The organism is Croceibacterium mercuriale (assembly GCF_000802385.1).
Lineage (GTDB): Bacteria > Pseudomonadota > Alphaproteobacteria > Sphingomonadales > Sphingomonadaceae > Croceibacterium > Croceibacterium mercuriale.
Window position 1 is genome coordinate 114,590 of record NZ_JTDN01000003.1, and the last position, 55,089, is coordinate 169,678.

Here is a 55,089-nt window from a genome sequence, read left to right on the forward strand (position 1 = left end):
AGGCGATTGAGGCAGTCGCCTTTCCTGAGCTCTACCAGCAGACGTTTGCGGAGGCAGCCGAATGAACCGGCCTGGCTCCTCGCTCGCCCGCATGGGCAGCAACGCACGCCTGCAGAGAGCGGTACATGGATCGCAGACCTCGATGGCGATCGGGCTGCGCCTGACCGGGTGGATGGCGGTGACCCTGCTCTCCTCGCTGGGCCTTGTGGCCCTGCTGTTCGTCACACTTGGCGGCTTCACGCCGTCGGGCACCATGCTCCAGCTCGACAATCTCGCCTCGCGCTATGTCGCGGCCGATGCTGCGCGCCAGGCGCAGTTCAATGGCTTCCTGCTGGCAGCGCTCGCGCTGTTCACCGCCTGTATCGCCTTCTTCCGCCGGTCGAGCCTCCTGCGGATCCTCAAGCCCACGGAGCTGCCCCATGGCTGACCTGCACGACGCTGATGGCGAGGCCTCAACCCCCGTCACCACCACCGCCGCCCCCCACAAATCCGCGTCCCCTGCCACCACCGGGCGCCGCAAGGCGCCCGCCCGCAGCATGACCTTCGCCGGGTTCGATCGCCAGCAGCTGATCCTGCTGGTCGCGGCGATCGCCCTGCTCGCATGGGGCGCCTGGGTCACCAAGACGCTGACCCGTCCGGCGGCCAACCACGATTTCGTGCAGCTCGAGCTGCAGGGCATCATCGGTGACTACCTGCAGGCGCAGGCACGCTCGGGCAATGATGAGCGCACGGCCGCGCAGCAGACCGCGGTGTTCATGGCCAAGCTGGACGAGATTGTCGGCAGCTATGCCGCGGACGGCAAGGTGGTGCTGGTCCACCAGGCGATCATCGGCGGCGAACTGCCCGATATCACCGAGGCGGTGAAGGCCGAGGCCTATGCCGCTGCGCCGCTTCCGGCAGCGCCCGGACCGGGCGGCGTCGCAGGCGAAATGCGGGCGTACATGCAGGGTAGCGGCCCGGTCAGCGGCACAGCCGCCTTGCCGGGCACCGGGGGCAGTAATGGCGCTGGTCTCTAAGCGCTCGCTCTCCACCAGCGGCAAGCTGGCGGCGATCGCCGCACTGACGATCGCGGCCACCGCCTACACCTCTCTGGCCCGGTGGAGCGACACTCACGCGTTCATGGTCAATCAGACAGACTCGCTGCCTAATTGGGGGTTCTTCGTCGAGAGCGGCCGGTTCCCGGACCGCGGCGATTACGTGATCTTCGATCCCGGCCATGATCCGCTGACCGAGAAGTTCTTCGGCAAGAAGCCCGCTGCGTTCGCCAAGATCGCCTATGGCGTTCCGGGCGATGTGGTGGAGCGGCAGGGCGACACCGTGTTGGTCAATGGCACGCCGGTGGTCCGCACCAAGCCGCTCACCCGGCTCGGTGATCCCCTGACGCTGGGGCCGACCGGCGTAATACCGGAGAACTGCGTGTTTGCCGGCACCACGCACAAGGACGGCTTCGACAGCCGCTACGCGCATATCGGCTTTGTCTGCACCGACCGGCTTGTCGGTACTGCGACGCCCGTCCTGTGAAGCGCGTTCTCGCCTCCGCCGCCCTCGGGCTTGCCATCGGTCCGCTGCTGCCCGGTCTGGCACCGGCCGGTGCGGTCGATCATGGCCAGATGGGCGAGACCTGGGCGATTGCCGAGCCCGACCTGATGGAGGTGATCCGTGCCCGGCTCGAGCGCGCGGCGGCTGACGGCAGCCTCGACGACATGCAGCAGCGGTTCTCCCAGCGTGTGCAGAGCCGGGTGATGCGGCCGGTCCCGGTCGCCGGCATCCGCCCGGCAGAGGAGACGCGGGAGTGGGAGTTCGATCCTGCCATCACCATCGAGCGCGACATCCTCGACGACAAAGGCAACGTGCTCGCCGTCGCCGGCCAGCGGGTCAATCCGCTCGACACCGTGCAGATGCGCCAGAAGCTGGTGTTCGTGAACGGCGATCGGCCGACAGAGGTCGAATGGGCGCTGCAACAGGGGGACGACGGCGAGGCCAAGCTGATCCTGGTCAACGGCTCTCCCTTCGACCTGATGAAGGCGCACAAGCGCCGGTTCTATTTCGACCAGAGCGGCACGCTGACTCGGCATTTCGGCATTGGCCACACGCCGGCGTCGGTGTCGCAGGACGGCCAGGTACTCCGCGTCCGTGAGACCGCGATTCCGGGAGATATCCTATGAAGCCTCGCCTCGCTGATGTGCTGATTCCGGTGCCGATGGCAGCGCCCGAGACGCGGACGTTGCGCCGTGCGCGCGTCAGCCTGATCGTCTCGGCCGTGCTGCTGGCGCTTTCGCTGCTGTTCTTCACCACGGTGCTGGCGCTGTTCGGCCGCGGCGTTGCGCTGGCGCTGCCCGTTGGCTTGCTGGTGTTCGCCGCCATCCAGGGACCAGTGTGGCTGCGAGCCAAGAACAAGGCCGACGACTACTTCCTGCTCAACGGTAAGGTGGGCAGGTGACCAGGCTCCGCCTGTTCCTTGCGCTGCTTGTGCTCGTTCTTGCGGGCGGTACTGCCGTTGCGCAGACGGTGCCGGACGCGCCCGGAACTGGCCGCTGCTCGGGCAGCTTCGTCAATCCGATCACCGATGTGTGCTGGGGCTGCATGTTCCCGCTGTCGCTCGGCGCACTCAAGATCTGGCCGTCCGACCGGTCGGACACCAACAATCCCGACCTGCCGATCTGTGCCTGCGGCACGCCGGTCCCGCGGATTGGGGTGGCAATGGGGTTTTGGGAGCCGGTGCGGCTTGTCGACGTGACCACGCGGCCGTTCTGCTTCCCCAACATTGGTGGCGTAAAGATGGACCCAGGCCTCGACGTCGGGCGCGGCTTTGTCTCGGGCGGTTCGCAGGTGGGCGGGCAGGGGCAGAACACCGCCAAGTACCACGTCCACTACTACGTCTACCCGCTGCTCTACTGGCTCGAGATCCTGACGGACTTCCTGTGCTTCGAGCAAAGCACCTTCGATATCGCCTACATCACCGAGATCGATCCGCTGTGGCAGGATGACGAGCTGACCACGCTGCTCAATCCCGAAGCGGCAATCTTCGCCAATCCGATCGCGCAGGCCGCCTGCGCCGCCGACTGCCTGACCGCCACGGCGCGTCTGCCAAACGATGCGCTGTTCTGGTGCGCCGGGTGCCAGGGTTCGATGTACCCGATGAACGGCAATATCGGATCCAACGTGGCGGTGACGCAGAGCGCGCGGCTCGCCGCCGAGCGGATGATCTACAAGATGCACCGCACCGGGCTCGCCTGGGGCACGATGGGCTCCAAGGGCCTGTGCTCCAAGTACCTGATGCCGATCCTCAAGAAGAGCCAGTACCGCATCCAGCAGGTCAATCCGACCCCGATGGTCAACGGCCGCGAGAGCTGCTCGCCGATCGGCGCCAGCACCCTGCCGCCCAACGCGGCGCAGACCTTTCCGGTGAAGGGCGAGGACATCGGCTTCCTGGTGTGGCGCAAGCGCAATTGCTGCGTGCTGTGAGGAAGGAAACCACCATGATCCGCAAAGCGCTCGTCCCGGCTTTCGCCATGCTTGCGTGCGGCGCCTTCTCGGCCGTCGTCGCGCAGTCGATCGAGGGGCTCGATCTCGGCGCCATCGAGAGCCGCGCGGCCGAACATGCCGCCGAGGCGCAGGCGCTGTTCGAATTCGCTACCGCCAATGCCGAGGTGCAGCAGGAGGATGCCCGCGAAGTGGTGGACGCCGGCCACGACGCGATGCGCGGCGTTGATCCGGGCATGGGCGGCGATAGCGCCGGTCCGGTCGATTTCGATGCCATGCTGGCCGGCGCGCAAGGTCTGAACGCTGCTCCTGAAGGCGCGCCGCTGTTCATCGCCTTTGCCAGCCTCTCGATGCCCGAGGATGCGCTGCGCCGGCTGATCGCCGATACGACCCGCGCCGGCGGCGTGGTGGTGTTCCGCGGGCTCTCTGCCGGCTCGCCGCAGGCCTTCATGCAGGGCATCCAGAAGGTGGTCGATCAGCAGGGCGCCAGCAACATGGCGATTGATCCGCGCCTGTTCCGCGCTTTCGGGGTCGACCGGGTGCCGACCTATGTGGCGTTGTCGCGCAGCTTCGAGCCGTGTGACCAGCTGGTCTGCACAAGCCAGACCCCGCCCTACGACAAGATCTCGGGCAACGTCTCGGCGCAGTATGCGCTCACGACCTTTGTCGAAGGCAATGGTCCTGGCGCGGCCGTCTCGCGCACCGCGCTGACCAATCTCGGCCGCACCAGCTGATGCGCTGGCCCTGGCTCCTGTTTGCACCGGCTGCACTGCTCGGCGCCAGCATGGCGTCGGGTCAGTCCGTGGCCGACATCCGCTCCGATGCGGAGGCGTTCGCGCGCGACATGCGCGAGGCCGCGCTGGGCAGCGTGCTCGAGACGGGCGCGGAAGAGGCGGTGCCGGGCTACCAGGGCACGGACATCCCCGCGAGCGACATGGCCGACGATCCGGATCGGCTGACGTCCCAGGGTGAGGCGCAGCGGTCGGGTGACACCTATCGCACGGTGATCGACCCGCATCGTCCGGTGTTCGATCCGACCACGATCGATCTGTCGTCCGCCCGCTCGATCGCGGCCGATCCCGATGCGGTGCTCGGCATCGGCATGGACCTTGGCGGTGGCGCCGGCTCCTGTGAGCCGCTGCCGGGCGGTGGGGGAGGGGACAGCACCTATCTCGACAGCTGCAACCAGGGTTCGCAGGTCTACTCCGAAGCGCGCAGCTGTCAGGCGCCGCTGGTGGTGAACGTGACCGGCAGCGGCGACGATCGGTGGGAGTATCTGTGCCATAGCGTCTTCACCAAGTTCCCGAACAATTCAAATCGGATGTGCAATCGCCTCCGGACCCTCGACAAGAACAACAGCTGCGAGCTGGTCCGCGAGGATTATGACTACGATTATCAGATCTGCCTGAACAACAACAATGGTCCGGGCGGCGAAACCTTGCCGGAGCTGTGCACTGAGCCATCTCCGATGCCGGCGATGGTCTACCAGTGCTCGGAGGATATCGGTTTCGCTGGCGGCGTGAAGATCCCCGGCGATCGCGAGGTCACCGAGACCGTCGATGAGACGCAATGCTCCCCGATCGCCGGCAATCAGGACTGCCGGATGACCGCGGAGGTCTGCACGGACGCTTCGCCTGCGACCCGGATCATCAACGGTGTCGAGGTGACCCGGGCGTGCTGGGGCTGGCAGCGCCAATTCCAGTGCGATGGTCTGCGCCCCGCCAACGACTGCAGCGAGCTGGAAGGGCGGTCCGACTGCTCGTTCCACCATGACGAATGCCTGAGCGAGGACGCGAACGGCACCTGCAACGTTTACGATCGCTGGTTCCAGTGCCGCTTGCCCGGGGCTGAGGCAGAGGCGTCGCAATATGTCTGCTCGGGCGACCTGTATTGCATGAACGGCGAATGCTCGTCCGTGGAGCGCCAGGCATCGACCGAGTTCAAGGACGCCATGGTTGCGGTCCAGACCATGGGCGAAGTCCGCGCCGACTTCGATCCCGCTTCGCTGCGGCTGTTCACCGGCGAGGTTGGCAAGTGCTCGCGCAAGGTGTTCGGGATCTCCAACTGCTGCTCGGGCAAGGGCGTTCCGCTGCTGACGCCATGGCTTTGCAACGCCGAGGACCGCGCCGTCGACGAACGCGATGACAAAGGGCTGTGCCACCAGGTCGGGACCTATTGCAGCGACAAGATCCTTGGCGTCTGCGTCACCCGCAAGCAGTCCTACTGCTGCTTCTCCTCCAAGCTGACCCGGATCCTTCAGGAGCAGGGCAGGGCACAGCTCGGGCTGAGCTGGGGCACGGCCAAGGATCCCACCTGCGATGGCTTTCTGGTCGCCCAATTCCAGCAGCTGGACCTCAGCCGAATGGATTTCAGCGAGGTCTATGCCGAGTTCACGGAGGCCGCCCGCCTGCCCGATGAGATCGAGGCGAGCATGATGATCCAGCAGAAGATCGGCCAATACTACACAGTTAACGGTGCGCCATGAGGGGGGTTATGGCTCAAGTTTCTACGATCAAGCCGTATAAGTGGCGAACGATGTCGGTGTTCGAGCTCGCGGTAGCGAATGCGATTACGCACGAGGACATGCGCTCGGCCCCGCAGACCGCAGCGCGGCTCGCTCACTGGTTTCTGCAGCCGGTTGCTGACAGCCAGGTCATGGAGTCGATCGCGAGGATGCACGCGCAGGGCTGGCTTACCAGCGCCGGCCAACGCTTCTCGGATTGGCATCTGACGCCTGAAGGCATCGATACCATCACCACCCTGACCGGCGGCTCGATCCGCATGATCGACCGCGGGCAGGGCCTCATCAAAGCCTCGATTCTGATGGGTCTGGTCAACACCTCCAAGGAGCCTTCGTGATGGCAGCTCGTCCCGTCTCGGCCGCGGTTCTGGCCACTCTGGTCTTCTCCGCGATCCTGCCGCCGGCAGGTATGGCCCAGGATCAAGCGCAGTCGCGTGACCCGTTCTATTGCGAGCAGCGCCAGCTCGGCAGCTGGTTCTACTGCGATCCGAGCAAGCGGCCGAAGCCAGAGGCTGATCCAGCGACGCCGGCGGTGCCGGCGCAATCTGCCACGGCGCAGCTGGCGGCGATCACCCAGGAACTGGATGAGTTGAAGGCCAAGGCGGTGCTGGATCCCTCGACTGAGAACCTGACCTCCTACATCACCTTCCAGCGCCAGCAGCTCGACCGAGCATCGACATTCGCTGACGTTTGGAGCCGGACGATCTGGCAGAACCCGGAGCTGGATTACACGCTGCAGCGCCCGGTCAACACGCTCGGCAAGCAGACCTGGATGGATCAGCGCAAGGCCGATCGGCAGGGCACCATGGCTGGGCTCTCCGAGCGGTATGGCGTGTTCTACTTCTACTCCTCTGCCTGCGCCGCGTGCCAGGTGTTCGGGCCGATCATGCGCAGCCTGTCCGATCAGTACGGGCTCGAGGTCCTGGCTGTGTCGATGGACGGTGGCGGTAACGCCGCCTTCCCCAATTACGTGGTCGATACCGGCCAGTACGAGCGCATGGGTCTTGGCACGAACCGGCAGGTGCCGGCGCTGGTTCTGTTCGACACGGAGACCAAGCAGCCGGTGCCGATCGGCTACGGGTTGATGGCCGCTGACGAGGTGATGGGCCGCATCTACGCGCTCACGCAATCCGCGCCCGGGAGGGACTTCTAATGGATAAGCCGCCACGTCCTCGCCGGCGGCCGCTCCTGTGCCGTCTTGGCGTCCTTCTCTCTGCGGTTGCCTCCCTGCCGCTGGCGGTGGTGCCAGCGAACGCCAACGTCGGCACCGAGCTCAACACCTTCTTCAACGACATGGGCGGCGCCGCCAATGCGACCGGTCCCACCGCCTATGAGGGGCAATCCGCTGGCTACTACTCGGGCGGTTCTGTCTGGACCCGCTTCCCGCAGCGCAACGTCACTCCGGCGACGCTCAACCTGCCCTCGGTCAAGGCCGGTTGCGGCGGCATCGACGTGTTCTCGGGCTCCTTCAGCTTCATCAACTCGGACGAGATCGTCGCCATGCTCAAGGCGACGGCCAACAACGCGCTGGGCTTTGCTTTCCAGCTCGCCATCAAGTCGATCAGCCCGCAGATCTCTTCGACGATCGAGGAGTTCGCGCAAAAGGTTCAGCAGATGAACCAGTTCAACATGAGCTCGTGCGAGATGGCGCAGGGGCTCGTCGGCGGACTGTGGGGCAAGGCGCAGGGGCGCGACAGCGAGATCTGCAAGGCCATCGCCAACAGCCAGGGCTGGGCGACCGATTGGGCCAAGGGCCGGCAGCAGTGCAATGGCGGCGGCGAGCGGGAGGAGATCATCGACAGCAACAGCGATGAGGCGCTCTCGGCCGAGAGCACCAACTACACCTGGCACATGTTGAAGACGACCTATCCGAGCTTCAGCAAGGAGTTCCGCGAGTACCTGATGAGCCTGGTCGGAACGGTCATATTCGACCGGGACGGCAACGAGGGCAACGGGTCCTACCGCTATGAGGGCATCGGCGATCAGGCTCTTCTGACGGCGCTCCTCACTGGTTCGACCGACGGCACCACCATGCTGCGTTGCGATGATGACGATTGCATCAATCCGACCAGGCAGGCGTTGAATGTCTCGCCTACGGTTGCCCTTCAGAACCGCGTGTTCACGATGATCCAGAGCATGGATGGCAAGGTCCGGACGGATGCTGCGCTGACCACCGACGAGATCGGACTGCTCGGCGCTACCAGCGTGCCGCTCTACAAGATCATCACCGTGAACTCCGCGGCGAAGCTGGGCGGGATGTCACACGCCGAGATGCAGGGTCTGGCCGAGATCGTCGCTGTCGACATGCTCGAGGTCATCGCCGACCAGTTCCATTCCTACTCCTCGCAAGGTTCGGCATCGTTTCAGCGCGCGGATCCTGACAGTCTCGCCCAGTGGCGGGCGCAGATCGCTCAGGCTCGCGAGATCATGAACGAACGTGGGCAGCAGATGAACGAGCGCCTGGTCCGCACACAGGGCGTGATCGAGCGGACGCTGTTCCTCGAACGCACTCTCCGTAATTCCATCTCGCCGCAGATGTCCGCCGCGCTCTCCTTCAGCCGCTCCATGTCCTCCCAGGGCATCCAGTAAGGACCAACAGCCATGCTCGAGATCTTCACGATCGGTGGCGGTGAGTACATCGTCAATGTGCTGAACGCCGTTTCGGCATGGTGTGGGGGAGGGGGGTTCCGCTCGCTCCTGCGCGTCGTGATGGTGATCGGGCTGATGTACTCGCTGCTGGTCGTCGCTTTTTCGATGAACTGGCGCGCATGGCTCAACTGGTTCCTGGGCGCGACGCTGATGTACGGCGCGCTGATTGTCCCCACCACCAGCGTGAAGGTGACCGACCGGCTCAACCCGGCGCTGCCGGCGGCGGTAGTCGACAACGTGCCGGTGGGTCTCGCCGTGGTGGCGTCGATCTCGAGCCAGATGGGCGACTGGATGACCCGCACGGCCGAGACCGTCTTCACCATGCCTGAGGCGCTCAAGCTCAGCACCAATGGTATGATCTACGGCTCGCGCCTGTTCGACCGCACTCGCGAGTTCCGCATCCGCGATCCGCGCGCCAAGGCGAATGTGGAAGAGTACATCCGCCAGTGCCTGTTCTACGACTTCATGCTGGGTCACAAGGATATCGGCGCGGTCGCTAACTCGGCCAATCTCCTCGAGGCGATCGGGCCCGGGTCGCCGGCACGCGGGATGCGGTTCGTACTTGATGACGGCACGTCCGAGATCCGCACCTGCAACTCCGGCTATGCGACGCTCGCCAATACGACCATGACGAGCGAGACGAATGTGGGACTGCTCTACGCGGCGCGGCGTCTGTACCCGAACCTCGCCGATGCTGCCGCACGCACCAAGCTCGACACCGACTTGCCGCTGATCGGCAACGCCTTTTTCGGCAGCAGTCAGACGGCCGCTCAGCTGTTCCAGCAACGTGCGTTGGTAGATGCCTTCCTTGAAGCCCGGGCCAATCTCGGCGGCGCCGACGGGGACACCTTCTCCAGTATGCGCGCCGACGAACAGGCACGGAATACTTACACCTCGATCGCCGACCAGGCGATGACCTGGGTGCCGCTGCTCAACATCGTGCTGACGGTGGTGTTCTACGCCATGTTCCCCGTCATCTTCCCGCTGTTCCTGCTGCCGCAGACCGGCGTGCCAGCGGTGAAGGGGTACTTCACCGGCTTTTTCTATCTAGCTGCTTGGGGTCCGCTCTATGCGGTCCTGCACATGTTCATCATGGATCGCAGCGCTAAGGGGATGCAGGCGGTCACCGATGGCGCCGTCACCATGGCGACACTCGCCGACATCGATGCAGTCAACGCTGACACCGCGACGATCGCCGGTTTCATGATGATGTCGATCCCGTTCCTCGCTGCCGGCATGGCGCGGGGCGCAATGGCGATCTCTTCGCAGGCGACCTCAATGCTGGCACCGGCGCAGAGCGCGGCCGAGGCGGCTGCGGTGGAGCGGACCACCGGCAACTACTCCTACGGCAACCTCGCCTACCAGAACCTCACCGGCAATGTCCGCCAGTCCGATCAGTGGAACACCGCACCTTCGCAGATGGGTGGGTTCGGGAAGACAGGCTTCCAGCAGGCCGACGGCACCAGCGCATTCTCGACGGCGGACGGTACATCCGTTTTCGACACCCGGGGCGGTCAATCATCGCTGGCCCAAACCCCTTCGGGCAGCAGCGGCTTTTCTACCGACATGAAGCGGGCGCTTTCAGACGGCTATGGTCGAGTTCAGTCCACGCGGCAGACCGCGACAGATCGCTGGTCCGCGACAGCGACCACCGCCAGCGAGCTGATGCAAGCTGTCGAGCAGCGGCGAGGAAGCTCTGTTGAGACTGGCTCCGGCCTCAATAACAGCATTTCAGATCTTCATGATGTATCGAGCAATATCTCGAGCACGTTGCAGTCGCGCTTCGGTCTTTCCGCCAATGAAGCTGACCGAATTGCCCGAACCTCGACACTGACGGGAGACGGAAGCCTCAGTGCAGGTATACCTGGGCTCGCAGGTATTGGCGTTCGCGCCGCCGCTTTGGCGACGCGCGAAACCGGCAGGACGGTGACAGCTGAGGAAGCTCTCAGCGACATGCGCGATTACGTATCTCGTGAGAGCAACAGTAGTCAGGCGCGACAGGCTCGAGAGGACTTCACGCGCGAGACAAGTAGCAGCAGCGACAGCACAGTCAGAAGCCTCTCCAACCGGCTTGGCGCAAGCATCGAGCAATCGCGTGCGGCCTCTCTTGAAGCATCGCAGAGCGAAGAAACCTATCGCCGGATCAGCGAGGACGTCAGCCAAGCTGAAGCCCGTGGCTTCAGGCTCGATCATAATGAGACACAGGAGTTTGTTACCTACGCTCAGAACGAGCTGGCGAAGGACCCCATTCTTGCGGCTAGTGGTTGGACCCCAGGTGTTGTGGTTCCGAAGACGGCGCAGCAGGAGCAGGTGCGTGACTATATGCTTGACGGCTACATGCGCCAGCGGGTCAATGAAGTTCGCGAGGAGCTGGGGGTAGCGGTCCCGGACTTGCCGTCTGCTACGATGCAAGGTCCGTCCGTTGCTACTTCTGATGACGTCGTTGCTTGGGGCAATGCCAGGATGGCCGGTGTTCAGAGCCAAGGGCCTGACGTGGATGTTCGTGCATCATCGGGTGATCCAGACGTTGCTCGCACTGTTAGTGACCGGCTCGAGGCGAGCGACGATCGTATTATTCAATCCGGTGTGGGGCTCGGTAATGAATTGGCGAGCGGACGGCAGCAGGCACGTGCAGTCGGCGCCGAAGTAGGCGAGCGCAATCATGCCACCCTTGCTCGAACCATGCCTGGCTTGTCCAACGCGCTTGAAGCCCTGGATGGCGGCCGTAGCGGAACCAGTGCGGTGGTGCCTCTTGATCGAGGACAGTCGCCTACATTTCCTGTGAGTGGGAGGCTGTCATCTGACATGGGGCGTCGCGTCAATCCGGTCACTGAGCGGATGAGCAACCACAACGGTCAGGATATCGCAGCACCGGCAGGCACCCCAATCCGTCCAACTGCGTCCGGCACCGTGGCTCAAGTTGGCTACGATGAAAGCCGCGGCAACTACGCTGTGCTTGACCACGCTGATGGTTCGCAGAGCAAGTACTTCCACATGCAATCAGCGTCGAATTACGATGTCGGGCATGAGCTTCGTGCCGGCGACGCGATCGGGCGCGTTGGCTCAACCGGCCGTTCTACCGGACCACACCTGCATTACGAACTGTGGAAGAATGGACAGCCTGTAGATCCGCGTCGGTATGCCCTGCGCGATACTGAATGAAGGCGATCAGCCGAAGACGGTGAAGCCAATTCCAACAATCGCAAAGATCACGATTTGAAAAGCGAATAGCCGAACTTGCTTACCGAAGTCCCCGGTGTTGGACTCAGCTCGAGCGTCTGCGTCTCGGATATCGTCCAGGAGCATCATACCCATCGGGGTCGAAGGATCGTACAGATTAGTTGGGTTGTACGCGGCAGGAGGCAGTTGGTTGTCCATGTCTTTCTCCGTCGATGCCAAGATCGCAGATGGAAGAACAAAAAGCAACCATAGGTGGTTTCCACAGCTCGCTCGACTTGTCGCAATGCGGCTTTGAGCACTTTGCAAACCGCCAGGAGAGGCGTACCCGGCCTGTGCCAAAATGAGTCAGGGGTTCCGTGATGTTCCGACGTAGGCTTCGGCATCATCATCGCGGGTAAAGGAATGTTGAGGCAAGGCCCATAGCGCGGCCGCCTGTCATCGCTGCAGGGGGAGTACTCGAGGCACATGGTTCACGACGTCGACACGGTTTACCTGGCTTTGCGTGCTCGCATCCTTTCAGGCGCCCTCGCGCCTGAGACCTTGCTCGACGCGACCGAGCTGGAGCACTCCTTTGGCGTCAACGAGAAGAAGGTGCGCCAGGTTTTGAGTTCGCTATGCGGCGACGGCTTTCTTACCCGCTCCAAGTCGAATTACTCGATTGCCGTGCTGACCCATGCTGAGGTCGAGGAGTGGCTGCAGATCTTCTGCGCCTTGGTCGAGCTCGGCGCTGCCCGCCTGGTTCTTGATGGTGATCCGAAAGGCGAGAGTCTTGAGCGGATCGCGAGCAAGGACGCGTCATCGCTGCCCGCAGCCGATGAGCGGTTCTATCTATGGACGCTGGAAGTTTATTCCTCCCTCTTAGGCGGCCAGCAGGCCAAGCTCACCGAATTTGCCAATCAGCTGGTGCCGCCGATGTTCTTCCGTCTGCTCGGACTGGCTGAGTTCGGGACCAAAGAGGGCGCGAGCCTGCGGCGATTGGTCGATCAGGTTATCGAAGCTGCACGCTCTGGCCGTAACGCACGTGATGCAGCAGATGCGTGCCGGGCTCACTTCGAGGCGGTGTCACGTGCTCTCCATGCGCAGCTGGACGATCGCAACGCCGGCAGTGGTCTTGACCTGCTTGGTGGTGCTGAGCGCACGGTGGAGCGCCGGATAACCGGGCACATAAACTATCTGCGTACACCGAGCGCGCCCAAGCAGTTGCTGCCGCGGCTGCGCCCAGACCAGGTGGCGGTGGTGAAAGGTTTCCTGCCCGACTAGGCGGCCGCAAGGTCCGGCAGTTGGGCGCCAAAGGGAAGGCATTTAATCGCCTGACATAGGCGCGCGGTTTTGCGAGGATCGCGCGCGGCGATCACCTCGGGCATCAGCACGATCCAGTCTGCAAGATCGTCGATGTCGCTCGGCTGCAGGTGATGGGTCCAGGCATAGCAGACCGATACCTTGTTCAGCCCGGCATACTTGCTCATCAGCTCCTGGCTGCCGAGGCTGACGACCAGCGTTGTGAAGTATCGCTGCAACGCGAGGGTGACGGGCAGGGCAGTGCCTGCCTCGGCCGCCCGCACGATTTCGGCATGACGATGATCCAGCTCTGACTGGATCTTCGATAGGTCGGTGGTCTCCGCGCGCAGCAGTACCGCTATTTCCACGCCCGCGAGGACGTCCAGGGCGATTGCCGTCTCGGCGCGGCTTGGATCGCGCCACTCGAAATAGCGGTAGTTGTGCCCGCAAAAACCACTTCGCTCGAGGTCGCGGAAAGCTTGTGTAGCCCACGCTTGGCTGGTCTGGGTCAAGACTTGCAGCTGCTCAGGCGAGATCTTCCGTTCGCGCAGTTCGCCCCGAGCCCACCGGCAGCGCAGCGCCTCGATCTCATGATCGGCCGACGGATGAAGGTCATCCATCGTGTCGCGGAACAGGGTGCTCAGGCTTGCTCGTTTCATGGTTCCTCTTAGCGCGGATGGTGCGTGCCTTGAACCATTAACCCTATGTGGGGTCCGGTGAGAGGATCGTCGAAAACATACGCTAAGGTCAGCCGTTTGCGGCGCATAGATGACGTTACTGGTTAGGTGACGCCAGTCGCTGCGATCGAGCAGAACCGGCGAACGTCACACAAACCCTCGTTTGTGGAACGCCGGTATCGGAAGTTGTTTCTTCACTTCCCTGGCCGTTCTGCGACGCAGCCGAGCAACCAACGCCCGTCCTCGCCATCTGTGTGTCTCAGTCACAGGTGTCGCCATCGCCTCCGTTCGTGGAAGGCGCGATCCAGAAGGCGCCGGCACGTGCATTCAGAATAAAAGGATAATTCTTGAGGATGCCCATGCCGATACTGCCATGCCCCCAACTTTCTGGAACGCGCCGTTCTGAAGTGGCAACTTTGGTGAACGTCTCACCGGCCAATTCAAGCGACTCGATCCATGTTTGCCGGCTTGTAAGCACGGAGTTGTCTCCCACGAGCGACTGACCTGTGATGGTCACGCTATCGGCCGGCACAAACTGCTCCCACGCGCTGGATTGCAGTGCCAGCGAGCCCTCCTGGCCCGTGTCGATCGTCAGAGTAACCTGCTCCGAACCGATCTGGCCTTTTAGTTGTGGCTCGCCGTTAGCGCCTTTTTGCATTGCTACGGCTCTGTAAGGCGCAGGGTAAGGTGCAGGCGAGCTCTGGGCAAAACCCAACCTGATCCTTTTGCTGCACGGGTCAACGGCAATTGTCATGTTCTGCAAAACGTTCATGCCAATAATTGCTTTGACATTGCTCAACCCAGCAGAACGCAGCGCCCCTAAGTCAGCAACAACGACCTCGTCAAAGGTGAATACCACAGAACCGATAACTGTCAGCGAGACATTCTCTGCCGAGCGCCCGAGCAGGTTTGACCCGGAAGTGCCGATGGATCTGCCGTCGGCTGTTGTTTGGAGGCCTAGTTCGTCGGCAAAGGTCGCATCGATTATGCTGTTTGTAGAACCGGTATCCAGCAGAGCCAGTGTGCGTTTGCCCGCGATCTCGACTGGGATCAAAATCAGACCCCGTTCTGTCGTCTCGTAGTACGATGGAGCCCGATCTGCAGGGGCGACTGCGCTGGTTCGTATCATCCCAGATCCAGCTCGACGTTCAGGCTCCGCGATCTGCTGCCCGCTTGCGGCGGTTTGGCTGAAGGCCAACGCTGATGCCAACAGTGCCAAAGTAATTCTCATACCTGTGATCCTTCCGGGCCCACCCTCTGCATCGCTGCCGGCATTCTACCGGTCCGGCAAGGCGGAGCAGCGGTGGCAATCTGCGCAGGACTGTAAAAGGACTTAGCGGGTTCACAATAGTATGTCGGCCAAGCGCGCTCGCGCGTCGCAAACCGCATGTGGCTCCGACCTATGGTGACCCTATGAAACGCATCATTCGCTAGCTGGTAGCGAGTTTTTACCGGTATTCCGTCGGGATGGAAGATAGCCTTACAGCGCAGCGAAGACGTGCCACCTACACAATCTACATCGAGCTTCACGCTAGCCGAACCGCATTTCCAACGAAGACCCTGAGGGCTGTTTTTACCGAAATGATGTATGCCGATCCTTCTGCTTGGCGTGCGGTCGGCATAACCCGCGCGGCGTTAGAAGCGTATCGCGCAGCGGGTAAGAACAAGCTGCAAGGTATCGAACGAGCCCACCTCACAGATCGTTCGAGGATGGTTGAGCACGTGTTCAAACGCGAAACTCCGCTTACAAAAGACGAACTCTTCGCCTACTGGGAAGAGACTGATCGCGTCGTGATCTCCCTACGAACCGAGAACCGCCAGAACGTGCTCGGTGACTGGATTCCCTTCGACAACGAAGATGGTCGGCTGTTCCCCAGACTGGGGATCGGCTTCAGATACCGACATGCCATCGAAGGAGAAATCGTGCGCAGGCTGGCAGATGAAGTCGGAGCTAACACTTAGCGTACGTTTCGAATATCCTTTCATCGGCCCCCTATGTGGCCCTGGTCGACGGAGGAAGTTTTCGCCGCCGACGCTTGGCCGCTTCATGCCACTCCCGCACCACGCCGCTCGAAGGGGCAAGCTTCAGCACCTCGCGGCACGCATCATCGATCGCATCGCGGTTGTCCGGCACCTTGCCGGTTTCACGTAGGTGGCGCAGCCCGCCCACGATCAACATCAATCTGGTATAGTAGTCCACTGCCGGTACCCCGGGTTCGCTCGACAACCATTCGTTCGCAACTGCAAAAGAATCGATTTGGCTTAAAGTTGCAAGCCGATCGCAACTTCAGTCATCTCATTGCCGTCATCCGTGCTGCGGCCGAAGTGCCTCCAGGGTCAATCAGGCGAACAGCTGCAAGTGCGGTTGTGCCGGCATCGGACCGGGCTAATGATCCCCGCAGTTCATCCCCAAGGAGTACGACTGCATGAACCTGAGTGAGCTCGCCCAAGCTATCGCGACAAAAACCGGCTCGAGCCAGGCGGATGTGAAGATCACCATCGCTGCCGTGTTCGACCAGATCGCTGATGCGGCCGCTCGCGGCGAAGAGGTGTCGATCAACGGCTTTGGCAAGTTCAGCGTGAAAGATCGTCCGGAGCGCCAAGGCCGCAATCCGTCGACCGGCGAAGCAATGACGATCGCCGCTTCAAAGAAGGTGTCCTTCACCGCGGCCAAGGGTTTGAAGGACAAGCTCTGAGATAATGGGCGCCGGCGGATAAATCTGCTGGCGCCCTCCCGACTCTAAGGCGCGGGACACATCAGCCGCCATTCTCAACCTCGGGTCACGGCGTCGATCATGAACCTCCAGGTGTTAGCGGCGTCGCTTTGGAATGCCTCGCCGGATTCACCTGCGTGCACGTTCCGGATGATCTCCGCTCCAGCAAGGGTTACCTCGTCACTCGGATCTCTTAGCGCGATCAGCATCGTGCGCGCCTCGTTCTTGAGATCACCCTTCAGCTCATCATCCAGAGCGTCGTAATCGTCCACCCCACTGCGAAGCTTCGCAAGGGCGCGTGCGGCGTTGTCGAGCATTGTCATTGCAGTCTTCCCTCGCAGCTTCGGCCCTTCATGCCCGAGCATGTTTGCAAGGTGAAGCCGCCAGAACCCGGTAGGTGGCACCCGCTCCATCGCCAAGAAAACGTTCGGTTTCCGCGTTGCCTTAGAATGCTACGTTGAACATACATTCTCGAGCAAAGAAACCCGTTGCGGAAATCTGCGGCAGGTTTACGGGTGCTCAGGGTCTTTCCTTGCGGGGTAGCGGTGCTCATTGGATATGTGCGGGTGTCAAAGGCGGACGGCACGCAGACGGTGGCTCCGCAACGTGACGCGCTGCTGGCTGCTGGTGTTGATCCCGACCGCATCTATGAGGATCTAGCCTCCGGACGTCATGATGCACGGCCGGGACTTACTGATTGTCTCAAGGCACTTCAGCCAGGCAACACGCTCGTGATCTGGAAGCTTGATCGACTAGGCCGAAATCTGCGCCACCTGGTCACTACCGCGGACAACCTGCGATCTCGCGGAATCGGGTTGAAGGTACTGGCCGGTGCCGGCGCTCAAATCGATACTACCACCGCGAATGGTCGACTTGCTTTCGGAATCTTTGCGGCGTTCGCGGAGTTTGAGCGTGAGCTTATCTCGGAGCGCACTCAGGCGGGTCTTGCCGCCGCTCGTGCACGTGGAAGGTTGGGCGGCCGCCCCGCAAGATGGATCGTGCGACGCTCGCCATGGCGATGGCGGCCATGTCGGATCCGAAATCTGTCGCAGCCGACGTCGCAAAGCGGCTCGGTATAACCACCACTACGCTTTATACCTACGTGAATGGGGATGGGACGCCAAAGGCGGCAGGACAGGTACTGCTCAATGCTGTCTCGTATTGATGGCGCGAACGTCGGGATCAGGCCGTACCTCACCGTCACCACGGCTTCCCACTTCCGCGCACCTACGGAATCATGTTCGACACCAAGCTGCAACGTATAAACTTGATCGTCATCCTCCTGCGCGCCACAGTTCGGCATCATTGCCGTTGTTCAGCCTGAGACGACCGAGCACAGCGATGGCCGTAACAACAGGGTCTCACGTGAGAAATATTGCTGCAATCGCCCTCGCCACCGCTGTTCTTTCTGGATGCAATATCCTCGATAACACAATCGAAGGGCGCAATGGCGTCGTCTACGATGTCGAGCATCAGGATCTGGGAGAAGTGGTTCTCCCTTCCAATAGCGACCTGAGGATGCTTGATGGTGATCTTGAAAAGTATTCAGCCAACCTCTGCGGTTTGAACGACGAAGCGGATGATCCACCTAGGCGTTGTGATGTCTTCGTGCAGGCCGAGCCAACTAGTCAGCTAATCGGCTACGTGGTGCTTCTAGAGACCGATGAAGGCGTAGAGATCGGTACTTCGTTCGAGACCAATTCCGACCTCGGCGAAGCTTCAAAGAGCTGCTGGATCAATGACACAATTCATCAGCCTGGGCATGACAACGATCAATTAGTCAGATCGTCGGCAAAGCCGTTCAATGGCCAGATAATGTATACTGCGTGGGAGCGTAGCCCTCGCGATTGGGTGTTAAGTGACTACGACTCAAGCGCCCCAGTCCGTTTTGACATTTCGGAAGTCACAGGCACCTGGTATATCGAACGAACAACCGACAAGTTACGCATCACGCAAGATCGATTTAATTTCTGCTACCGTGATGTCGTCATCGATGAGGTATTCACTAGTGCCATATCTTTCGTAAAGCGTAATCCTTCGTAGGCGAGCCAGCAGAGGCGTTATGATGAGCACCTTTGGGTTTGGTATAATCGCTGGCGTTATTCCTGCGCTGTTCATCGCGGGAATGACTGCGAATACGCGCTTCCCCCTAAAGACCGCGATCTTACTGGTGGGTGTGATTGGCTTTTTGTTAGCACCTCCTCTTCTCGAAGGAATCCCCGACTTCATACTCGGCCTTTGCGCTCTCCCGGGTCTCCTGTGGATTTTGAAGCGTGGGGAAATCAAGCAGCAACAGCAAGAACAAGTCGATAAGGCGGCTGAAGCTGCTGAACTTATTGAGCAGAGCAATTTGGTGCGCAGGGCAGCGGAAAATCAGAAACGGCTCTGGCTGGAGGATTTAAGAACCAACTTCCCTCATCAGGTCACGGGTATAATTATTAGTAAGCCTACGACCACGACTGGCGTGCTAGTGGTGGATCATTCCGAAAATGTACTTCGTCTATTTGGCTACAGGACCAATGACGCGTTCACTGTCGAGGTGACTGCTGCCGTTCGTGCAACAGACATTCTCTCAGTCGAGATCGTAAGGCCTTCGACCAAAAAGCGTGTCAGGCGGATGGAAGCTGTTCCGGTAGTCACCTCGCAGAAGAAGAGCCCTGTCGCGAGAGGGCTGGTCGGCGGAGCTCTTCTCGGGCCGGTCGGCTTAGTCGTGGGAGCTGCTTCGGGGATAGGCAGAGACGTTTCCACAAAGATCGAAGAGCACGTTATCTGGGATGAGGTTGATGCCCCCGGCCCAGCGGTGCTTCACATCGGTACGACCATTCTCGATAGTCCGCTCATCAGGTTCAAGCCGGAACGCGAGCAGGATGCTGAAGATTGGCTCCATAGGATCAAAGCCTGGCAAGCGAGCTCTTCAGCCGCCCAAGCGATAACGGAAAGCGTGTTGCCGCTAATTAGAAAAGACACTTTCTCCGCCAGTTAGAGATGTCACCGGTTGTGGCAGCAGGGGCAGCGTGGAGCATTCCACATAGCGCAGCGCTGACCCTGCTGAGGCGCAAGATCTGTGGGAAAGTGCGTTGGACCCGCTGCATCAGCAGCGGGCTCGGTCAGCTGGGTTGTAGTTGCGTGTGGGCATCGAGCGGACAGTCGTTTCCGCCGATCACCCAAGCTGTTCAATGCGCGAGAACTTCAGATCGGCGAGGCTCCGGTCCAGCAGCGGATCGCCACCGTAGGAATATCCCTCGACCGTTTCGAGAAAGCCATCGTCCCCCCACAAGAGCACGCCTAGTCCATGCTCGATGCCTTCAACTTTGAAGGAGCCGCCCTTTTGACCGACCGGTATCGGGCTGCAGAGCGAACGATCTACCGAAACTCTCGTGTAGAAGCCATGAGCGGTGTTGATACGATCTATGACCTTGCTGGCGTTCACCTGATCAAGAAACTTCCCCGCCTCATTTCCGAACAAAACAGAGATTGCATTTAAGGCAGACCTCTCGAAGTTGGTGAGCTCAGGGAATGGAGGACAAGCGGGTAGCGACGCGAGCGGTTCGCTGATCCAGCCCCGCCGATTTAGTGTTTCAGGTATCATGCCACAGTTGTAGCGCGGATAAGCCATTGGCCAAACCGTCGTGTTTGGAGCGACGGTCGACCTCAAACTGGCTGGCTACTGCACGTACTCACTCAAGCCGCGAGCAATCAGCTCGTCGTTGGACAACCGAGGGCCGCGCGGAAGCGGCGGCCGGCCGCGACGTGCCGGCTTCGCCTTGTCGGGCTGTGCCGGCCTGGCGAACACGCCGAAGGATTGCGAGCTGCGCGCTGGCTCGCTGTTGTTCCGCTTGCGGTGGTGCGGTGCCACCTCCTGCATGAGCCGTGCGACCTCAAGAGCGGCATCGAGATGCTTGTTGTCGACGATCGCGGCCTGGTTCACCCGGCGCATCTTGTCGAATACGGTGTAGGGGAGGGCACGTCCCTCATGGCGGATCTCGATCCGGCCATCAGGATACTCGCACACCTCCACCCGCTTGCGCGCGAGTGCCTCGCTGACCGGCGTCGGCTCGAGGATGAACATCGCCTTGTTGTAGTGCAGCGTCAGCGCTCCGGTGACGGTCCGCTGCTCGCGCCAGACCATCTCCGCGTCGACGTTCTCGTGCGGCGCCAGCGGGCGATGCACGTCGCGCGGGTCCAACGCAGGCCGGGCGAACTGCCGGTTGTGCCGCTCCATGTAAGTCGGCAGGAAGGCGTTGGCTTCCACGATGCTGCAGATGCCCTCGAGCCGCATGGCCTTGACCAGGCGATCTTGCAGCGTTGCGTTGACCCGCTCAACCCGGCCCTTGGCTTGCGGCGAATTGGCGCAGATGATCTCGATGTTGAGAGCATCCAGCGCTCGTCCGAGATGGCTCATCCCGTCGCCGTCCGCCGTCGCCATGTTGTTGCGAAACGCGCTGTGCTTGTCCGAATACAGCGCGACCGGCTTGCCGTGCCGTTCGATATATGTGCGCGTCGCGCGCATGTAGGAGAAGGCGCTCTCGCTCTCGACCATCTCGAGATGCATCAGCTCGCTGGTCGCGTCGTCGATATAGACCAGCAGGGTGCATTGCGGGCCGCGATCCTCGAACCACCAGTGCTTCGAGCCATCGACCTGGATCAGCTCGCCACGGCAGTCCCGCCGGTAGCGGGGCTGATAAGGGCGAGGGCGACGGGCAGCGCGGTTCTTCCACAAACCATCCGCGATCATCCACTTGCGCAGCGTCCCGTGCGAGATGGTGATCTCGTGCCGTTCAGCCAGATACTCGGTCGCCAGCGTCGGACCGAAATCACTGTAGTGCTCTCGTACCAACGCGATCACGCGAGCCCGGAACTCGCTGCTGAAGCTGCGGTTGCTGGGACGGCCGCGCTTCCAGGACACCAGCGCCTCAGGTCCACCAGCGCGCAACCTGTCCCGCAGCCGGTAGACCTGCCGGCGGCAGACGCCGATCAGCTCGGCTGCGTCCTCGATCCTCAGCTCGCCGCGGTCGAACCGCTGCAGAGTATCGTAGCGTCCAAGCTCACCATGGCTCATTGTCACCACCGTCATAAGCATCTCCCGACTTCGGGAGATCATGCCACTCAGACCGCAAGCGCCGCGAGCCGTCCTCGGTGTGACGTCTCTAACTTGCGAGGGGTGACATCTCTAACTTGCGCCTACACGATAACGGAAAGCGGCGCGTCGATAATGTATCTTATGTAAACTCAGGCTCTGAGTTGCGCCGCACGCAACACCTGATGCACTCTGTGCGTTTGAGCCTGCGGCTGCTCCGGCGCATACCGGCATTGCCTTTCAGGCATCCTCTCCCAAACTTTTCAAGCCCGGCCGGCAACGGTCGGGTTTTTCTTTGTCGGCGCTAATGCAAGAAACGGCTCAGGTTCACAAGGCTGATTTGTAGTTTGCTAAGCACGCGTTGGTGATCCCGTGCGGTATGCCCGAACCGATACTTGGACCGATGCGCCTGGGATTAAGGCGCTTCGCTAGACAGCCTCTCTCAAACCTAGAAGCCCGACCAATGATGGGCGGGCTTCTGGTTGACTTGCGAGATCACGAGCTAAAGCTCAGTCCGCGTAAGAACGGCACTCAGGCCGGTTCAGCAACCTTCTCGGCGGAAGCTACAGTCTTTGCTGCTGGAGCTGCTCTCGGCTTCCGGCCAGGCTTCGGCGCAACCTTTTGACCAGGGCGCTCACCCGGCTTGCGGCCCAAACCGATGCTCTTTGCCAACGTACGGCGCTTTTCGGCATATTCCGGCGCGACCATCGGGTAATCGGCCGGCAGGTTCCAACGTTCGCGGTACTGCTCCGGCGTCATGCCGTACTGCGTCATAAGGTAGCGCTTGAGCATTTTCATCTTCTTGCCGTCTTCGAGGCAAACCAGATAGTCGGGCTTTACCGAAGCTCGGATCGATACAGCTGGTTCAGGCCGTTCAACCACCGGCTCGCTCACGCCGAGACCCTGAAGAGCGCCAAAGACGTTCTGAATCAAGGTCGCGACGTCAGCGACGTTCACGGTATTGTTGGTGACGTGCGCCGCAACGATATCGGACGTGAGTGCGATCAACGTTTCAGACTGATCGGCATCTGTAGATTTCATGATGACCCTAGCTTTGTTTCGGCCATTGCCTGTCCAGCAATAGCTCCGGTGATGTTGTGCCATTGATCGCCAAATGCAACACCGGATTACTGTCACCATGCAGACACTTCGGTATCTAAGTAGTCAAAGCTCACTTACGATGGTGTAACCTCTTCATAGCATCCGGCCCGGCGAAGCTGGCGAACGATCCCGTTGAACGCGGCGGTGACCCCTTGAGCCCGACCGATATCGTTCTCCTGTGCTGCGGCATCCCAATAGAGCGTAAGCGGCCATGGTTCGGGGCAATGGGGCAGGAGGCAGCGCAGCGCCAAACGCACTTCAGCAACGTCGACCCGAGCTTCCGAACAGCGTGACACGCCACAGCGCAGGATATGCACGGAGAGCGCGATCACGATCCGCTGGTGCCTCGGCAACTGGGACATGGATCAATGAAAGTCATGCGACTTGAAGCGCACGACCTCCTCCGGATCCATGCCGTCAGCATGGGGCGGCCAGTAGCAGTTGCGCGGCTCGGGGCTCCACCCCTTGTCCCCGCGATCGGGCGAGCCAGGATGCTGGGCTGCATCGCCCCGCCCGGTCTTGTGCGGGAACGACATATTGCCGACCTGGTGCAGCAGATCACCATGATCGATGATCCGGTCGCAGATCACATGGATAATCTCGCCTTCCTTCTGCACCCGGCCTTTCAGACCGACCATGGAGGCCGACATGATTGTGCGCCGCTGCGCCTCGAACCGATCCGGCCACAGGATCCCGTTTGCTATGCCGGTCTCGTCCTCGATGGTGATGAACAGCACGCCCTTGGCTGAGCCGGGCTTCTGCCGCACCAGGACAATGCCGGCGACCTCGACATGGCGGCCGTCGCGAATGGTGGCGAGGTCCGCGCACCTGGTCACGCCGCGCCGGGTCAGCTCGTCGCGTACGAAGGTCAGCGGATGCGCCCGGAGGGACAGCTGCAGCGTGCGGTAATCCTCGATCACCTCACGCCCATCAGTCAGGGGCCGTAGCGCCACGTCGGGCTCCACCCCTTCCGCGCTGAAGGTCTCGGCATCGCGATCGGCCGCTGCGAACAGCGGCAGCGGCGCCTCTCCCAGCCCTCGCACCTTCCATAATCCCTGCCGCCGATCGGCGCCGAAGCTGTGGAAGGCATCGCCGTCGGCGAGCTTCTCGATGGCTGCTCGCTGCACGCCTGAGCGGCGCCAGACATCCTCGACGCTGACGAAGGCGGTCGTGCTACGCGCACCGACGATCCTCGCACCATCGGCGTTGGACAGGCCGCGGATTTGCCGCAGCCCAAGCCGCACCGCCAGGTAGCGGCCGCCGGTCCGCTCCAGCGTGCAGTCCCACCGGCTCGCGTTCACGCAGGGCGGCCGCACCTCGACGCCGTGCTCGCGCGCGTCGCGCACGATCTGCGCCGGCGCGTAGAACCCCATCGGTTGCGCGTTCATCAGCGCGGCGCAGAACACGTCGGGATGGTGGTGCTTCATCCACGACGAGGCGTATGAGATCTTGGCGAAGGAAGCGGCGTGGCTTTCCGGAAAGCCATAGGAGCCAAAGCCCTCGAGCTGGCGGAAGGTGCGCTCGGCAAACTCACGCGGATAGCCGCGCTCGACCATGCCGTTGACCAGCTTTTCGCTGAAGTGACTGACCCCGCCGGTGAACTTGAAGGTCGCCATGGCGCGGCGCAGCTGGTCTGCCTCCGCCGGTGTGAACCCGGCGCCGACAATGGCGACCTTCATCGCCTGCTCCTGGAAGAGCGGCACGCCGAGCGTCTTCTCCAGCACTGCCCGAAGTTCGGGGCGCGGGTACTCCGGCTTCTCCAGCCCTTCCCGCCGGCGCAGGTACGGATGCACCATGTCGCCCTGGATCGGCCCCGGGCGAACGATCGCCACCTGGATCACCAGATCGTAGAACCGGCGCGGCTTCATCCGCGGGAGCATTGACATCTGCGCCCGGCTTTCGATCTGGAAGGTGCCGAGCGTGTCAGCCTTCTGGATCATCGCGTAGACCGCCGGATCATCGTCCTGCAGGTCCTTCAGCTCGACATGCAGACCCTTATCCGCCTCGAGCATGTTGAAGGCGCGGTTCATGCAGCCGAGCATTCCCAGGCCGAGCACGTCGACCTTCATGAACTTCAGCGCATCGATGTCATCCTTGTCCCATTCGATGATCTGGCGATCTTCCATCGCCGCCGGCTCGATTGGCACCAGGTCATCGAGCCGGTCGTGGGTGAGCACGAAGCCGCCGGGATGCTGGCTCATGTGCCGCGGCACGCCGATCAGCTTGCTGGCCAGCTCCAGCGTGAGCCGCAGCCGGCGATCGGAGATGTCGAGGTTGAGCTCGTCGACCTGCTTCTGGCCGACGCCCTCGGCCGACCATCCCCAGACCAGGCCGGCCAGCGAGGAGGTCAGGTCCTCCGGCAGGCCGAGCGCCTTGCCGACATCACGGACCGCACCCCGCGCCCGGTAGCGGGTGACCACGGCGGTCAGCGCCGAGCGGGTCCGGCCATAGGTCTCGTAGATCCACTGGATGATCTCTTCGCGGCGCTCATGCTCGAAGTCGACATCGATGTCCGGTGGCTCACGCCGCTCGCCCGAGACGAACCGCTCGAACAGCAGCTCATGCTTGATCGGGTCGATCGAGGTGACGCCCAGCACAAAGCAGACGCAGGAGTTGGCGGCCGAGCCACGCCCTTGGCACAGGATCCCGCGCCGGCGCGCCTCGCGCACGATCGCGTACACAGTCAGGAAGTAGGGTGCGTAGCCCAGCTCCTCGATCAGCCGCAGCTCGTGCGCGATCTGCTTCGTATACGCCGCAGGCACGTCGCCATCGAACATTCGGTCGACTGCCTCGGTCGCCAGCTGCGCCAGCGCCTCCTGCGCGCTCAGGCCATCGATCAGCTTCTCATGCGGGTACTGGTAGGCGAGCTCACCCAGGTCAAAGGTGCAGAGCCGGGCGATATCGACGCTCGCCTGCAGCGCGTCGGGATAGGCTCGGAAGCGGCGAACCATCTCGTCTGGTGATTTCAGCGCCCGGTCCGCGTTGACCTCGCGCCGGTAGCCAAGCTCGTCGACAGTGCATTTCTCGCGCACCGCCGTCACCACGTCCTGCAGCAGCCGTGCGCCAGGCTCATGGTAGAGGACGTCCCCGGTCACCACCGCGCGCACGCCGGCGCCGCCCGCCTGCCGCGCCAGCGCGTCGATCCGCACCGCATCGCCGGGCCGCCGGCGCTGGAACAGCGCCATGTAGCCACGCCGGCCATAGACTGCCTTCAGGTCTGCCAGCGCCGCCAGGTTCTCCTCGTCGGCTTCGTGCGGCAGCAGGATGCCAATCACGCCCTCCGACCAGGACTGCAGGTCATGCCAGTGGAGCAGGCAGCCGCCCTTCCCTGCGCGCTGTTTTCCGACGGTCAGCAGCCGGGTGATGCGTGACCAGGCCGGACGATTGGTCGGGTAGAGCAGCAGACGGCGACCGCAGGACAGATCCACGCGCGTGCCGGCGATCGAGCGCACACCGGTGACCTTCTGCGCCTCCCATGCGCGGACGACGCCGGCGACCGTGCCGATGTCGCTGACGCCGATCGCCGGATAGCCGAGCACCGCCGCCGCCGCGAACAGCTCCTCCGGACTGGACGCGCCGCGCAGCAGCGAGAAGTGGGTCAGCACCTGCAGCTCGATATAGTGGCTCATCCGAACACACCGTGCAGCCACCAGCTGAGATCGCCGGTCTGGTCCTCGAACCCGTCACCCCGGCGGAATACCCAGTGGCGGCCGCCCTGCTCGTCCTCGACCCGGTAGTAGTCGCGCACGGCCCAGACCTCGCCCTCGCGGCGCCACCATTCGCCATGCACGCGCTCGGGCCCGTCGCCGGCGACCACCTTGTATGGCTTGCCGCGCCACTCGAACCGCTTGGGTGGCTGATCCGGCATCAGCGCCATCACGCGCGAGAGTGGCTCCGGACGGACGAACAAGCGGATCGGGCGCGGCCACTTGGGCCACTCGCCGGGAATCTGGTTGGGGTCTGAGCGGGTGACGGCACGCTCGGGCACATGACTCTCAACCGGCGCGATCCGGAACACGGAGTCAGCGCCGATGCGCCCGGCAATCACATCGACCAGACGCGAAGGATCACGCACCACCGTGTCCCCGGCGAGGATGGCGCCGAGGTCGACCGCATCGAGCGGCTCGGTATGCGGCGCGGTTAGCCAGAACTGCTCCACGCCCATGCCCGGGTCGATTCGCTCAATCCGCAGCTTCAGCAGTCGCAGCAGGTGCGGGACGTCGCGGGTCGGCCGCGACGTGCCAATCGCCACTACCTGCTCGCTGCCATCGACCCGCAAGCCCGTAAGCCGCAGCGAGCGCGCCCCCAATCCCTTCGCCTGCAGGACCACGGCAAGGTCCGCCAGCAGGTCGCCCATCACCTGCTCGATCGCTTCGGCCGTGCCGATCGGCTCCAGCAGCCGGCGCTCGACCTGCGGCACCTCCACGTCCTCGCGCGGAGTGATCGGCTCCGCCACCGCGCCTGATGCCTGATCGAGCCGGGTGATCGCCGGCAGGCCAAGCCGCCGGGCCAGCGGCCCGCGCGCGACCGGCAGCAGGTCGCTGATCCGCTCGAAACCGAACTTGCGCGCTGCGGTTAGCGCCGTCGGCACAAGGCGCAGCGCGGCGATCGGCAATGGGCCGAGCGCATCGACAGCGCCGCCGGGTGCGGCAACCTGGATGGGATCACCGCGCCCGAAGCGAGCGAGCGCATGGGCGGCGCCAGGTGTGTCTGCGACACCGATGCGAGCGGTGAAGCCGATCCGGCGGCAGAACGCCAGGAGCCGGCGGCAGAACCGAGCCTCGCCGCCATGCAGATGCGCGCAGCCGGTAAGATCGATCCAGATGCCATCGTGAGGCGTGACGGCCGCCACCGGCGACCAGCGCCGGATCGCCTGCAGCGCGAGCCGATCGAGCATCGCTGCATCCGCCTCGGGCTCTGCCGGGCGAAAATCGAGATCGGACACCATCGCTCGGGCATGGGTCGCGGCCATGCCAGGATGGATGCCGAGCGCCTGCGCGCCCGTGCAGGCGGCCACCACCTCCTCTCGGCGGCCCACCTTGCCGACGAGCGCCAGAGGCGCCGCTGCAGCGTCCTGGACGCTAGCGAGGGACGACGGCTTTGCCATGGCAGCCGATGCCGCCTTGTAGGGATGCGGCGCTGCTTCGGACCGGCGGCCAAGCTCGCGCATCTGCGGCTGAGCGTGGGCCGGCAACTCGGCAATCTGCGCGGCCAACTCCTCGCGGGTCGGCGCGCCGTCACGAGCCCAGCGAGCACCTGGCCGCCAGCCTCCGCCCCGCGGCACCGAACAGGCACCCGGGTCGTCACCCACCGGCAGTTGCAGGACTGTCGCTCTAGGCAGCTGCGGAGTGGACCGCTCCAACCGTCTCAGCCGTTCGATGGCCAAGTCCGGCAGGAACAGCGAGACGACCCGTCTCATCACTGCCCTCCACAATCAGGGAGAAGGATGCGCCGCTACGCTGCCGGGTCAGCTCCACCAGCCACCGCCCTCTTCCCACACCCGCGACTTCCAATCGCTCGGACGCCGCTGTGCTGATCTTCCACCGCGTCCACGCGGCGGAAGGCTCGGCGAACGGATCCTGGTCACGCCCACGCCGCCGGCGGAGTAGCAGCACTGGCAGGCCGGCTTCTGCCGCCACCAGCTGCAGGCGCCGTGTGGCAACCATCGATACCCGGTTCGCCTCGGCGACGATCGCGGAAGGTGTGCCGTCCCTGACAGCATCCTCCACCACGGCCAGCAGTGCAGCATCATCCGCCGGCTGAGCGAAGATGACGCTGGCCGAAGGCAAGCCCGCCTGCGCCAGCGCAGGCGGGTACAGATCACTCCGGCAGCTCGCCCAGAGCACCGGACCGCCTGCAGCTGCTGCCTGGCGGGCAGCGATGCCGGCGAGGAACAGCGTTGCCGCCGCTTCATCGACGAGCGACGCGCTACCGGCAGTTGCTTCATGGAGTGCGCCTGTACGCAGCCCCCCTGCGCCCAGGCGGGCATCAATTTCGCTGATACCGAACGGCAGAACTGGATAATCCGCTGCCGGCATAGCGGCAGCGCGCAGCTCAGCTACGCTCGACGGGAGGGATGCAGGGGCGGCGGACATCATGCTCTAAGACTCTATGTGTTCCCTTTATGTTCCGCCACTCGGCGGCATCGGTCAAGGTCCGGGATCCTACGATCTCGCGTTTCCGGTGGAGAGGCATGATCGCTTCGCTGAATCACCGGCGGACGACTGATTCAAAAAGCTCGTTGGCTCTCGCGCGGCCGATCGGCGAGATGCGCGCACATGGGTGAGCAAACAGATTTGCGAGAGCACTGGCGAGCAGTGGATGCCAAGCGCAACATCGCCCGAGACTATGAGCTGCTGGTGACCACCGACCTGTTTGGCTGGACGGTGGTCGAGCGCCGTTGGGGCCGGATCGGCACCGCAGGCCAGCGCAATCGCAGCAGCTTCGCCGACTGTCAGGATGCGGCGCGCCTGGTGGCGTCCATCCGACAGCGCCGCGCATCGGCGCACCGCCGGATTGGGACAGAGTATAGGCGTATACAGGTGTAAGCTGGGCGGGATGGCAGAGACATTCCAGGTGAACCGAACCAGCAGTTCGCGCTTCGTCTGGCTCAGCTAATCATCTTGGATGTAATCACGTGCGTCGATTGTTACGCCGGCTCCGCTCTCCTTGATGAAGCGCTCCAGCAGGTACGCGTGACCTGAACCGTACAGCACGAGAACCCGTTCGCCCGGTCCGAGAACCTCGCGGAGATTGTTGAATATCCGCAGGTTGCGAGCATACCATGCCCCTACCCACGCAGCGCCTGGGTTTGCCCCGTCGGAACCGAAGCTGGCTATCTCGAAGTAAGGCCGATGAGCTTGCTCTCGGGCTTCTGGACTGTTCAGATCAGAGTACCACTGACCGACCGATTGTTCGCGCATTCTGCCGGCGATCCGATCGGCCTCTGCTTGCCCATCCCTGACGAAAGCACCGAAGCGGTCTTCCTGGCCGTGCTGATTGGCCCAAGCGATGAAGTCGTACTGCCCCGGATCACCTGGGGCGCTTTCATTCCAGTCGATTGCATACACCTGACGGTGGCCGAGCTTTTTGGCTAATCGCAGGCCGATTTGATCTCGTTCGTTGGCCGTGAGGCTGAGCTCGCCTGATAGGTAATCGGCGTAACGACGATCTAGTCCCGACTGGTTGGTTCGAGCCCACTCTATAGCGATCCGGGTGGGACGCCACTCGGCGAGGCCATCAACTAGTTGCTCAATTTCCTGCTGCCTTCCGGGGGTAAGCACGTCTTCAATTGGCAGGTTGATGAGGTCGCGGTTGTTATTTGCGAGGTGATGCGAGCCCACCAGCATGATCTGAGGTCCAGGCATCTCGCCTCCTTCCTGACAAAGAGCATTGCCTCCGGTCACAGCAAGTCCGACCGCCAGAATAAATGATGGTAGCCAACGTCTCGTCATGGAGGGTCCTCCCAGTGTGTTACCCGCATAACACGCTACCGACACTTACGAGTCAACCTCCACAATCCTCGGCGCTGGATCGAGAAAGCGGATGTCGAGCGAGCGATGCAGGCAATGCCTGCTATTTTGCAGACGCCGGAAGACCGCTCTGCAGCTTACACCTCACCTCGGCCATTGGGGTGCCCAATCCTCCCTCCGGACTGCAGACGTTCGGTCAGCAAGGCAGTGCGCCCGCAATCAAGAGGGGGAGTGCAGCGTGTCGAGTGTAGAGGTCGCGCCACGATGGAGGAAGGACTGCCGCACCTTCCGAGCTGCCTCACATCAACTGTGCTGTTGGCCTCAAAAGTATCTCGTTCAGAGTGAGGCGCTTTGGTCGTCCAAGGGCAAAGGCGATCACTTCCGCGATGTCCTCGGGCGGCACTGCCACATTGTCACGGTAATCCTGAGCAGCCTTCTTGCTCTCGCGATGGCTGATATGGTCGGACAGTTCGGTGGCGACGGCACCCGGCTCGATGACCATCACGCGGATGTCCGGCTGCAGCTCGACGCGAAGCGCCTCCGACCAGCCATTGATCCCCCATTTGGTCGCTGCGTAGGCGGCAAAGCCTGCGGGAGCGACCCGGCCGGCGACCGAGGAGATGTTTACAAGATCGCCGCCTTTCACGCGAAGCTGATCCAGGAAGACCTCGGTTGCCGTCATTGCGCCGAGCAGGTTCGTTTCGATCATCTGGCGATGCTCAGATCGTTTGTCTGATGCGAAAGGAGCAGTCAGCATGACACCGGCATTGTTGATCAGGACATCTGCGCCGCCAAGCTCGTGCTGAACGCGCTGCGCTGCAGCTACCATCGACTCACGATCGGTAACGTCCGCCTGGACGGCGATCGTGTCGGCGCCGAGTTCGTCAGCCAACAAGGTAAGCCGGTCAAGGCGCCGCCCAAGCAATGCTGCTTTGTGGCCTTGCGCCACCAGGACGCGGGCTAGAGCCTCGCCAATCCCGGAAGACGCACCTGTGATAACCGCAACGCGGTTTGCGATCGTCATATCCGTTCTCCGATATTCAGTGGGGTCGAGCCGCCCGCGAGGAGCGGTTCAGTCAAAGCGCGTTGTCGGTCGATCGAGACAATGCTTCATTGTCCTTGATCGCCTTCAGCCGTTCCTCGACGACCGGCGTCAGGACTGCGATGGCATCACTTCCCGCAAGGAACAGCTTCAGCGGCTTGTCCATCGCCGCGATCGTAACCAGCGCCTGACCAAGCTTGTCGGGATCGCCCGGTTGAGCGCCATCATATTGGGACCAGGTGTCGCGTGCCGATGCGCCGGCATAGTCCTCGATGCGGGTCTCGACGTAGGAGACGCTGCCTTGGTCGAGCAGCCTGGTCCGGAAGAAACCGGGCTCGACGATTGTCAGGTGGATGCCGAACTTCTCGACCTCTTGGGCGACCGACATGGACAGGCCCTCGACAGCGAACTTCGCCGCGCTGTACGCGGAGGTCTGGTTCTGGCCGGTTCCGCCTGCGACCGAGCTGATGTTGATGATGTGGCCACGACGCTGCTTGCGCATTACCGGCAGAGCGGCCTGCATGAGGTTGATCACGCCATAGAGATTGGGTGCGAGCTGCTTCTCGAAGTCCGCCGCCGTGAAATCCTCGAAATTGCCAAGGACCGCGTTGCCGGCATTGTTGACCAGGACATCGATCCTGCCGAAGCGTGCGACGGCCTCGTCGATGGCTCGATCTGCCTGCTGGCGATCCGTGACATCGAGCTGCACCAAGGCAAGGCGTTCGTTTTCGGCATCAGCGAACGCCGAACGCAGCTTGTCCATGCTACGTCCGGTAGCGACGACGCTATCACCCGAAGCGAGAGCTGCTTTCACGACGCTGGCACCGATGCCGCTGTTTGCGCCGGTAACGAACCAAACCTTTGAACTCATCGACCATCTCCATCGCACTGTCATGTGGATGGGATAGCGAGTGGCACTTGTTCCATAAGCGGCCTATCGGTGAACGAGCTTTTGCCCCGAGGTTCACAATGGACAAGAACCAGCTTGATGGCCTGTTGGCCTTGAAGCTCGTCGCCGAGACTCGCAACTTCTCCGCCGCGGCCAAGTCGCTCAGGGTGTCCCCGTCCGCTGTCAGCAAGATGATCAGGCAGCTTGAGGAGCGACTTGGGGTGACCTTGCTCACTCGGACTACAAGGGCCACTAGCCCGACCGAGGCAGGTGAGCGGTTTCTGCAGCAGGCGGGCCCGGCGCTTGAAGTGATCCTTGCGGCGATGACGGACGCTGGGAGCTCCGCCGAGAGGCCAAGAGGACGATTACGGCTGAACGTGCCGCAATTGATCTATCCCAATTTTCTGAGGGACACGGTCGCGAGCTTTGTCGACAGATACCCGGACGTATCGGTGGAAGTCTGCATTGAGAATGCCGCCTCCAACATCTTCGAGAGAGGATTTGATGCGGGCATCCGCGTGTCTGACATCTTAGAAAAGGATATGATCGCGCTAAAGCTTCTCGGGCCCGTTCGGTGGAGAGTCGCGGGCGCCCCTGAATATCTCGAGAGGTACAATCGTCCTCGGCAGCCGCAGGATCTGCTTCTTCACAATTGCATCTGCGTTGGCAGCGGGGATCAGATCTACGATCGCTGGGAGTTCGAGACCGATGGCCGCGCGTTCGCCGTGCAGGTGAAAGGCTCGTTCATCACCAACGATGCGACATTGGCGACCGAGGCGGCTCAAGCTGGCGGCGGTTTGCTCTATACGAATGAGGTCGCACTCTCCGACAAGATAGCGTCCGGACAGCTGGAGGTAGTCTTGGACGAATACGCGACGAACAGCATGGGTATCTACCTCTACTATCCGCGGCGATCTCAGGTGCACCCGAAGCTGCGAGCATTCATCGAGCACCTTCAGGGGATGAAGACCTCTGATTCTCGCCCATAAGCGGACAGGCTGCAAACCACCCATCTCCGACGACCCGGCCACGGCCGCGGCCGCGCCCAGACATACTGATGTTGGATGCCGGCTCCGCTACTTCACTGTGGCGCGTTCCCGTCACGGTCAGGTACACCGTCGCCATGTGCAATCGAGCTCGCTTCAAGGGTGAACCAGAAACGCTGTTCGGCGCGACCAGCGAGTTATTCGCCGAGCGGCCGCGCGACAACCGCTTCAACCCGCAGGAGCTGCGGCCCAAGAGCCGCAACTACGTCATCCGCGAGGATGAAGGCGGCCGGCGAGGTTGGGACGTGATGACATGGGACGTGCTGGGCGGTCAGGCATCCTGGCCGATGACCAACGTCCGGAACCTGAAGCTGCCGCAGTGGCGCAAGCTGGCCGAAAAACCGGAGAACCGCTGCCTGGTCCCGCTCACCGAGTTCGCCGAGTTCACGCCTGAGAAGCATGACCTCGGCGATGGCAAGCCGCCGCTGAAAGGCGAGATGTGGTTCTCTGTCACCGATCAGCCGGTGTTCGCCGTCGCCGGGTTCTGGCAGGCGACCAAGGACGGCGGCTCATTTGCCATGGTCACCTGCGATCCCAACGAACTGGTCGCGCCGATCCATCCCAAGGCGATGATCACCATCCTCAAGCCCGAGGATTGCGACAAGTGGCTATCTGGTAGCTACCAGGATATCCTCGACCTCCAGCGCCCCTACGATGCCAGCGCAATGGAGGTTCAGGGCCCTGTGTTCCCCACCAGGCAGAAAGCCGGCGCCTGACCATAGCGACGCCTCCACCTACCCGAAGCACCTTAGCCTCCCCTCCCCTTATCCGCGTCTTCTGCCGGCGCGGCGAAGCCGCGCTGCAGCGGCTCTCCTGTGCTTGCGTAGGGCGCTTGCCCGGGTAGAACAGGCAGCGAACGATCGAGGGACCTACAATGCCATTCGCCGCCTCACTTCTGACGCTTGCTTTGGCGGCTGTCGCCTACGTTCAGAGCGAGCCGGCGCCATCTCGTCCTACGACGTTAGAGCAGGACCAAACGGTGACGTCCCACGTCAGTGGCAGCCTTGCCCGGACGAGAGGCGGTGCGGACCACCCAGTTGCCGCTGTGCCGACGGCGGCGGTATCGCGCGGCCCCAATCAAGCACCGCGTTCCGGTTCTCGTGCCGTGTTCGCCTGCACGCCGGTGGCCGTTTGGGACGGCGATGGACCGATCTGGTGTCAGGAAGGTCCGCGCATCCGCCTGGAAGGCATTGCCGCCCGGGAACGGGACGGCACCTGCCGTCCCGGCCACCCCTGCCCTCGCGCGAGCGCCGAAGCGTCCTGGCACGCGCTGGTGAACCTTCTTGGCGGCCCACGCGGCACCCTGCGGAGTGGGCATATTCAGGTCCGTTACCCAACCATGCAGTGTCGGCGCGCCGGCACCAGCCATGAGCGCGTGGTCGCGTCCTGCCAGCTGGATGACGGCCGCGATCTCTCAGCTGCCATGATCCGCACGGGGACGGTGCTGGAATGGCATCCCAGGTGATAGTTGATCGACACCGCTAGTCCGCTGGCGCCCGGCTTACCACTTCGGGGGTCGGCAACGGCAAGCGTACACCGAGGTAGCGCAGCCAGTTGCCGGATGGTGGCTGATGCGAGCGAGCCAACAGCCGCGCTGAACGTCGGAGAATGTCGGTGCTTGGCGCTAGATTGAACAAGCGATCGATCATATCGACGCCGCCAAACTCAAGCCAGTGCTGGAAGAAGTTGTCGGCCCGGTATACCCATTCGTCATCGCCGATTTGAGTGCGATCGATCGGCGTTCGTGGGTCTACTAGCACAAAGCAGCCCACCCTGCAGAATACTCCGTTGAGGCGATGCTTGTCGATCCATCGGCGTATTGCTTCACGCTGCAGTCGAACCTGCTCCACTGGAGAGGGTATCTCTACGCGCTTGCGTCCGTAGATCACGGCCCACTCACCATGGCTGTTCTTGGTCAGCGTTCCCGAGAACGCCTTGGACTCGAACAGCGAGATCGTCTTCGATTTCCTCGAGAGGAGCACATGATCGATCTGCGCGTATCCGCCGGCATTATCGCTGATCCGCAGGTTATGAATTAGAGCGTGATTGTGACTGGTGGCGAAATGGCGGTTCAGAACGTGGGTACTGAACCGCTCCCCTCGTGCGGCTCGGGTGAGCTTGGCGATGTGCCGGCTCACCCGCTCTCTGTACTTTTCCGGGCACCTAGTCGCCAGAAACTGCTCGAGGTAGGCGATATCCTCCTCAAGTCCGCCGGCAGTTGCTACCAGCATGGTCAGTCCTCGTTGGCGCGACGCTCTTCCTCGTTCGGCATCACCTGCTGAGCTTCCTCCCAAGGCCGTCCCTCGAAAGCAGGCTGACCCTCGACATAGTTGATGTCAGCGTTGGTCTGGCGATCGACGGTCCGCAGCAGGTCGATGATCGTCTTGTTGGTCCAGTCACCCGGATCTCCGACCACTGCGCCAGCGATCAGGCGGCCGAGCCGCCGGCTGATGCCGCCACCCCGGTCTTCGGTGTCTAGCCCGTAGACGTCCAGGTGATAGCCGTCGGTGTAGGGGAACAGGCACATGGTCATGCGCAGGTTCTGCGATCCGCGGATCCGGCGTTTGGCATTGGCGATCCACACCGCGCCGTCGCATTGCACCTGCTTGACCTGAGCCTGCTGCGCAGCTCCGAGCAGCGCGCCGAACCCGCCAAGCCGACCACCGGCAAAGGGATCGACCAGTTCGAACGTGCCCGCCTGCGCCGGCGGCGTACCGCGGATCAGCGGGGTCACCGTCTCGGAATCCGAAGCATTGAGGTTGATACCGTCGGTCAGCGCGCGGATCAGCTCCTGCCGGTTCGCCTGCGTCCGGATATCGAAGATGTGGTAGAGCTCTTTGGTCCTCTCCGCCTGCTGAGCCTGGACCGGCACGGCGGTGAACATGGCGAGGCCTGCGCTGAGCGCCGCAATACGATTGAAAAAGTGCATTAGTCCCTCCGTTGCCCTGGTCATCGTCAGCGGTCCCGTTCCGCTATGCGGCTCATATTGGCCGCGGTAATGTTGATCTGCTTGCCCTTCACGACCGTGAGCGTGCCCATGCTACTCAGATCATTGTCGGAAACCAGTGTGGGTGTGCCGTCCCAGACTTCGGTCGGTACGATCAGGCTCTTCCAGTTGCCGGCAGGCACCTCGAGCGTTGCCCGCTCCTGAGCGCGGACGAAGCCCATGTAGATCGGCGTCCCGTCGTTGCCGTGTAGCTGGATCACCAAATTGCTGTCGCTGGCAGTCACCCTGAGCCTGCCGAGCGGTGCCGAGGCGTGTTCCGGCCGGATGCGGAACTCGCCCGACGGTGGGAACCCAGGATCGCCGAACATTCCGTTCATGCCGGCCGGGGCCATCCCGGCAAGCGTGTAGAGCATTCCGCCACCCATCAGGGTGATGCCGGCGAGACGCGGCGAGATGGTCGGCTTCGGCAACCGCATAGGGCGCCTCGGCAGTGGCCCGTCTCGTGGATCACGCACCATCGCGGTGCTGAGCTCCCCTAAGGAGGAGGTCAGCTCCTTGGGCGTGAACGGCTTGTCGAGGGCGCCTTTACCCCCCTTCCCTCGTCGCATGTCAGTTGCCCTCCAGATCCGGCATCAGCCAGTTGGTCTTGGTCTCGAGATTGCCGTTGAAGCGTCGACGCAGGTCGATGATGTGGCCGCCATCATTACCGAAGGTCAGCCGGTCTCGACTGTCGTCGACCACGCTGTTGAAGCCGAACAGCTCCTCCTCGCCGTACCAGGTGTCGCCCTCGATCAGCCGCAGCGTCCAGGTCCCATGCGGCGCGAGCACGGCCGCCATCTCATTCATGCGGACGAAGGTCATGAACACCGGGATGCCGTCACTGCCGACCAGCTGGACCACGGCGTTGCGCTCGCCGGCGGTGATGGTGAAGCGAGCGGTTCCGCCGCTCGCATATCGACCGCGGACCTTGAACTCGCCGCTTTCTGGGAACGGCTCGGTTGTTCCGAACTCCGGCAAATAGCCGTGTCGGCGAGCATCATCGAAGATCGCAATCCCCCTGCTCGCCAGGACCAGGACCAAGCTCAAGGCCAACAGCGATCCGGGAGCTAGGAACTGACGTGCTCCACCTTTGCCACTGCGGTGTCGTAGCCCTGTTCTCCGCTCGCGCTGCAGGTTCAGGCTATCTTCGTGGTCCCAGCGGCCGGTACTGTAATTGAAAAAGACCTCACCCAGGCGTGACTGCGCTTTCTTCGCACCCGGCTTGAAGCCCTTGGCATTCGTGCGGTGCCGTTCCCGCATGTAGTCGCGGTCATCGATCCCCATGGTTCACCTCGTCATCAGGAGGCCGACCGCGCCGAGCGCGATAGCCGCGCCGCCGAACACGGTATTGCCAATGGCGATACGCCGACCCACACGATCCTTCCGGACGCCACGGCGCGCACGGTAGCAGCCGCTCTCTATGCCGGCGGTGCCGTCCCAGACATCCAGGACGCCGTATGTCAGCAGCGCCAACGCGACGATGCGTGCAAACGTGTCCGGCATGACCCTGCCCATGACAAAGGCGACGATCGCCCCGCCTAGCAGCGGCAGCATGACGATCCGGCTCAGGTCGATCAGGCTGAAGATACGGTAGCGTCTCTCCACCAACGAGGCGGGCACAAGCATGAGCGGGCGCCGGCACGACCCGCAGGTCATTGCCGGCGCCCCGCGCGGCCAGGAGGTCAACGGATCGCCGCAGAAGGTGCAGGCAGGGCTATGCCGAGTGTTGGTCATACAGGCATCCGCTGGGCCAGTCGGCATCGTTCAGACGATCGTTACCGGTTGCAGCCGCTGCACTTCGGGGCAGTCGACGCAGTCCACGGTCCGGACCAGCGGTCGGCAGTCATTCACGCTGGCGGTGCGCTCGCTCTGCTGGCTGTAGGCCAGCATTTCGCTCAGCACCTTCTCGTTGGCGGCAGGCTGTCTGGCGGTGCAATCATTGGCTGTCGCCGGCATCGCAGCGAGCGCCAGCGGCGCCGCACACAGGATAAGCAGGGTCTTCATCAATCGTGTTCCTCATGGTGCGTGGGAGTTTGCCGGGAGCCCGCATTCGCCCTCATCCCTCCCGGGTTCGGGACTGGTCAGCGGGTGAAGCCGTCTCGCCGACTGCCGTAGCCGTCATCGAACCGCGCATCGCTGCGAGTGCTCTTGCGGATCGAAGCTTCCACTCCGTTTGGAGTGTCGCGCAGGTGCAGGTCGCGTGGATCCACGTTGTTGCGCTTGGCCCAGCCTTCAGCCTCTGCGCGATCGCCGAAACTGCCGGCAGGATCATATCCGAAACTCATGGTCGTTCTCCCTCATGCTAGAGCTGGTTGGTGGCTGTCCGAGCCCGTGCCGATCGCGTTCCCGATGTGTCGCCGGACGCTCTCGGCTGTGGGTCGTTCGGAGGCTGGCAGGCGCACGGTGGTGTATCCGGCGCGAGCGGTCAGCCGGTCGCGATCGCGATCCTTCGCGGCATCGTGGGTGCGGTCATCCAGCTCGATCAGCAGCATGATCCTGCCGCTCGCGCGGTCCTCGACCACGAAATCGACCCGTTTGCTGCTGAAGCGGTTGCGCGTGATCTGCCGTGCCGATTTGTCGAGCCCGGACTTAGGCCGCAGCAACGCGCCCATCGAAACCTGCGCGTGGATCCGCGCCGTTGGGATAGCCTGCTCGATGTAGCCGATCGTGCGCCGCTCCATGTCGGTCATCAGGGCCGTCGGCTCGACGGGCAAGCCGCCGATGCCCTTGCCCTTCCCGGCGAACTGCATGGCGACCATGACGATCGCCAACAGCAGCAGGATGGGGATCAGCGTACCCCAGGTCACGCGGCGGTCGCCATGAAGAACGCGGACGCGACCAGGATGATCGGGATGATGACATATGCCGTCACGCTACGGCGCCCATCACGGTGGTGTCGTCATTTGCTGCGGCAAGTTGGCGCCGCCGTTGGCGCCTGCGTTGGAACGGCCGCGCGGCCCGTCCGGCAAGGTCGACGAACGCAACGGCGATGCCGCCCACCAGCGCGGCGACAAACAGGCAAAAGCCAATCGCCACCAGGTCAGCGATCATTTGCTGCTGATGCACTCCGTCGCGCATCTGGGCGCAGCCGGCGACGCCGTGGACGGAGAGGTCACAGACAGTGAAGCTCTCGCCCTGGATGGCTCGCGCAATATGCGAGAGGCCGGCGGCATCGACCATCGTTTCGAGGGTGGCGGGTCGGTCAAGCGCAATTGGTCCGGTGTTGGACATGCCAAGGCTCCTATCGGCTGCGTTCGATGTTGCGTTCGGGGAGGTCGAGCTGCGGGGTGGCTCTCATGCTCTCCATGGTGAGGCCCGGGAGCGGCGGCAGCTTGTCGAGATCGACCTTGAGCTCAGGCGGGAGCACCGGCCCATTGCGCGGCGGACCAAGCGCGCTGGCAATGCCGGGGCTGGTGCTGCCACGATCGAGCCTCAGATCCTTGTCGCCCGTCGCCTCAAGGGCGCTGCTCTTGTCGCCGGGGTTGCGCTCGATGGCTCGGATCAGCTGATCCTTGTCGTTGGTGACGATCTCGATGTCTTCGCGCACGCGGGTTGCCATCACGTGGGTCAGGCGCTGGTTCGACAGGAAGCGCTCGCTTGAGTGCATGACCCCGATGCCCTGATCGGTCGTCATGCCCTGAGCCTGGTGCATGTTGATGGCGTAGGAGAGCCCGAGCCGCTCAAGCATCTTGTCGCCGGCGGCCAGTTCGATCACCTCGCCCCGTGCAGTGGCGACTGTCACCATCTCACCGCTGACCGACAGCACCTTGGCCGTTTCGGAATTAAGCAGGTCGCGTGCCTTGTCAGTCGCCGTCCAGCGGATCGTGTCGCCCTCATGGAGCTTGATGCGCTCCTTCTCGGACAGCTGCAGCGCATCGTTCTTCGCCTGCGGATCGATGCGCGACGGATCGAACCGGATCCGCTTGCCGTTCTCGTCCCGCAGCGTGACCTCGCCCCGCGCATTGGTGCGGAGGACCTCGTATCGACCGCGGGATAGACCCCCTGCATCCTTGTTCCGAACCACATCGAGCACCTGCCCGGCATGGTAGGTCCGCGCGTAGCGCAGCTCTTCGCGGGTTGCGTTGACCTGCAGCAGGGTCGTGATCCCCAGCCCCTCTCCCTTCAGGACACCTTCCGTCTTCAGGCCGTCCTGCACCAGCTCGTTAAGTTCGATGCGGGCAACCCGTCCCGATGCGTACAGCGCAGTCCGCTCACGGTTCTCAGGGGAAAGTGCCAGCCACTTGTCAGCCGCAACCTCGACATGACTCTCGCCCTTGCCGACCTGCTGCACGCGCTCACCCAGCACCTCGAACGCCTCGCGGAACTTGCCCTCCCGGGTCAGGGTGGCGACCTGCTGCATGTGCTCGGTTTTCTGGCGCAGGCTCGTGTCCATGCGCGCCATGGCCGGGTCGTGGCTCTGGATCAGGCTGAACGCCTTGCCGGCATCGATCGGCTGCAGCTGGTTGTGATCGCCGATCATCACCAGGCGGTCGACCTCATAGGCGTTGGCGATCGTGGCGAGATTGTTCATCTGCTCGTTGGCGACCAGCGACGCCTCGTCCAGCACCAGGACCTTGCCGGCAAGCGCTGCCTTGGACGTCTCGAAGTTGGGTCCCTGCCCCGCCAGCGCGCCGCGGAGATGCGCGTTGACGAATGAGGAGACGGTCTGGGCCTCGATCTTGGCGTCGTCGCGCAGCATCGAGACCATCTTGTTGGCGAAAGCGAGACCGAGGACCTCCTTGCCCTCCTCGCGCGCGACATTGGCCATCGCCTCGATCATGGTCGTCTTTCCGGCGCCGGCGACGCCCTGCACCACCATCATGCGATCGCTGGTCGAAAGGGCGAGCGTAGCGGCGCCGAGCTGCTCACCATTCAGCGACCGATCGCCGGCGACCGCCTGCAGCCGGTCGGCAACATCGGCGGCCGGTACGATCGGCTGCGACGCATTACGGCCGCGATCGATCTGGGCGAGAAGCTGTCGCTCCTGCTGCAGATGCTCCGGCGTTGTCACCACCTGTACCACACCGTCGATCCGGTCGCTCCTGCCCGGGATCAACTGTCCCTGTTCCAGCAGCGCGCCTATGCGAGCATCCACCTTGTCGACCGTGACCCCTTTCAGACCCAGATCGAGCGCTGTCTTGCCGACCTGGTGGATTCCGAACGCGGCTTCCCGCTGCCCGATGATCCGCACGGCGGAGGCAACCGCCATCTCTGTTCGTAGCCCGGAAGGGGTCAGGAGAGCCCTCGAGAGGCCGTTGGTCGCCAGAGGGTCCGCCGGTCGCACATAGTCCTTCAATGCCGCCCTGATGGGCTCCAGCAGCTCCTGAACCCGGGCAGGCGAGCCGATCGGCTTCTCTCGGCCGTTCTGCGCGCGCGCCATGGCGTCGCGAACCAGGTCCTTGCCATCGAAACCCAGTTCAGCTGCACGCTCCTGCCATCCTGAGCGCAGTGCTTCCTTGTCCTCGACAGCAAGCTTGGCATCGCGGGTGTTGACCACCACGCGGTCCTGCCCCTGCGGCGTGCTCACGCCGATCTCCTTGGCTTTCTCCAGCACCTCCTGCCGGCGCTGGCTGAAGGGATCGATGACTGCGCGCGGGACACCGGCGATCTCCCACTGACCGTGTTTGCCGGTGATCTCGGTCTGGTAGCCGAGGCGTTGCATGTTCTCTCGGGCAAAGGCGTGATAGGCCGAGCCGATCACGGTGTTGTTCTTCCACAGCTCGCCGTTCCAGAGTGCCTTCCACTTGCCTTCGGCCGTCTGAGTCATCGCCGCGATGACCACATGGATGTGGCTTTGCGGGTCGAGCTTGCGCGAGGTGTCGTGCTGGAACAATGCATACACCAGGTTGCCGGTGCGAACCGGCTCGCCGTTGGGGTTTCGAGTACGGTCACGCGCTTCGGCAAAGTTCTTCTCGACCCATGCCATGGTCTGCTTGACCGCCTGCTGGTGTGCCTCGAGGATCCGTTTGTCGCCGGTTACCAGCGCCAGAATGCTAGCGGACTTCGACAGCGAGAAGGTGAAGTCGACGCCAGCGCGCGCATTGGCCGCCTTGTTGACCTCCGTGCCGTCCGGCAGCCTGCTATTCAGCAGCCCCTCGAACGCCTCCTTCGTGACGTTACCGGAGAGACCAAGAGCATCGGCACCCCTCCCGCCCCACTCGCTGAGTTCACCCGGCCCGTCGCCCAGGTAGTAGTCATCCTTGGCAAAGTAGTTCGCCGCGCCGCCGGCAGAGCCGACCGATGCCACCGACAGCATGGTCTAGCGCTCCATATCCATGTCATCCGAGATGTCAGGCTCGGCATGATGGTGGTGGTGCTTGTGACCACGCTCCTCGGCACCAAAGCCGAGCCGTTCCTCCCGCGCGATCTGGCTTTCCTGGCGCTCGTCCTTGCCCGCCTGCTCCTGCTGCAGGACGCCAGCAGACTTTGCCGCTCCCTTGCCGGTTTGCACGTCCTTCAGCTTCCCAGGCCCGGTCGGTGTCTCCTGCTCGGATTGGCCGCGCTGACGCTGGGCGGAGGTAAGCTCGAAGCCCCCCTCCTGACGGGGCGCGTCTGTCGAACCGGTGGGTAGGCGTGAGGGCGTTTGCGGATCGCGCTGCAGAACCTCGCCTGTCACGCGGTCGAAAACCTGCGCGCTCTTCTCTTCGACCTCCTGGCGCATCAGTTCGGCGCCTTTTTGCGCCTCCGACATCTCCCCTGCGCGCACCATCTCGGCTTGCTGGATCGGTTCGTTGGCAGGACCGTCTCCCTCCCGCCCGCCATCCTTCTTATCCGCGCCTTCCTCGGCCGGAGGGACATACTCGGCAGCGCGCATGGCTGTGACCCTGATGAACCCTTCGGCTTGCTCCGGGTAATCCTCCCACGTCAGCTTGATACGGGCCGCTGGGAAGCCGTCCGGAAACTTGATGAAGCCATGCAGCGACGGCAGGTTGGTGATGTCGTCCGGCATCACCAGATTCTCGATCTGCTTGCGGGGCGTGATCGTGGAGGCGTCGCGGCTGTTGTTGTAGCCGTAGCTGTACGCCTCATCCATCTGCCGGACTTCACGGTTGCCGATGTAGTCGGCACAGCGTTTGGCGGTCTCAATATCCGCTGTGGCGAGCACCAGCTTGGTGCGCGCAAGCGACGCAAGATTGACCGCGCCGTTCTCGCCATAGGTCTCGGCCAGCTTGTCGAACGAGTGCATTCCCAGCACGAAGGCGCCGCCGACGGCGCGGGCCGTCTGCAGGCCATGTTCGATCGCCGGCAGGCGATGCAAGGCGTGAACCTCGTCCAGCAGGAACCAGGTGCGCAGATTGCGGGTCCGGCCCATGCGGAACAGTGCATTCACCGCAAGGTCCATCCACAGCGTCAGCAGGGGCCGATTGAGCACCAGATCCGTGTGGGTGGAGGTGATGAACATGATCGAGCCTTCCTGCACATCCTCGGTCATCCAACGGTTGATCGAGAAGCCTGCTTGGCCCTCCCTTGGCTCTGGCAGGAAGCGCATGACGTTGGCATTGGCTGTGAAGGTCGCGCGGATCGATTCCGCCATTTTGGCAGCCTGGGGGGAGACCAGCGGACCGGCTGCGGTTCCTTCCAGCTGACGGTGCAAGGCTTTGAGGTCCGCCTGCATCAGAAAGTGCGCCAGGCCGCCATTGGTGCGCACGTTCAACTTGAGCATCTTCATGCACATTTCGACGAGCAGCATCCGGGCAGCTTTCTGCCAGAAATCATCCTCGGCATTATGCCCGGTCGGGATCAGTGCATTGGCTGCACTCATGAAGTCGGCGTAGGTGTCGCAGTCGTTGAAGATCGACCACGCTTCACAGCGCTGATCCATCGGGTTGAGGATCACGTCGCGCTCAGGGTCGTAGAAGCTTTCAACGAACGTTCCGGTAAGGTCGAAGATTACGGCTCGGTGACCGCGGGCACGCGCCTGCTTGACGATCTTCTTCAGCTCGGTTGTCTTACCCGAACCGGTCGTGCCGATCAGCATGGCATGGCTCTGTTCCAGCTTCCATGGAACCGGCACTGTCGCCATACGGTAGGGTACGTGATCGCCCATCCTGATCCGCTTGCGGATCGTCAGCTTGCGTACCTCTTTCGCGTTCAACGGTGGCTTGCGCTTGGCGCACTCCTCCGCGTGTCTTGTCGCGTTGTACTGTGCGGTGTTCTCAGCCAGCTCGTCACGGCTGACCAGGATCGCTCCGCGCTCGTGGCGCTCTTTGAGGATTTCGCTGCCGCGGCGGCGTGAGAAGTCGACGAACCACATGGTCAACGGTGTGCAGATGAAGAAGCCACCGATCAGCGCCGCCAGCATGATCTTCTTGGTGATCGTCCACGCTTCGATCACTGCTGGATGATAGGGCAGTCCGTTGGCCGTCACCTCTGCGATCCGCCCGCTGGCGAGGGTCAGATTTATGCCCTTGAGCGGGTCCAGTCCGACCCAGTTCCACAGCGTCGAAAGGCCGAGCATAATGACCATGTGGACTTGGTTCGTCGCGAGGTTGTAGAGGGCCAGCGCGGAGCCGATGGCGAGGGTGGTGAAAAGCCATACTTGCAGGGGCACTTTCATGCCCGCCCAGGTCATCAGAACCTGATGGCTGAACAGCTGTGATCCGCGTGTAAAACTATCAGCATTCCGCACCACTTTTCCGCGTGCGGAATCGTGCGTGATCGTCGCTGCTTTCTTGCTGAAGCGGACGTCCTCAACCATGGTGAGCGTCCACGTTTCGGAACGCCAGTCGTAGCAGCTCCGCAGCGTCATCCGGGCTCTCCCGCTCTATCAGCAGTGATAGAGCGAGCTGGGTATGCTCGAGTATGGCGAGAGTACGTCGCGTGTTGACCGCGATGCCAATCCGCATGAGGGGCAGGCCTACCCTGATGGCCGCGCATACCAGCTCGGTGCGCGACATCGAGCGATCAGCTGCCAGCTGATCGACTTCGGCCAGAATGTCCGCCGGGAAAGCAACGCCGACAGACTGGGTTCTTTTAGACATACCAGGTCCTTCTCAAGACCTGGCTCGGGTATCGCAACGCCCTTATACCGCCCCTGCAGCCGCAACGAAAGCGCTAATCCGCTGCAGCACACTGCACTAGATTAGCATTAAGATACAATGAGATAAGCCGCTTGCCCGAGCACTGCAGCGGGCTGCAGCGCGGTGCAGCAGGCTGCAGCGCTCCTAAGTCGTTGAATGAAGGTCAATATCCCCTTGCAGTATCAACCGCGAAGCGGTGTAGGGTGTGCATTGGATTAGGGACTTAGAGCCTCGTCCATCCCTGTGCCTGTCCTGACTCCTTTGTGTTGGTCCGGGTTCCCGGTGGAGCTGTCCGGCCGTGAGGCCGGATGGGCCTCGGCGGTGGTCTTGGGCGCCCTTGGTATCATCTGTCGCGTCAGCTGATCCTGGAAATCATCGACAAGTTGCTGAGGCCTGTGTTGCGCGCCCTCCCGGAAGCGATCGTCACCCGTAGGGCCGAGACCCAGTGCAACTGGGGCTCGGTGGAGCCGTTGTCGCTGCCATGCCGCGTAGCGGCCTGGCAGCGACGGCGGCGGAATAGAGCGCGGTCAGGTGCCGGCATAGCCGGCGCCTGATCCGGCCCACACTCACCTTCGAGATGGCTCGCTCAACAGCCAACATAGGTTTCACGATCGAGGCGCGATGCCCTGCGCCCGAGTAGCTGATCTCGGCCATCATCCGGTACAAAGATTAGGGCTCGATTTGGCGCGGAAATGCGCTAGCATTTCAGCCGGGGTTGCGAAGGTAAGGGACGGTTGAAATGAAGTCGAAAGTTGAGCGTGAACGCGAAGCGTTGGAGCAGGCGGAACAGGAGTTGCGCGAACGCCGGGCGAAGCTGGCTGAACTGGAGAAGCAGGAGTCCGCGAAGGCGATCGACAAGCTGGTCAAATCTGTCGGCCGCGAGCGGGCTATCGAGATCCTCGAGCTGAGCTTGCAGGTGAAGCCCAAGGTCGCGCTCGATAAGTTGCGCGAACTGGCCGGTGGTAGCGCGAAGGCCTGAGCCGGTCGCAGTGCCTGCGGCGCGTCAGCGCCGCTCGACAGGTAGGGGCTCGATGCCCCTGCCGGTCGACCTTTAGCAACAAAAGAAATGGGGAGCCGAGGCCCCCCATTCTGCGTCAGTAGTCGTCGCTCATCTTGGCGTCAGCGGTGTAGACGATGTTGTCGATGATGTGGAGCGGCAGCGCGCCGTAGTCGCCCTCTTCGATGATGCTGTAGGAGCCCTCGTCATTCTCGATGACGTGGATGTCGAAGAAGCTGTGGTAGGAGCGCTTCTCGGCTTCGAGGATGCGGGTATCGAGCGTGATGCTGCGTGCGATCAGTGCCTGTGCTGCGATAGCGTTCGATGCGGTGATAGTCTGCGTCATGTTAGCCTCCATCATCTTATGAATGATGGCCATCGGCGAGCGCGCGAAAGCGGGCGGGTCAATGCCGGCCGTAGGCCGCCCGCAGGGGCTGTGGGGGAGCCGATTTGCGCAGCAAATTGGGGGAACCGCAGCGCATTGAGGCGCCCGCTTTCGTGTGGTGCAATGGGAAGCCTGTGATAAGTCCTGTGTGGTTGGCACCGCCCGGCCGATGCGAGACGATGGTGCGCTTTAGCGCGCACATCGCGAGCGAGCCGGGCCAGTGGTTGGCGGGAAAGCAGATGGCAAAAAGAAGGGCACCGGAACCTTGCGGCTCGGTGCCCTTCCCCATCGATCCTGAAAGCGGGAGGCTAAGCGCGCCCTCGGATCTAACTGGTCATTTCCTACGCTCCCGCGGCTCCCGCAATCCCGCGCCAGGCATGAAGCTTCTCGATGCTGCCGTAGCAATCGGCCGGAGCATAGGCGGTCAGGTACTCGACAAAGGTCGGCAGGGCTGCGCGGTTCTCCTCGTCGCCCCCCTGCATCGCGCCGATCAGGTCGTTGGCGATCAGGCAGCGATAGAAGGTGCTGAGGGAGGCGCCATAGCCCTCTTCGATGTAGCGGCGGATGCGCTGGCGGCTGTCTTCAGGAAGCATCGCAAGGTGCTCGATCCACGGTGCGTTCGTCATGGTGACCTCTTGTGGTTGGGGCGTGGGCATCATGCCCAGGTGAGGCGCGGCTGCTGCTCGCCGCAATCGGTGGTGACGGTCATCGTCAGCTGATCGTAGATCGTGCGGATCTCCAGATCGTCGAAGGCTTTGGCCATGGTGGGCTGGCGCAGCAGATCGCTCAGGCGATCGATGCTTATGGAGGTTCTCGCCGCGGGGTTGATACCGATCGCGGCGAATAGCTTCTCGGCGGTATCCTCGCGCAAGGTCATGTCGCTGGCGAGAGCTATATGCTCCGACACACGCAGCTGGATATCGGTGCCTTCTAGCGCTCGTTCCACACGCAATGTCCGACCAAGGAACTGCCCTTCCTCGACGATGGCGATGATGTCGTCGCGCCAATCGAACAACCCCGACAGTTTCGCCAGGGCAATGCTGTTGGCGTTGAACTCGAAATTGGTCGGCAGGTGGTCGATCTCGCCTTCATCGGGATCGATTACCATCCTGTAATCTCGCAGCATGGCGACCAGCTTGGCCAGTTCTCGAGCGGTGATGGTTGCAGGCTTTGTATGCAGCCGGGATTGCGTGTCGACGATGCGGAAGGTGACGAGCATCTTAGCCTCCTCAATAGCTCACCTTCTCCCTCCCCCTCCTCTCCCGCTTCATGGATCCCGAGGTGATCGGAGGCGTAGCCTTGTTCGCGACCCAGAGGCCGCGTTCGCGTATCCCGCGAGCGACACCGCAGGTTTGCCTGGCGATGCCTGCAGCAGGCCGTCAGGCCGCTCAGGCGAGCCATTCGGCGGACCGGCGATCCGGCGAAGGCAGACCGCGCGCGGCGTGTCGCGCACGCAGGTGCGCGCCGCCCGCAAGGGACTGCCGGCGCCGGCCACATCGCTCGCAGCTGGCGCGCGGCCATAGGCCGCGTCCGACGCTTGCCAAGTGTGCTGCGACAGGTCCGCCGGGCGACGCCTGCAGCAGGCCGTCAGGCCGCTCAGGCGAGCCATTCGGCGGACCGGCGATCCGGCGAAGGCAGACCGCGCGCGGCGTGTCGCGCACGCAGGTGCGCGCCGCCCGCAAGGGACTGCCGGCGCCGGCCACATCGCTCGCAGCTGGCGCGCGGCCATAGGCCGCGTCCGACGCTTGCCAGGTGTGCTGCGACAGGTCCGCCGGGCGATGTCTGCAGCAGGCCGTCAGGCCGCTCAGGCGAGCCATTCGGCGGACCGGCGATCCGGCGGAGGCAGACCGCGCGTGGCGTGTCGCGCACGCAGGTGCGCGCCGCCCGCAAGGGACTGCCGGCGCCGGCCACATCGCTCGCAGTTGGCGCGCGGCCATAGGCCGCGTCCCGACGCTTGCCAGGTGTGCTGCGACAGGTGGCCGGCGAGGCCGGTAGCGCCCGTCCAGGGCGCGTAGCCGGCGAGCCATGGCCACCGGTCAGGCGGAGCCCACCGGAAGCCACGGGAGCGCGGCCCAGAGGCCGCGTCCGCGCGTGCCGCGAGCAACACCGTAGGTCCGCCGGGCGATGCCTGCAGCAGGCCGGCAGGCCGCTCAGGCGAGCCACTCGGCGGACCGGCGATCCGGCGGAGGCAGACCGCGCGTGGCGTGTCGCGCACGCAGGTGCGCGCCGCCCGCAAGGGACTGCCGGTGCCGGCCACATCGCTTGCAGCTGGCGCGCGGCCATAGGCCGCGTCCGCCCTGTCCCCGTGCTCTGCCGCAGGTGGTCCGGCAATGCCGGGGGCGCCCGTCGAGGGCGCGGGACCGGCAACCCGGACCGCCGGGCCATGGATCGCGACGCTGGGCACGAGCCGGGGCACCCGGCATAGTGCCGCCTGCTGCGGCCCAGAGGCCGCGTCCGCCCGTGCCGCGAGCGACGCCGCAGGTCCGCCGGGCGATGCCTGCAGCAGGCCGTCAGGCCGCTCAGGCGAGCCGCTCGGCGGATCGGCGATCCGGCGGAGGCAGACCGCGCGTGGCGTGTCGCGCACGCAGGTGCGCGCCGCCCGCAAGGGACTGCCGGTGCCGGCCACATCGCTTGCAGCTGGCCCGCGGCCATAGGCCGCGTCCGACGCTTGTCAGGTGTACTGCCGCAGGTGGCCGGCAAGGCCGGCAGCGCCCATCAGGGCGCGTATCCGGCGAGCCATGGCCACCGGCCAGGTGGAGCACAGCGGATGCCGCAGGAGCGCGGCCCGGAGGCCGCGTCGCCGCGGTCAGCGGGCAACACTGCAGGTCCGCCGGGCGATGCCTGTAGCAGGCCGTCAGGCCGCTCAGGCGAGCCACTCGGCGGACCGGCGATCCGGCGGAGGCAGACTGCGCGTGGCGTGCCGCGCACGCAGGTGCGCGCCGCCCGCAAGGGACTGCCGCCGTCGGCCACATCGCTCGCAGCTGGCGCGCGGCCATAGGCCGCGTCCGACGGTTGCACCTGGCGTTGCCGCAGGTGGCCGGCGAGGCTGGCAGCGCCCGTCCAGGGCGCGCATCCGGCGAGCTATGGCCACCGGTGGGGTGGGTCGGGACAGCCGCCACGCGCGCGGCGACGGGGCTCGATGCCCCTGAGCCGCGCTTTTGTGCAACGAAAGAGAAGAAGAGGCGGGGAGGCTGCGCCGTGGCGCAGCCCCCTCGCCTCGTAAGCCGCCTCAGCGGCGGTTGCGCATCGGGGCAGCCTGCTGGTCGGTCAGCCGGCGGATGTGCAGCGGCACCCCGTTCTGGCGGAGGCGCTGTGCGAGGTGCGACTGGATCCCCGTGCCCTCGCAGATCAGCGCTTCAACCGGCTGCAGGTCGATCATCCGGTCGTTACGCTTGAAGCCGGCGCTCTTGCCGTGGCGCCGATCGGGGATGAAGGCGATGGTCTTGACCCCGTTCGCCGCGGCCCAGCTGTTCGCCATCGCGTCGACGCCCTTGCGCATCGCGGTCGTGGCGATGACCATGTGCGGGATGCGGGCCTTGATGTCGTCAAGGATGCTCCAGACCATGGCATGATCGTGCCAGTTGTCCTGTCCGCCCGAGACCAGCACCAGCGGCCCTTCCGGGTTGAACTGTGCGCGGCGCTCCTGGGCCCGGGCGGCGAGATAGTCGCGTGCCTGGATCTGCGAGGCGGTCACCCCGCTGCGGCTGACCTGCGATCCGCGCGTGGCGGTGAAGGGTCGGCCGGTCTCGACGCGGTAGACCTCGGCGGCGTGGTCGCGCATGGCTTCCAGGCTCTCGCGGCAACCCTGCAGTGTCTGGCAGAGCTGCTGCGTTTCCTCGAGCTCGACGGCGTAGATTTCCGACGGGTCCCATTGGCGGGCCATCTCGGCCAGCTTCTTGGCGGCGTCATCTTCGCGGCCCTCGGCGAGGCGGGCGGTCATGTGGAAGCTGTTCACCATGCCCCAAGCGAGCTGCTGGGCGAACTCTTCCATCCGAGTGTCCTTCAGGACGTCGAAGATCGTGCCGATGGCCATCTCCACCGCCCGGCGCGCCATGTCGGCATCGGGCATGTCGGCCGTGATCGGCGCGTCAACGACGGTCAGCTTGGCGAACTCGGAATGCTCGATGAAGCTGCCATCGTAGGCATCCACCACGTCGGTACGGCTGTCGGCCAGCTCGGCGCGCATGTTGGCGAGATCGGCGAAGTTGTTGAACTTGGTCATATTAGCCTCCTTGATCGTCCCCACCATGGGAACCCCCACCCCCCATCAGGTGGGAGGCGACCAGTCCGGGCCGGCCGCCTGCGGCCGCCGGCTTGCCGGGGTGTTCCGGGTGTCTATTTTTCGGGGGCACCCACGAAAAATCGATGGCCGGGGCGCCGCCTTGACGGGCGCCGAAGCCTGATATGTTCTCGTGGGTGTTCCTGTGTGTGTGGGAGAGAGGTTCCCGCCCCGGAGCGCGAGAGACGGGCGGTCACAGGACCGGCTTGCCGGTCCGCCGCCCGGCCCCGCGAACGGGTTAACAGCGGGAACTCATCCAGAACGATGCCCTCCCGCCGGCGCCCGATAGGGGGGCGACGGCATTGCCGCAGGCAATCGGGAGAGAATCGCCACAAAGCGCAGCGCGCACCGGAGCCGGCTGCCGGGTTCGCCTGCAGGCGAACCGCCGGGGCGCTTGTCGACCCGGCGAGGCTGACCGGCGCCGCGCGCAAGTCTTTGCCGGCACCTTGGCCGCAAGGCCGGTGCCGGACCGCCAGCGATCGTCACCCGCCAGGGCCGAGACCGCTCGCGGGCTCGGGGAAGCCGCCCCCGGCGGCTGAGTAGAGCGTGGTCCCGCATCGCGGGAGGCGGCAGGGAACGCACCCAGTCCATCCACCATCTTCGACCCGGCAGCTGCAGCATGTCTCACTCCTTCCGGCACAGCACATCCCAGTCTCCCTCCCCCTCCTCTTTCGCTGCCATGGGCGCGGCGTGAGCCGCGCCTGGCGGAGCCATGACCTGCGGCCGACGACGGCCGCTCCGGGGATTTCCACTCGCGCTACGGCAGGTGCGCCGGGCCGTGCCCGGAGTGTGCAGCGCGAGGGCGGACCATGCGGTGCGCCGGGAGGCAGTTTCTGGGTGGCGCCGGCAACGCTGCGCGGCGAGGGGGCTCGATGCCCCTGAGCTGCGCCTGACGACGCAGCATGGCAGGAGGGAGGCTTCCGGTTGCCCGGTCACCTCCCTGTCTGTGCTTCAGTCGAGATCCTCGGCGAGGTTTATGTCGTCGGCGTCGTCCTCGTGCTCTGCGTCGCCCGCCTCCCGGGGCTGGAAGTCGAACCGCCATGCGTCAGCAGCCTGTCCATCGATGAAGGCGTAGAATGCGCTCAGCGCCGCGTCCTCGGATGCGATGTCGTGCTGGGTGATGCCGGTGATTGCCATGAAAGCCTCCTTGATCGTCCCCACCATGGGAACCCGGCCGTGCGATCAGGTGGGAGGCGGCCAGTCAGGGTCGGCCGCTCGCGGCCGCCGGCTTGCCGGGGTGCTCCGGCTGTCTATTTTTCGGGGCACCACGAAAAATCGATGGTCGGGGCGCAGCCTTGACGGGCGCCGAAGCCTGATATGTTTCGGCAGGTGGTCCTGTGTGTGTGGGAGAGAGGTTCCCGCCCCCGGCGCGGAGACGATCCGCTGCGCGGATCGCCCGCAGAGGGGTTAACAGCGGGAACTCATTCCTGTGTTGCGGCCGTTCAGCAGGAAGGACGCTTGGACAGTGCGCAGGGGGTAAATCTGGTGACCGCCAGCGATTCCGGCTGAGCAGTCGGAATAGAGTTTGCTCCCGCATCGCGGGGGCAGTCAAGGCGGGTGCTTTCGTGTCAGCAGCCTTCAGGCAGCGACCATGGTGATGGATTGCATCTCGGCTCGGAAGGCATCCATCTGGTGCAGGTGTTCAAGGTAGAGGTGACCAAAAGCTATGGTCTCGTCGAGGGCATCGTCTTCGCATTCGATGGCGTAGGAGTCCGACAGGTCGAGGGCGCCGACGTCGATGTGATCGAGGAAGTCGTCGCGACGTTCGGCAAACCGTTCAAGCTTGCGGAGGAGCTGCTCGGCGCGTGTGATATCGCGCTCGGCGAAGAGGCCGAAGTCCTGCATGGTCATTCTCCATTGGCGAGGATGCGAGAAGGGCGGCGCGTCAGCGCCGCCCTCTGGCGGGTCAGATGAACTCGACGTTCTCGGCGATGATCTCGCAACCGAAGCGGTCGTTGTTCTCGGCGTCCTTCCAGCGGGTGTAGTGGATGCGGCCGGTGACGGCGAGCAGGTCGCCCTTCACCTTGTGGTCGCGGACTCCGGTGCCCATGCCGTTGAAGATGGTGACCTTGTGGAACTCGGCGTCCTTGAGCGGGTAGCCCGTCTCGGGATCCTTGACGACCTTGCCTTCGCGGATGCGGGGGCGATCGGTCACCAGGGTGATTTCGGTGATGCGGGTGTCCCGGCCGTCACGGGTGATGGGGTCCTTGGCCAGGCGGCCGACGAGATTGACGATGTTCATTTCCAAGCCTCCGAGATCCGGCGGGGCGTCCGCCGTGCCCCTGATTGAGCCCGCCAGGCGGGCCGGGACACCGACGCGCTCGCGCGGAGGGGAACATCCGATCACGGAGTGGTGCGGGCAGGCCGCCCATCGGGCGGACCACACGGTCCGTTAGCGGGTGTTGGCCCGGTCCGCAGGGTGGGCTGGGGGCACATCGAGGCGGATGCTCCTCGCCGGGTCACCGAGAGGCGCCAGAGAAATGGACATTGGCAATCCGAGGCGGACACGCATGGCCATGGACCACACCATCGCTCGTGATGGCTACAGGGGCACCTACGGCATCGCCGGAAGCACCCGAAGGGGTGACCGGTCGAACCTCCCGCTGACGCGAGGGGGCGTCATGGATTCAGGGCTACCCGCTCGAGGACGATGACCTGAGTTCCGCAGGGGCACTGCGGCATGGGCATGGGTGTCTTGCGACCACACTGGCGACGGCGACCGCCGCCGTCACCGGCCGCCTGCATTCTATGAACCCGCGGGGATGTCGGACACGCCGTGGGGCAGCGGGACCTTCGTCGGATGCTTGGGTTCCCTCCTGCGAAGGGGTGCTGATGTGTTGCTCTGCCTCGGCCGTGGATGGCGGTGCAGGACTTCCGCCAGCGATCGTGACCCGCAAGGGCCGAGACCCGCTTGCGGGGCTCGGTGGAGCCGACGGCGCCGCCTGGTCGCGCAGCGGCAAGGTGGCGATGGGGGCGGAATAGAGCGCGCTCCCGCGTCAGCGGGGGGCGGCACTCAGTTCCAGGTCAAGACACCAAGCCGCCCGTCTCTAGCTCATGGCGACGGTCAGGAGCCAGCTGGCCAATAGCAGGATCAGTACAGGGGCAATCAGGCTGTCCACACCGCCTCGCTGCACCTGTCCCCAGGTCTGACTGATACGCGTTCGGATGTTGGCGAAAGCCTCCCATCCGTAGGCGGCAGCGGCACCGATCAAGGCATAAGCACCGATGTGGTAGGCGGCGGTCTGGGCTCCGGCCAGGTAGACCACGCCGGCAGCGGCCGCGATGGCGATCGTGATCCACTCGGCGAGGTGCAGCACGGGAATGTTCTGCTTGTCCGTCGCCCATTGCAACGAGCGTCCGACGGGCATGATCGGTTGCGCACAACAGGTGCACAAGGTCATCACCTGGTGCTTGGGCCAGGACGTCACGTCGGCGCTGCAATAGCTGCAACGTTGTGGATGGCGAAGCTCAGGCTTCGAACTCTCCTTGGTGGCTTGTTGCGCTGGCATAGTAGGGCTCCAGGCGGGGTGGGTTGTCACGAAGCGTCTCGGAGATTGTAGCGGTCGGCAATATCCACCGGTCGGTTTTCTTGTGCAATCAAGTCGGAGCTGAAATCAACGTGGATGGCGTCGATGCTCCGATAAGCAGGTGATCAGCGTCGACCAACGCCGCAGCGTGAGACGGGGCCGGAGCCCCGGCACCTCACCCGATGCCGAGGATCTTCATCAGCGTGGGGCCGAAGGTGCTGCCGACCGCCGCAGTGGCGATGACGAAGGCGAGCTGCAGGCGCGACATTGAAACGCGTGTGTCGATCCGACCCTCGATATTGGCGAGGCGACCGTTCACCGCCTCGAGCTTGGCGAGCACCTCGCGGTTTGCCTCGGCGACCTTGCTGACGATGAACTCCTCCGTCAGCTCGGTCAGCGCCTGCGCGGCGTTTGCCTCGATGCCGGCGACGAGCGCTGCGCGATAGAACGTGATCTGAAACTCCGCCATTGCGACCTCCCGTGTTGCGGCCACTCGCCGCCAGCACTGCATGGTTGGCCGTCATGGGCGGGATCACCGACGCGCAGCGGCGGGGAACCGGCTTGCAAGCGAGTGGTGCGGGCAGGCCGCGCAGCGGCCAACTCGGTCGCGCCGCAAGGCGGTTGATCCCGACCATAGGGCAACCAGGTGCTGATAGCTGGCGAGTGGTTGCGACACGGGGGGCAGTGGTGGTGCTCGGGTCGGCGTCTCACCGCAGAAGCTGACGTTCGAGATCGAGGCCGTGCAAGTGCTCGACGTAGAGCGTGC

At 63.6% G+C, this 55,089-nt stretch carries 58 protein-coding genes and 1 pseudogene (2 of these 59 only partly in view); 24 read left to right on the plus strand and 35 right to left on the minus strand.

What is annotated here, in order from left to right:
- The 13 genes in view from traC to PK98_RS14995 are tightly spaced (at most 50 nt apart) and all read left to right on the plus strand, a layout consistent with a single transcriptional unit that may run on beyond the window.
- Positions 1-65, plus strand: the 3' portion of a protein-coding gene (gene traC, locus PK98_RS14935; RefSeq protein WP_039097841.1) for a type IV secretion system protein TraC. Its footprint begins 2,494 nt before the window's first position; only the last 65 of its 2,559 coding nucleotides appear in the window; the start codon falls outside the window, past its left edge; its stop codon occupies positions 63-65.
- The gene (locus tag PK98_RS14940) at positions 62-427 is read left to right on the plus strand and encodes a hypothetical protein (protein WP_235425551.1); all 366 of its coding nucleotides are present in this window, start codon (positions 62-64) and stop codon (positions 425-427) included. The genes traC and PK98_RS14940 overlap by 4 nt, the downstream gene beginning before the upstream one ends.
- Positions 420-1,016, plus strand: a complete 597-nt coding sequence (locus tag PK98_RS14945; RefSeq protein ID WP_039097842.1) for a TrbI F-type domain-containing protein — start codon at positions 420-422, stop codon at positions 1,014-1,016. The genes PK98_RS14940 and PK98_RS14945 overlap by 8 nt, the downstream gene beginning before the upstream one ends.
- The gene (locus PK98_RS14950) at positions 1,000-1,521 is read left to right on the plus strand and encodes a S26 family signal peptidase (protein ID WP_052208899.1); all 522 of its coding nucleotides are present in this window, start codon (positions 1,000-1,002) and stop codon (positions 1,519-1,521) included. The genes PK98_RS14945 and PK98_RS14950 overlap by 17 nt, the downstream gene beginning before the upstream one ends.
- Positions 1,518-2,165, plus strand: a complete 648-nt coding sequence (gene traW / locus PK98_RS14955) for a type-F conjugative transfer system protein TraW (protein WP_039097843.1) — start codon at positions 1,518-1,520, stop codon at positions 2,163-2,165. Before PK98_RS14950 ends, traW begins: the two co-directional genes overlap by 4 nt.
- On the plus strand, positions 2,162-2,440 hold the full coding sequence (locus tag PK98_RS14960) for a hypothetical protein (protein ID WP_039097844.1): 279 nt from the start codon (positions 2,162-2,164) through the stop codon (positions 2,438-2,440). The genes traW and PK98_RS14960 overlap by 4 nt, the downstream gene beginning before the upstream one ends.
- Positions 2,437-3,465, plus strand: coding sequence for a conjugal transfer pilus assembly protein TraU (gene traU, locus PK98_RS14965; protein WP_052208901.1), 1,029 nt, complete (start codon positions 2,437-2,439; stop codon positions 3,463-3,465). The genes PK98_RS14960 and traU overlap by 4 nt, the downstream gene beginning before the upstream one ends.
- Before the next feature lie 14 nt (positions 3,466-3,479).
- Positions 3,480-4,217, plus strand: a complete 738-nt coding sequence (gene trbC, locus PK98_RS14970) for a type-F conjugative transfer system pilin assembly protein TrbC (protein WP_052208903.1) — start codon at positions 3,480-3,482, stop codon at positions 4,215-4,217.
- A gap of 50 nt (positions 4,218-4,267) precedes the next feature.
- Entirely contained in the window at positions 4,268-5,968 is a 1,701-nt protein-coding gene (locus tag PK98_RS14975; protein WP_152608744.1) for a conjugal transfer protein TraN, read from the plus strand.
- A 50-nt stretch (positions 5,969-6,018) separates the two neighbouring features.
- Positions 6,019-6,342, plus strand: coding sequence for a hypothetical protein (locus tag PK98_RS14980; protein ID WP_039097846.1), 324 nt, complete (start codon positions 6,019-6,021; stop codon positions 6,340-6,342).
- Positions 6,342-7,157: a conjugal transfer protein TraF gene (locus PK98_RS14985; RefSeq protein ID WP_039097847.1), complete on the plus strand. Its 816-nt coding sequence runs from the start codon at positions 6,342-6,344 to the stop codon at positions 7,155-7,157. Before PK98_RS14980 ends, PK98_RS14985 begins: the two co-directional genes overlap by 1 nt.
- On the plus strand, positions 7,157-8,593 hold the full coding sequence (locus PK98_RS14990) for a conjugal transfer protein TraH (RefSeq protein ID WP_052208905.1): 1,437 nt from the start codon (positions 7,157-7,159) through the stop codon (positions 8,591-8,593). The genes PK98_RS14985 and PK98_RS14990 overlap by 1 nt, the downstream gene beginning before the upstream one ends.
- 12 nt (positions 8,594-8,605) lie before the next feature.
- The gene (locus tag PK98_RS14995) at positions 8,606-11,815 is read left to right on the plus strand and encodes a conjugal transfer protein TraG N-terminal domain-containing protein (RefSeq protein ID WP_039097848.1); all 3,210 of its coding nucleotides are present in this window, start codon (positions 8,606-8,608) and stop codon (positions 11,813-11,815) included.
- A gap of 6 nt (positions 11,816-11,821) precedes the next feature.
- On the opposite strand, the gene PK98_RS15000 is transcribed toward PK98_RS14995, so the two are convergent.
- Positions 11,822-12,031, minus strand: a complete 210-nt coding sequence (locus tag PK98_RS15000; RefSeq protein WP_152608745.1) for a hypothetical protein — start codon at positions 12,029-12,031, stop codon at positions 11,822-11,824.
- Between the two features lie 267 nt (positions 12,032-12,298).
- On the opposite strand from PK98_RS15000, the gene PK98_RS15005 reads away from it, so the two are divergent.
- Positions 12,299-13,093, plus strand: a complete 795-nt coding sequence (locus PK98_RS15005; protein WP_039097850.1) for a GntR family transcriptional regulator — start codon at positions 12,299-12,301, stop codon at positions 13,091-13,093.
- On the opposite strand, the gene PK98_RS15010 is transcribed toward PK98_RS15005, so the two are convergent.
- Together PK98_RS15010 and PK98_RS16515 are read right to left on the minus strand one after the other, a co-directional pair.
- Positions 13,090-13,770, minus strand: a complete 681-nt coding sequence (locus PK98_RS15010; protein WP_039097851.1) for a hypothetical protein — start codon at positions 13,768-13,770, stop codon at positions 13,090-13,092. The genes PK98_RS15005 and PK98_RS15010 overlap by 4 nt on opposite strands.
- Positions 13,771-14,047: 277 nt before the next feature.
- A complete protein-coding gene (locus PK98_RS16515) occupies positions 14,048-15,019 on the minus strand; it encodes a retropepsin-like aspartic protease (protein ID WP_081996312.1) in 972 nt (323 codons plus the stop codon).
- Between the two features lie 350 nt (positions 15,020-15,369).
- Here PK98_RS16515 and PK98_RS15020 point away from each other — a divergent pair, with 350 nt between their 5' ends.
- Positions 15,370-15,750, plus strand: a complete 381-nt coding sequence (locus PK98_RS15020; RefSeq protein ID WP_039097853.1) for a hypothetical protein — start codon at positions 15,370-15,372, stop codon at positions 15,748-15,750.
- A gap of 31 nt (positions 15,751-15,781) precedes the next feature.
- Here the strand turns inward: PK98_RS15020 and PK98_RS16870 are convergent, their stop codons facing one another.
- A complete protein-coding gene (locus tag PK98_RS16870) occupies positions 15,782-15,988 on the minus strand; it encodes a hypothetical protein (protein ID WP_152608746.1) in 207 nt (68 codons plus the stop codon).
- Positions 15,989-16,214: 226 nt separating this feature from the next.
- Between PK98_RS16870 and PK98_RS15025 the strand changes: the two genes are divergently transcribed.
- On the plus strand, positions 16,215-16,484 hold the full coding sequence (locus PK98_RS15025) for an HU family DNA-binding protein (protein WP_039097854.1): 270 nt from the start codon (positions 16,215-16,217) through the stop codon (positions 16,482-16,484).
- Positions 16,485-16,558: 74 nt separating this feature from the next.
- Here PK98_RS15025 and PK98_RS15030 read toward each other — a convergent pair whose 3' ends face one another.
- The gene (locus PK98_RS15030; protein WP_039097921.1) at positions 16,559-16,825 is read right to left on the minus strand and encodes a hypothetical protein; all 267 of its coding nucleotides are present in this window, start codon (positions 16,823-16,825) and stop codon (positions 16,559-16,561) included.
- A 222-nt stretch (positions 16,826-17,047) separates the two neighbouring features.
- Between PK98_RS15030 and PK98_RS16520 the strand changes: the two are divergent.
- The 3 genes and pseudogenes from PK98_RS16520 (at position 17,048) to PK98_RS15035 (ending at position 19,485) form a co-directional block, all read left to right on the plus strand.
- Positions 17,048-17,667 (plus strand): annotated as a pseudogene (locus PK98_RS16520) (recombinase family protein).
- 176 nt (positions 17,668-17,843) lie between these two features.
- Positions 17,844-18,545, plus strand: a complete 702-nt coding sequence (locus PK98_RS16875; protein ID WP_152608747.1) for a hypothetical protein — start codon at positions 17,844-17,846, stop codon at positions 18,543-18,545.
- Between the two features lie 19 nt (positions 18,546-18,564).
- Positions 18,565-19,485 carry a hypothetical protein gene (locus tag PK98_RS15035; protein ID WP_039097855.1) on the plus strand — a complete coding sequence of 307 codons (921 nt, stop codon included), beginning with the start codon at positions 18,565-18,567 and terminating at the stop codon, positions 19,483-19,485.
- 177 nt (positions 19,486-19,662) lie between these two features.
- Here PK98_RS15035 and PK98_RS15040 read toward each other — a convergent pair whose 3' ends face one another.
- From PK98_RS15040 to PK98_RS15065, 6 genes are all read right to left on the minus strand, one after another.
- The gene (locus tag PK98_RS15040) at positions 19,663-20,118 is read right to left on the minus strand and encodes a hypothetical protein (RefSeq protein WP_152608749.1); all 456 of its coding nucleotides are present in this window, start codon (positions 20,116-20,118) and stop codon (positions 19,663-19,665) included.
- A 48-nt stretch (positions 20,119-20,166) separates the two neighbouring features.
- Positions 20,167-21,576: an ISNCY family transposase gene (locus tag PK98_RS15045; RefSeq protein WP_039097857.1), complete on the minus strand. Its 1,410-nt coding sequence runs from the start codon at positions 21,574-21,576 to the stop codon at positions 20,167-20,169.
- A gap of 534 nt (positions 21,577-22,110) precedes the next feature.
- Positions 22,111-22,620, minus strand: coding sequence for a MucR family transcriptional regulator (locus PK98_RS15050; RefSeq protein WP_039097858.1), 510 nt, complete (start codon positions 22,618-22,620; stop codon positions 22,111-22,113).
- 425 nt (positions 22,621-23,045) lie between these two features.
- On the minus strand, positions 23,046-26,309 hold the full coding sequence (locus PK98_RS15055) for an error-prone DNA polymerase (RefSeq protein ID WP_039097859.1): 3,264 nt from the start codon (positions 26,307-26,309) through the stop codon (positions 23,046-23,048).
- Positions 26,306-28,099: a Y-family DNA polymerase gene (locus PK98_RS15060; protein WP_235425552.1), complete on the minus strand. Its 1,794-nt coding sequence runs from the start codon at positions 28,097-28,099 to the stop codon at positions 26,306-26,308. Before PK98_RS15060 ends, PK98_RS15055 begins: the two co-directional genes overlap by 4 nt.
- Entirely contained in the window at positions 28,014-28,775 is a 762-nt protein-coding gene (locus tag PK98_RS15065; RefSeq protein ID WP_235425556.1) for an ImuA family protein, read from the minus strand. The genes PK98_RS15060 and PK98_RS15065 overlap by 86 nt, the downstream gene beginning before the upstream one ends.
- Positions 28,776-28,958: 183 nt before the next feature.
- On the opposite strand from PK98_RS15065, the gene PK98_RS15070 reads away from it, so the two are divergent.
- Positions 28,959-29,228 (plus strand): WGR domain-containing protein, encoded by a 270-nt coding sequence (locus tag PK98_RS15070; protein ID WP_052208909.1) that lies wholly within the window; start codon positions 28,959-28,961, stop codon positions 29,226-29,228.
- Between the two features lie 66 nt (positions 29,229-29,294).
- Here the strand turns inward: PK98_RS15070 and PK98_RS15075 are convergent, their stop codons facing one another.
- From PK98_RS15075 to PK98_RS15085, 3 genes are all read right to left on the minus strand, one after another.
- On the minus strand, positions 29,295-30,134 hold the full coding sequence (locus PK98_RS15075) for a DUF5694 domain-containing protein (protein ID WP_152608750.1): 840 nt from the start codon (positions 30,132-30,134) through the stop codon (positions 29,295-29,297).
- Between the two features lie 316 nt (positions 30,135-30,450).
- Positions 30,451-31,176 carry an SDR family oxidoreductase gene (locus PK98_RS15080; protein ID WP_039097863.1) on the minus strand — a complete coding sequence of 242 codons (726 nt, stop codon included), beginning with the start codon at positions 31,174-31,176 and terminating at the stop codon, positions 30,451-30,453.
- Positions 31,177-31,228: 52 nt separating this feature from the next.
- Entirely contained in the window at positions 31,229-32,065 is an 837-nt protein-coding gene (locus PK98_RS15085; protein ID WP_039097864.1) for an SDR family oxidoreductase, read from the minus strand.
- A gap of 98 nt (positions 32,066-32,163) precedes the next feature.
- Here PK98_RS15085 and PK98_RS15090 point away from each other — a divergent pair, with 98 nt between their 5' ends.
- The 3 genes from PK98_RS15090 to PK98_RS16530 all read left to right on the plus strand — a co-directional run bounded on the left by PK98_RS15090 (position 32,164) and on the right by PK98_RS16530 (position 34,594).
- On the plus strand, positions 32,164-33,072 hold the full coding sequence (locus PK98_RS15090; RefSeq protein ID WP_039097865.1) for a LysR family transcriptional regulator: 909 nt from the start codon (positions 32,164-32,166) through the stop codon (positions 33,070-33,072).
- A 134-nt stretch (positions 33,073-33,206) separates the two neighbouring features.
- Positions 33,207-33,845 (plus strand): SOS response-associated peptidase family protein, encoded by a 639-nt coding sequence (locus PK98_RS15095; RefSeq protein ID WP_039097866.1) that lies wholly within the window; start codon positions 33,207-33,209, stop codon positions 33,843-33,845.
- A 389-nt stretch (positions 33,846-34,234) separates the two neighbouring features.
- On the plus strand, positions 34,235-34,594 hold the full coding sequence (locus PK98_RS16530; protein WP_081996314.1) for a thermonuclease family protein: 360 nt from the start codon (positions 34,235-34,237) through the stop codon (positions 34,592-34,594).
- Between the two features lie 16 nt (positions 34,595-34,610).
- Here the strand turns inward: PK98_RS16530 and PK98_RS15100 are convergent, their stop codons facing one another.
- The 11 genes from PK98_RS15100 to PK98_RS15150 form a co-directional block, all read right to left on the minus strand.
- Positions 34,611-35,360, minus strand: coding sequence for a nuclease-related domain-containing protein (locus tag PK98_RS15100; RefSeq protein ID WP_052208911.1), 750 nt, complete (start codon positions 35,358-35,360; stop codon positions 34,611-34,613).
- Between the two features lie 2 nt (positions 35,361-35,362).
- Positions 35,363-36,058, minus strand: a complete 696-nt coding sequence (locus PK98_RS15105) for a hypothetical protein (protein WP_052208913.1) — start codon at positions 36,056-36,058, stop codon at positions 35,363-35,365.
- 26 nt (positions 36,059-36,084) lie between these two features.
- Positions 36,085-36,546, minus strand: coding sequence for a hypothetical protein (locus PK98_RS15110; RefSeq protein ID WP_152608751.1), 462 nt, complete (start codon positions 36,544-36,546; stop codon positions 36,085-36,087).
- A 139-nt stretch (positions 36,547-36,685) separates the two neighbouring features.
- Positions 36,686-37,399 (minus strand): hypothetical protein, encoded by a 714-nt coding sequence (locus PK98_RS15115; RefSeq protein WP_039097868.1) that lies wholly within the window; start codon positions 37,397-37,399, stop codon positions 36,686-36,688.
- A gap of 3 nt (positions 37,400-37,402) precedes the next feature.
- Positions 37,403-37,741 carry a hypothetical protein gene (locus tag PK98_RS15120; protein WP_161792458.1) on the minus strand — a complete coding sequence of 113 codons (339 nt, stop codon included), beginning with the start codon at positions 37,739-37,741 and terminating at the stop codon, positions 37,403-37,405.
- A 138-nt stretch (positions 37,742-37,879) separates the two neighbouring features.
- Positions 37,880-38,119, minus strand: coding sequence for a hypothetical protein (locus PK98_RS15125; protein WP_039097870.1), 240 nt, complete (start codon positions 38,117-38,119; stop codon positions 37,880-37,882).
- Between the two features lie 77 nt (positions 38,120-38,196).
- The gene (locus PK98_RS17180) at positions 38,197-38,400 is read right to left on the minus strand and encodes a hypothetical protein (protein ID WP_039097871.1); all 204 of its coding nucleotides are present in this window, start codon (positions 38,398-38,400) and stop codon (positions 38,197-38,199) included.
- Positions 38,401-38,412: 12 nt separating this feature from the next.
- The gene (locus tag PK98_RS15135) at positions 38,413-38,922 is read right to left on the minus strand and encodes a DUF2726 domain-containing protein (protein WP_039097872.1); all 510 of its coding nucleotides are present in this window, start codon (positions 38,920-38,922) and stop codon (positions 38,413-38,415) included.
- A gap of 61 nt (positions 38,923-38,983) precedes the next feature.
- Positions 38,984-39,346 carry a hypothetical protein gene (locus PK98_RS15140; RefSeq protein WP_152608753.1) on the minus strand — a complete coding sequence of 121 codons (363 nt, stop codon included), beginning with the start codon at positions 39,344-39,346 and terminating at the stop codon, positions 38,984-38,986.
- Between the two features lie 10 nt (positions 39,347-39,356).
- Entirely contained in the window at positions 39,357-42,371 is a 3,015-nt protein-coding gene (gene mobF / locus PK98_RS15145) for a MobF family relaxase (RefSeq protein WP_039097874.1), read from the minus strand.
- A gap of 3 nt (positions 42,372-42,374) precedes the next feature.
- The gene (locus PK98_RS15150; protein ID WP_235425553.1) at positions 42,375-44,864 is read right to left on the minus strand and encodes a type IV secretion system DNA-binding domain-containing protein; all 2,490 of its coding nucleotides are present in this window, start codon (positions 44,862-44,864) and stop codon (positions 42,375-42,377) included.
- Positions 44,865-45,874: 1,010 nt separating this feature from the next.
- Between PK98_RS15150 and PK98_RS15160 the strand changes: the two genes are divergently transcribed.
- Complete coding sequence (locus PK98_RS15160; protein WP_039097876.1) at positions 45,875-46,114, plus strand: hypothetical protein; 240 nt, start codon at positions 45,875-45,877, stop codon at positions 46,112-46,114.
- A 115-nt stretch (positions 46,115-46,229) separates the two neighbouring features.
- On the opposite strand, the gene PK98_RS15165 is transcribed toward PK98_RS15160, so the two are convergent.
- The 10 genes from PK98_RS15165 to PK98_RS15215 all read right to left on the minus strand — a co-directional run.
- Positions 46,230-46,478, minus strand: a complete 249-nt coding sequence (locus tag PK98_RS15165; protein ID WP_081996318.1) for a hypothetical protein — start codon at positions 46,476-46,478, stop codon at positions 46,230-46,232.
- Positions 46,479-46,858: 380 nt separating this feature from the next.
- Positions 46,859-47,176: a hypothetical protein gene (locus PK98_RS15170; protein WP_152608754.1), complete on the minus strand. Its 318-nt coding sequence runs from the start codon at positions 47,174-47,176 to the stop codon at positions 46,859-46,861.
- Positions 47,173-47,736, minus strand: coding sequence for a hypothetical protein (locus PK98_RS15175; protein ID WP_039097878.1), 564 nt, complete (start codon positions 47,734-47,736; stop codon positions 47,173-47,175). Before PK98_RS15175 ends, PK98_RS15170 begins: the two co-directional genes overlap by 4 nt.
- 2,010 nt (positions 47,737-49,746) lie before the next feature.
- Positions 49,747-50,739, minus strand: a complete 993-nt coding sequence (locus PK98_RS15185; protein ID WP_039097880.1) for a DUF2493 domain-containing protein — start codon at positions 50,737-50,739, stop codon at positions 49,747-49,749.
- 1,008 nt (positions 50,740-51,747) lie between these two features.
- Entirely contained in the window at positions 51,748-51,960 is a 213-nt protein-coding gene (locus PK98_RS15190; protein WP_039097881.1) for a hypothetical protein, read from the minus strand.
- 414 nt (positions 51,961-52,374) lie between these two features.
- The gene (locus tag PK98_RS15195; RefSeq protein ID WP_152608755.1) at positions 52,375-52,641 is read right to left on the minus strand and encodes a hypothetical protein; all 267 of its coding nucleotides are present in this window, start codon (positions 52,639-52,641) and stop codon (positions 52,375-52,377) included.
- A gap of 61 nt (positions 52,642-52,702) precedes the next feature.
- Positions 52,703-53,038 carry a single-stranded DNA-binding protein gene (locus tag PK98_RS15200; RefSeq protein WP_039097884.1) on the minus strand — a complete coding sequence of 112 codons (336 nt, stop codon included), beginning with the start codon at positions 53,036-53,038 and terminating at the stop codon, positions 52,703-52,705.
- A gap of 805 nt (positions 53,039-53,843) precedes the next feature.
- Positions 53,844-54,305 (minus strand): hypothetical protein, encoded by a 462-nt coding sequence (locus PK98_RS15205; RefSeq protein WP_152608756.1) that lies wholly within the window; start codon positions 54,303-54,305, stop codon positions 53,844-53,846.
- Between the two features lie 193 nt (positions 54,306-54,498).
- The gene (locus PK98_RS15210) at positions 54,499-54,792 is read right to left on the minus strand and encodes a hypothetical protein (RefSeq protein ID WP_039097886.1); all 294 of its coding nucleotides are present in this window, start codon (positions 54,790-54,792) and stop codon (positions 54,499-54,501) included.
- A gap of 238 nt (positions 54,793-55,030) precedes the next feature.
- Positions 55,031-55,089, minus strand: partial view of a hypothetical protein gene (locus PK98_RS15215; protein WP_039097887.1) — the final stretch only. The gene runs 187 nt beyond the window's last position; only the last 59 of its 246 coding nucleotides appear in the window; its start codon lies beyond the right edge, outside the window — the gene reads right to left on this strand; the stop codon is at positions 55,031-55,033.

What these genes read in the sequence shown, in the direction of transcription:
- PK98_RS14940 (WP_235425551.1), top strand. Translation starts at nt 62, where the DNA reads ATGAACCGGCCTGGCTCCTCGCTCGCCCGCATGGGCAGCAACGCACGC.
- PK98_RS14945 (WP_039097842.1), top strand. Translation starts at nt 420, where the DNA reads ATGGCTGACCTGCACGACGCTGATGGCGAGGCCTCAACCCCCGTCACC.
- PK98_RS14950 (WP_052208899.1), top strand. Translation starts at nt 1,000, where the DNA reads ATGGCGCTGGTCTCTAAGCGCTCGCTCTCCACCAGCGGCAAGCTGGCG.
- PK98_RS14960 (WP_039097844.1), top strand. Translation starts at nt 2,162, where the DNA reads ATGAAGCCTCGCCTCGCTGATGTGCTGATTCCGGTGCCGATGGCAGCG.
- trbC (WP_052208903.1), top strand. Translation starts at nt 3,480, where the DNA reads ATGATCCGCAAAGCGCTCGTCCCGGCTTTCGCCATGCTTGCGTGCGGC.
- PK98_RS14975 (WP_152608744.1), top strand. Translation starts at nt 4,268, where the DNA reads ATGGCGTCGGGTCAGTCCGTGGCCGACATCCGCTCCGATGCGGAGGCG.
- PK98_RS14980 (WP_039097846.1), top strand. Translation starts at nt 6,019, where the DNA reads ATGTCGGTGTTCGAGCTCGCGGTAGCGAATGCGATTACGCACGAGGAC.
- PK98_RS14985 (WP_039097847.1), top strand. Translation starts at nt 6,342, where the DNA reads ATGGCAGCTCGTCCCGTCTCGGCCGCGGTTCTGGCCACTCTGGTCTTC.
- PK98_RS14990 (WP_052208905.1), top strand. Translation starts at nt 7,157, where the DNA reads ATGGATAAGCCGCCACGTCCTCGCCGGCGGCCGCTCCTGTGCCGTCTT.
- PK98_RS14995 (WP_039097848.1), top strand. Translation starts at nt 8,606, where the DNA reads ATGCTCGAGATCTTCACGATCGGTGGCGGTGAGTACATCGTCAATGTG.
- PK98_RS15000 (WP_152608745.1), bottom strand. Translation starts at nt 12,031, where the DNA reads ATGGACAACCAACTGCCTCCTGCCGCGTACAACCCAACTAATCTGTAC.
- PK98_RS15005 (WP_039097850.1), top strand. Translation starts at nt 12,299, where the DNA reads ATGGTTCACGACGTCGACACGGTTTACCTGGCTTTGCGTGCTCGCATC.
- PK98_RS15010 (WP_039097851.1), bottom strand. Translation starts at nt 13,770, where the DNA reads ATGAAACGAGCAAGCCTGAGCACCCTGTTCCGCGACACGATGGATGAC.
- PK98_RS16515 (WP_081996312.1), bottom strand. Translation starts at nt 15,019, where the DNA reads ATGAGAATTACTTTGGCACTGTTGGCATCAGCGTTGGCCTTCAGCCAA.
- PK98_RS15020 (WP_039097853.1), top strand. Translation starts at nt 15,370, where the DNA reads ATGATGTATGCCGATCCTTCTGCTTGGCGTGCGGTCGGCATAACCCGC.
- PK98_RS15025 (WP_039097854.1), top strand. Translation starts at nt 16,215, where the DNA reads ATGAACCTGAGTGAGCTCGCCCAAGCTATCGCGACAAAAACCGGCTCG.
- PK98_RS15030 (WP_039097921.1), bottom strand. Translation starts at nt 16,825, where the DNA reads ATGACAATGCTCGACAACGCCGCACGCGCCCTTGCGAAGCTTCGCAGT.
- PK98_RS16875 (WP_152608747.1), top strand. Translation starts at nt 17,844, where the DNA reads ATGGCCGTAACAACAGGGTCTCACGTGAGAAATATTGCTGCAATCGCC.
- PK98_RS15035 (WP_039097855.1), top strand. Translation starts at nt 18,565, where the DNA reads ATGATGAGCACCTTTGGGTTTGGTATAATCGCTGGCGTTATTCCTGCG.
- PK98_RS15040 (WP_152608749.1), bottom strand. Translation starts at nt 20,118, where the DNA reads ATGGCTTATCCGCGCTACAACTGTGGCATGATACCTGAAACACTAAAT.
- PK98_RS15045 (WP_039097857.1), bottom strand. Translation starts at nt 21,576, where the DNA reads ATGACGGTGGTGACAATGAGCCATGGTGAGCTTGGACGCTACGATACT.
- PK98_RS15050 (WP_039097858.1), bottom strand. Translation starts at nt 22,620, where the DNA reads ATGAAATCTACAGATGCCGATCAGTCTGAAACGTTGATCGCACTCACG.
- PK98_RS15055 (WP_039097859.1), bottom strand. Translation starts at nt 26,309, where the DNA reads ATGAGCCACTATATCGAGCTGCAGGTGCTGACCCACTTCTCGCTGCTG.
- PK98_RS15060 (WP_235425552.1), bottom strand. Translation starts at nt 28,099, where the DNA reads ATGAGACGGGTCGTCTCGCTGTTCCTGCCGGACTTGGCCATCGAACGG.
- PK98_RS15065 (WP_235425556.1), bottom strand. Translation starts at nt 28,775, where the DNA reads ATGTCCGCCGCCCCTGCATCCCTCCCGTCGAGCGTAGCTGAGCTGCGC.
- PK98_RS15070 (WP_052208909.1), top strand. Translation starts at nt 28,959, where the DNA reads ATGGGTGAGCAAACAGATTTGCGAGAGCACTGGCGAGCAGTGGATGCC.
- PK98_RS15075 (WP_152608750.1), bottom strand. Translation starts at nt 30,134, where the DNA reads ATGACGAGACGTTGGCTACCATCATTTATTCTGGCGGTCGGACTTGCT.
- PK98_RS15080 (WP_039097863.1), bottom strand. Translation starts at nt 31,176, where the DNA reads ATGACGATCGCAAACCGCGTTGCGGTTATCACAGGTGCGTCTTCCGGG.
- PK98_RS15085 (WP_039097864.1), bottom strand. Translation starts at nt 32,065, where the DNA reads ATGAGTTCAAAGGTTTGGTTCGTTACCGGCGCAAACAGCGGCATCGGT.
- PK98_RS15090 (WP_039097865.1), top strand. Translation starts at nt 32,164, where the DNA reads ATGGACAAGAACCAGCTTGATGGCCTGTTGGCCTTGAAGCTCGTCGCC.
- PK98_RS15095 (WP_039097866.1), top strand. Translation starts at nt 33,207, where the DNA reads ATGTGCAATCGAGCTCGCTTCAAGGGTGAACCAGAAACGCTGTTCGGC.
- PK98_RS15100 (WP_052208911.1), bottom strand. Translation starts at nt 35,360, where the DNA reads ATGCTGGTAGCAACTGCCGGCGGACTTGAGGAGGATATCGCCTACCTC.
- PK98_RS15105 (WP_052208913.1), bottom strand. Translation starts at nt 36,058, where the DNA reads ATGCACTTTTTCAATCGTATTGCGGCGCTCAGCGCAGGCCTCGCCATG.
- PK98_RS15115 (WP_039097868.1), bottom strand. Translation starts at nt 37,399, where the DNA reads ATGGGGATCGATGACCGCGACTACATGCGGGAACGGCACCGCACGAAT.
- PK98_RS15120 (WP_161792458.1), bottom strand. Translation starts at nt 37,741, where the DNA reads ATGCTTGTGCCCGCCTCGTTGGTGGAGAGACGCTACCGTATCTTCAGC.
- PK98_RS15125 (WP_039097870.1), bottom strand. Translation starts at nt 38,119, where the DNA reads ATGAAGACCCTGCTTATCCTGTGTGCGGCGCCGCTGGCGCTCGCTGCG.
- PK98_RS17180 (WP_039097871.1), bottom strand. Translation starts at nt 38,400, where the DNA reads ATGAGTTTCGGATATGATCCTGCCGGCAGTTTCGGCGATCGCGCAGAG.
- PK98_RS15140 (WP_152608753.1), bottom strand. Translation starts at nt 39,346, where the DNA reads ATGTCCAACACCGGACCAATTGCGCTTGACCGACCCGCCACCCTCGAA.
- mobF (WP_039097874.1), bottom strand. Translation starts at nt 42,371, where the DNA reads ATGCTGTCGGTGGCATCGGTCGGCTCTGCCGGCGGCGCGGCGAACTAC.
- PK98_RS15150 (WP_235425553.1), bottom strand. Translation starts at nt 44,864, where the DNA reads ATGACGCTGCGGAGCTGCTACGACTGGCGTTCCGAAACGTGGACGCTC.
- PK98_RS15160 (WP_039097876.1), top strand. Translation starts at nt 45,875, where the DNA reads ATGAAGTCGAAAGTTGAGCGTGAACGCGAAGCGTTGGAGCAGGCGGAA.
- PK98_RS15165 (WP_081996318.1), bottom strand. Translation starts at nt 46,478, where the DNA reads ATGACGCAGACTATCACCGCATCGAACGCTATCGCAGCACAGGCACTG.
- PK98_RS15170 (WP_152608754.1), bottom strand. Translation starts at nt 47,176, where the DNA reads ATGATGCCCACGCCCCAACCACAAGAGGTCACCATGACGAACGCACCG.
- PK98_RS15175 (WP_039097878.1), bottom strand. Translation starts at nt 47,736, where the DNA reads ATGCTCGTCACCTTCCGCATCGTCGACACGCAATCCCGGCTGCATACA.
- PK98_RS15185 (WP_039097880.1), bottom strand. Translation starts at nt 50,739, where the DNA reads ATGACCAAGTTCAACAACTTCGCCGATCTCGCCAACATGCGCGCCGAG.
- PK98_RS15190 (WP_039097881.1), bottom strand. Translation starts at nt 51,960, where the DNA reads ATGGTGGGGACGATCAAGGAGGCTTTCATGGCAATCACCGGCATCACC.
- PK98_RS15195 (WP_152608755.1), bottom strand. Translation starts at nt 52,641, where the DNA reads ATGCAGGACTTCGGCCTCTTCGCCGAGCGCGATATCACACGCGCCGAG.
- PK98_RS15200 (WP_039097884.1), bottom strand. Translation starts at nt 53,038, where the DNA reads ATGAACATCGTCAATCTCGTCGGCCGCCTGGCCAAGGACCCCATCACC.
- PK98_RS15205 (WP_152608756.1), bottom strand. Translation starts at nt 54,305, where the DNA reads ATGCCAGCGCAACAAGCCACCAAGGAGAGTTCGAAGCCTGAGCTTCGC.
- PK98_RS15210 (WP_039097886.1), bottom strand. Translation starts at nt 54,792, where the DNA reads ATGGCGGAGTTTCAGATCACGTTCTATCGCGCAGCGCTCGTCGCCGGC.